This window comes from Amycolatopsis albidoflavus (assembly GCF_039525725.1).
Lineage (GTDB): Bacteria > Actinomycetota > Actinomycetes > Mycobacteriales > Pseudonocardiaceae > Amycolatopsis > Amycolatopsis albidoflava.
In genome coordinates this window covers 1-55130 of the sequence record NZ_BAAAHV010000031.1, presented here as the reverse complement: position 1 = coordinate 55130, position 55130 = coordinate 1, and the positions used below count along the sequence as shown (strand labels likewise).

At 68.4% G+C, this 55130-nt stretch carries 56 protein-coding genes and 2 tRNA genes (1 of these 58 running past the window's edge); 26 read left to right on the top strand and 32 right to left on the bottom strand.

Annotation, left to right across the window (positions count from 1 at the left end; translation table 11 throughout):
- Positions 1-268 carry the 5' portion of an STAS domain-containing protein gene (locus ABD156_RS44700; protein ID WP_344287754.1) on the bottom strand. Its footprint begins 86 nt before the window's first position, so only the first 268 of its 354 coding nucleotides appear in the window; its start codon is at positions 266-268; its stop codon lies off the left edge, out of view.
- 219 nt (positions 269-487) lie between these two features.
- The gene (locus ABD156_RS44695; protein WP_009086013.1) at positions 488-793 is read right to left on the bottom strand and encodes a WhiB family transcriptional regulator; all 306 of its coding nucleotides are present in this window, start codon (positions 791-793) and stop codon (positions 488-490) included.
- A 147-nt stretch (positions 794-940) separates the two neighbouring features.
- On the opposite strand from ABD156_RS44695, the gene ABD156_RS44690 reads away from it, so the two are divergent.
- The 3 genes from ABD156_RS44690 (at position 941) to ABD156_RS44680 (ending at position 2614) form a co-directional block, all read left to right on the top strand.
- Entirely contained in the window at positions 941-1357 is a 417-nt protein-coding gene (locus tag ABD156_RS44690) for an ATP-binding protein (protein WP_182893754.1), read from the top strand.
- Positions 1354-2130, top strand: a complete 777-nt coding sequence (locus ABD156_RS44685; RefSeq protein ID WP_344287747.1) for a SigB/SigF/SigG family RNA polymerase sigma factor — start codon at positions 1354-1356, stop codon at positions 2128-2130. Before ABD156_RS44690 ends, ABD156_RS44685 begins: the two co-directional genes overlap by 4 nt.
- A gap of 64 nt (positions 2131-2194) precedes the next feature.
- Entirely contained in the window at positions 2195-2614 is a 420-nt protein-coding gene (locus ABD156_RS44680) for an ATP-binding protein (protein ID WP_344287745.1), read from the top strand.
- Here ABD156_RS44680 and ABD156_RS44675 read toward each other — a convergent pair.
- A complete protein-coding gene (locus tag ABD156_RS44675) occupies positions 2560-3078 on the bottom strand; it encodes a hypothetical protein (RefSeq protein WP_344287743.1) in 519 nt (172 codons plus the stop codon). The genes ABD156_RS44680 and ABD156_RS44675 overlap by 55 nt on opposite strands.
- 124 nt (positions 3079-3202) lie before the next feature.
- Between ABD156_RS44675 and ABD156_RS44670 the strand changes: the two genes are divergently transcribed.
- On the top strand, positions 3203-4213 hold the full coding sequence (locus ABD156_RS44670) for a helix-turn-helix domain-containing protein (RefSeq protein WP_344287741.1): 1011 nt from the start codon (positions 3203-3205) through the stop codon (positions 4211-4213).
- Between the two features lie 29 nt (positions 4214-4242).
- On the opposite strand, the gene ABD156_RS44665 is transcribed toward ABD156_RS44670, so the two are convergent.
- The 3 genes from ABD156_RS44665 to ABD156_RS44655 all read right to left on the bottom strand — a co-directional run bounded on the left by ABD156_RS44665 (position 4243) and on the right by ABD156_RS44655 (position 9369).
- On the bottom strand, positions 4243-7956 hold the full coding sequence (locus ABD156_RS44665) for a S8 family peptidase (RefSeq protein ID WP_344287739.1): 3714 nt from the start codon (positions 7954-7956) through the stop codon (positions 4243-4245).
- A gap of 86 nt (positions 7957-8042) precedes the next feature.
- Positions 8043-8696, bottom strand: coding sequence for an alpha/beta fold hydrolase (locus ABD156_RS44660; RefSeq protein ID WP_344287737.1), 654 nt, complete (start codon positions 8694-8696; stop codon positions 8043-8045).
- 13 nt (positions 8697-8709) lie between these two features.
- Positions 8710-9369: an HNH endonuclease family protein gene (locus ABD156_RS44655; protein WP_344287735.1), complete on the bottom strand. Its 660-nt coding sequence runs from the start codon at positions 9367-9369 to the stop codon at positions 8710-8712.
- 241 nt (positions 9370-9610) lie between these two features.
- Here ABD156_RS44655 and ABD156_RS44650 point away from each other — a divergent pair, with 241 nt between their 5' ends.
- The 5 genes from ABD156_RS44650 (at position 9611) to ABD156_RS44630 (ending at position 13382) form a co-directional block, all read left to right on the top strand.
- Positions 9611-10648, top strand: coding sequence for a tetratricopeptide repeat protein (locus ABD156_RS44650; protein ID WP_344287733.1), 1038 nt, complete (start codon positions 9611-9613; stop codon positions 10646-10648).
- Between the two features lie 75 nt (positions 10649-10723).
- The gene (locus ABD156_RS44645; protein WP_344287731.1) at positions 10724-11614 is read left to right on the top strand and encodes a hypothetical protein; all 891 of its coding nucleotides are present in this window, start codon (positions 10724-10726) and stop codon (positions 11612-11614) included.
- Positions 11615-11623: 9 nt separating this feature from the next.
- Positions 11624-11989, top strand: coding sequence for a VOC family protein (locus ABD156_RS44640; protein WP_344287729.1), 366 nt, complete (start codon positions 11624-11626; stop codon positions 11987-11989).
- Positions 11990-12007: 18 nt separating this feature from the next.
- On the top strand, positions 12008-12544 hold the full coding sequence (locus ABD156_RS44635; protein ID WP_344287727.1) for a helix-turn-helix domain-containing protein: 537 nt from the start codon (positions 12008-12010) through the stop codon (positions 12542-12544).
- Positions 12545-12602: 58 nt separating this feature from the next.
- The gene (locus ABD156_RS44630) at positions 12603-13382 is read left to right on the top strand and encodes a class II aldolase/adducin family protein (protein WP_344287725.1); all 780 of its coding nucleotides are present in this window, start codon (positions 12603-12605) and stop codon (positions 13380-13382) included.
- A 6-nt stretch (positions 13383-13388) separates the two neighbouring features.
- Here the strand turns inward: ABD156_RS44630 and ppk2 are convergent, their stop codons facing one another.
- From ppk2 to ABD156_RS44600, 6 genes are all read right to left on the bottom strand, one after another.
- Entirely contained in the window at positions 13389-14279 is an 891-nt protein-coding gene (ppk2, locus tag ABD156_RS44625; RefSeq protein ID WP_344287723.1) for a polyphosphate kinase 2, read from the bottom strand.
- 70 nt (positions 14280-14349) lie between these two features.
- Positions 14350-17055, bottom strand: coding sequence for a transcriptional regulator (locus tag ABD156_RS44620; RefSeq protein ID WP_344287721.1), 2706 nt, complete (start codon positions 17053-17055; stop codon positions 14350-14352).
- Between the two features lie 102 nt (positions 17056-17157).
- Positions 17158-17442, bottom strand: coding sequence for a hypothetical protein (locus ABD156_RS44615; RefSeq protein WP_344287719.1), 285 nt, complete (start codon positions 17440-17442; stop codon positions 17158-17160).
- Positions 17443-17534: 92 nt separating this feature from the next.
- A complete protein-coding gene (locus tag ABD156_RS44610) occupies positions 17535-18983 on the bottom strand; it encodes a hypothetical protein (protein WP_344287717.1) in 1449 nt (482 codons plus the stop codon).
- Positions 18984-19094: 111 nt separating this feature from the next.
- Positions 19095-19847 carry a hypothetical protein gene (locus ABD156_RS44605; protein WP_344287715.1) on the bottom strand — a complete coding sequence of 251 codons (753 nt, stop codon included), beginning with the start codon at positions 19845-19847 and terminating at the stop codon, positions 19095-19097.
- Positions 19847-20440, bottom strand: coding sequence for an RNA polymerase sigma factor (locus ABD156_RS44600; RefSeq protein ID WP_344287713.1), 594 nt, complete (start codon positions 20438-20440; stop codon positions 19847-19849). Before ABD156_RS44600 ends, ABD156_RS44605 begins: the two co-directional genes overlap by 1 nt.
- 182 nt (positions 20441-20622) lie before the next feature.
- On the opposite strand from ABD156_RS44600, the gene ABD156_RS44595 reads away from it, so the two are divergent.
- Complete coding sequence (locus ABD156_RS44595; RefSeq protein WP_344287711.1) at positions 20623-21321, top strand: hypothetical protein; 699 nt, start codon at positions 20623-20625, stop codon at positions 21319-21321.
- An 8-nt stretch (positions 21322-21329) separates the two neighbouring features.
- Entirely contained in the window at positions 21330-22052 is a 723-nt protein-coding gene (locus ABD156_RS44590; protein WP_344287709.1) for a hypothetical protein, read from the top strand.
- 61 nt (positions 22053-22113) lie between these two features.
- Here ABD156_RS44590 and ABD156_RS44585 read toward each other — a convergent pair.
- From ABD156_RS44585 to ABD156_RS44555, 7 genes are all read right to left on the bottom strand, one after another.
- Positions 22114-22187, bottom strand: a tRNA-Arg gene (locus ABD156_RS44585).
- A 42-nt stretch (positions 22188-22229) separates the two neighbouring features.
- A tRNA-Ser gene (locus ABD156_RS44580) sits at positions 22230-22319 on the bottom strand.
- Between the two features lie 66 nt (positions 22320-22385).
- Complete coding sequence (locus tag ABD156_RS44575; protein WP_344288293.1) at positions 22386-24095, bottom strand: phosphatidylglycerol lysyltransferase domain-containing protein; 1710 nt, start codon at positions 24093-24095, stop codon at positions 22386-22388.
- A gap of 46 nt (positions 24096-24141) precedes the next feature.
- Positions 24142-26121: an acetoacetate--CoA ligase gene (locus tag ABD156_RS44570; protein WP_344287707.1), complete on the bottom strand. Its 1980-nt coding sequence runs from the start codon at positions 26119-26121 to the stop codon at positions 24142-24144.
- Positions 26118-26726: a TetR/AcrR family transcriptional regulator gene (locus ABD156_RS44565; protein ID WP_344287705.1), complete on the bottom strand. Its 609-nt coding sequence runs from the start codon at positions 26724-26726 to the stop codon at positions 26118-26120. Before ABD156_RS44565 ends, ABD156_RS44570 begins: the two co-directional genes overlap by 4 nt.
- Before the next feature lie 11 nt (positions 26727-26737).
- Complete coding sequence (locus ABD156_RS44560; protein ID WP_344287703.1) at positions 26738-27628, bottom strand: quinone oxidoreductase family protein; 891 nt, start codon at positions 27626-27628, stop codon at positions 26738-26740.
- Between the two features lie 85 nt (positions 27629-27713).
- Positions 27714-28346 carry a dienelactone hydrolase family protein gene (locus tag ABD156_RS44555; protein ID WP_344287701.1) on the bottom strand — a complete coding sequence of 211 codons (633 nt, stop codon included), beginning with the start codon at positions 28344-28346 and terminating at the stop codon, positions 27714-27716.
- 104 nt (positions 28347-28450) lie between these two features.
- Between ABD156_RS44555 and hisC the strand changes: the two genes are divergently transcribed.
- Complete coding sequence (hisC, locus tag ABD156_RS44550) at positions 28451-29509, top strand: histidinol-phosphate transaminase (RefSeq protein WP_344287699.1); 1059 nt, start codon at positions 28451-28453, stop codon at positions 29507-29509.
- On the opposite strand, the gene ABD156_RS44545 is transcribed toward hisC, so the two are convergent.
- Both ABD156_RS44545 and ABD156_RS44540 read right to left on the bottom strand, forming a co-directional pair.
- Positions 29502-30263 carry a sulfite exporter TauE/SafE family protein gene (locus ABD156_RS44545; protein WP_344287697.1) on the bottom strand — a complete coding sequence of 254 codons (762 nt, stop codon included), beginning with the start codon at positions 30261-30263 and terminating at the stop codon, positions 29502-29504. The genes hisC and ABD156_RS44545 overlap by 8 nt on opposite strands.
- A gap of 809 nt (positions 30264-31072) precedes the next feature.
- A complete protein-coding gene (locus tag ABD156_RS44540; RefSeq protein WP_344287695.1) occupies positions 31073-31417 on the bottom strand; it encodes a VOC family protein in 345 nt (114 codons plus the stop codon).
- A gap of 77 nt (positions 31418-31494) precedes the next feature.
- On the opposite strand from ABD156_RS44540, the gene ABD156_RS44535 reads away from it, so the two are divergent.
- Positions 31495-32193: a FadR/GntR family transcriptional regulator gene (locus tag ABD156_RS44535; protein ID WP_344287693.1), complete on the top strand. Its 699-nt coding sequence runs from the start codon at positions 31495-31497 to the stop codon at positions 32191-32193.
- 176 nt (positions 32194-32369) lie between these two features.
- Positions 32370-33182 (top strand): class I SAM-dependent methyltransferase, encoded by an 813-nt coding sequence (locus ABD156_RS44530; RefSeq protein ID WP_344287690.1) that lies wholly within the window; start codon positions 32370-32372, stop codon positions 33180-33182.
- Position 33183: 1 nt separating this feature from the next.
- Here the strand turns inward: ABD156_RS44530 and ABD156_RS44525 are convergent, their stop codons facing one another.
- Both ABD156_RS44525 and ABD156_RS44520 read right to left on the bottom strand, forming a co-directional pair.
- The gene (locus tag ABD156_RS44525; RefSeq protein ID WP_344287688.1) at positions 33184-33621 is read right to left on the bottom strand and encodes an AAA family ATPase; all 438 of its coding nucleotides are present in this window, start codon (positions 33619-33621) and stop codon (positions 33184-33186) included.
- A 5-nt stretch (positions 33622-33626) separates the two neighbouring features.
- The gene (locus ABD156_RS44520; protein ID WP_344287686.1) at positions 33627-34115 is read right to left on the bottom strand and encodes an FBP domain-containing protein; all 489 of its coding nucleotides are present in this window, start codon (positions 34113-34115) and stop codon (positions 33627-33629) included.
- An 89-nt stretch (positions 34116-34204) separates the two neighbouring features.
- Here ABD156_RS44520 and ABD156_RS44515 point away from each other — a divergent pair, with 89 nt between their 5' ends.
- Positions 34205-35677 carry an adenylate/guanylate cyclase domain-containing protein gene (locus ABD156_RS44515; protein ID WP_344288291.1) on the top strand — a complete coding sequence of 491 codons (1473 nt, stop codon included), beginning with the start codon at positions 34205-34207 and terminating at the stop codon, positions 35675-35677.
- On the opposite strand, the gene ABD156_RS44510 is transcribed toward ABD156_RS44515, so the two are convergent.
- On the bottom strand, positions 35674-36129 hold the full coding sequence (locus ABD156_RS44510) for a MarR family winged helix-turn-helix transcriptional regulator (protein ID WP_344287684.1): 456 nt from the start codon (positions 36127-36129) through the stop codon (positions 35674-35676). The two genes, ABD156_RS44515 and ABD156_RS44510, sit on opposite strands and share 4 nt — an antisense overlap.
- Positions 36130-36203: 74 nt before the next feature.
- Between ABD156_RS44510 and ABD156_RS44505 the strand changes: the two genes are divergently transcribed.
- The gene (locus tag ABD156_RS44505) at positions 36204-37394 is read left to right on the top strand and encodes an FAD-dependent monooxygenase (protein WP_344287682.1); all 1191 of its coding nucleotides are present in this window, start codon (positions 36204-36206) and stop codon (positions 37392-37394) included.
- Position 37395: 1 nt separating this feature from the next.
- On the opposite strand, the gene ABD156_RS44500 is transcribed toward ABD156_RS44505, so the two are convergent.
- Positions 37396-38394 (bottom strand): beta-ketoacyl-ACP synthase III, encoded by a 999-nt coding sequence (locus ABD156_RS44500; RefSeq protein WP_344287680.1) that lies wholly within the window; start codon positions 38392-38394, stop codon positions 37396-37398.
- A gap of 203 nt (positions 38395-38597) precedes the next feature.
- Here ABD156_RS44500 and ABD156_RS44495 point away from each other — a divergent pair, with 203 nt between their 5' ends.
- The 3 genes from ABD156_RS44495 (at position 38598) to ABD156_RS44485 (ending at position 40492) form a co-directional block, all read left to right on the top strand.
- Entirely contained in the window at positions 38598-39068 is a 471-nt protein-coding gene (locus ABD156_RS44495) for an Lrp/AsnC family transcriptional regulator (RefSeq protein ID WP_344287678.1), read from the top strand.
- A 165-nt stretch (positions 39069-39233) separates the two neighbouring features.
- Complete coding sequence (locus ABD156_RS44490; protein WP_344287676.1) at positions 39234-39641, top strand: SsgA family sporulation/cell division regulator; 408 nt, start codon at positions 39234-39236, stop codon at positions 39639-39641.
- Positions 39642-39868: 227 nt separating this feature from the next.
- Entirely contained in the window at positions 39869-40492 is a 624-nt protein-coding gene (locus tag ABD156_RS44485) for a DUF4232 domain-containing protein (RefSeq protein WP_344287674.1), read from the top strand.
- Between the two features lie 42 nt (positions 40493-40534).
- Here the strand turns inward: ABD156_RS44485 and ABD156_RS44480 are convergent, their stop codons facing one another.
- Complete coding sequence (locus tag ABD156_RS44480; RefSeq protein WP_344287673.1) at positions 40535-41632, bottom strand: S1 family peptidase; 1098 nt, start codon at positions 41630-41632, stop codon at positions 40535-40537.
- A 388-nt stretch (positions 41633-42020) separates the two neighbouring features.
- Here ABD156_RS44480 and ABD156_RS44475 point away from each other — a divergent pair, with 388 nt between their 5' ends.
- The 3 genes from ABD156_RS44475 (at position 42021) to ABD156_RS44465 (ending at position 45921) form a co-directional block, all read left to right on the top strand.
- A complete protein-coding gene (locus ABD156_RS44475) occupies positions 42021-44792 on the top strand; it encodes an ATP-binding protein (RefSeq protein WP_377928272.1) in 2772 nt (923 codons plus the stop codon).
- Positions 44793-44882: 90 nt separating this feature from the next.
- Positions 44883-45557: a hypothetical protein gene (locus ABD156_RS44470; protein ID WP_344287670.1), complete on the top strand. Its 675-nt coding sequence runs from the start codon at positions 44883-44885 to the stop codon at positions 45555-45557.
- Positions 45558-45600: 43 nt separating this feature from the next.
- On the top strand, positions 45601-45921 hold the full coding sequence (locus ABD156_RS44465) for an antibiotic biosynthesis monooxygenase family protein (protein WP_344287668.1): 321 nt from the start codon (positions 45601-45603) through the stop codon (positions 45919-45921).
- Positions 45922-45970: 49 nt separating this feature from the next.
- Here ABD156_RS44465 and ABD156_RS44460 read toward each other — a convergent pair whose 3' ends face one another.
- The 4 genes from ABD156_RS44460 to ABD156_RS44445 form a co-directional block, all read right to left on the bottom strand.
- Positions 45971-46684 (bottom strand): G1 family glutamic endopeptidase, encoded by a 714-nt coding sequence (locus ABD156_RS44460; protein WP_344287666.1) that lies wholly within the window; start codon positions 46682-46684, stop codon positions 45971-45973.
- A 199-nt stretch (positions 46685-46883) separates the two neighbouring features.
- Positions 46884-47939: an ABC transporter substrate-binding protein gene (locus ABD156_RS44455; RefSeq protein WP_344287664.1), complete on the bottom strand. Its 1056-nt coding sequence runs from the start codon at positions 47937-47939 to the stop codon at positions 46884-46886.
- Position 47940: 1 nt separating this feature from the next.
- On the bottom strand, positions 47941-48819 hold the full coding sequence (locus ABD156_RS44450) for an ABC transporter permease (RefSeq protein ID WP_182893716.1): 879 nt from the start codon (positions 48817-48819) through the stop codon (positions 47941-47943).
- The gene (locus ABD156_RS44445; protein WP_344287661.1) at positions 48809-49612 is read right to left on the bottom strand and encodes an ABC transporter ATP-binding protein; all 804 of its coding nucleotides are present in this window, start codon (positions 49610-49612) and stop codon (positions 48809-48811) included. The genes ABD156_RS44450 and ABD156_RS44445 overlap by 11 nt, the downstream gene beginning before the upstream one ends.
- Positions 49613-49769: 157 nt before the next feature.
- On the opposite strand from ABD156_RS44445, the gene ABD156_RS44440 reads away from it, so the two are divergent.
- Both ABD156_RS44440 and ABD156_RS44435 read left to right on the top strand, forming a co-directional pair.
- Positions 49770-51386: a sensor histidine kinase gene (locus ABD156_RS44440; protein WP_377928269.1), complete on the top strand. Its 1617-nt coding sequence runs from the start codon at positions 49770-49772 to the stop codon at positions 51384-51386.
- On the top strand, positions 51383-52039 hold the full coding sequence (locus ABD156_RS44435; RefSeq protein WP_344287659.1) for a response regulator: 657 nt from the start codon (positions 51383-51385) through the stop codon (positions 52037-52039). Before ABD156_RS44440 ends, ABD156_RS44435 begins: the two co-directional genes overlap by 4 nt.
- Positions 52040-52045: 6 nt before the next feature.
- On the opposite strand, the gene ABD156_RS44430 is transcribed toward ABD156_RS44435, so the two are convergent.
- Together ABD156_RS44430 and ABD156_RS44425 are read right to left on the bottom strand one after the other, a co-directional pair.
- On the bottom strand, positions 52046-52702 hold the full coding sequence (locus ABD156_RS44430; RefSeq protein WP_344287657.1) for a hypothetical protein: 657 nt from the start codon (positions 52700-52702) through the stop codon (positions 52046-52048).
- A gap of 121 nt (positions 52703-52823) precedes the next feature.
- Complete coding sequence (locus tag ABD156_RS44425; RefSeq protein ID WP_344287655.1) at positions 52824-53660, bottom strand: SDR family NAD(P)-dependent oxidoreductase; 837 nt, start codon at positions 53658-53660, stop codon at positions 52824-52826.
- Between the two features lie 66 nt (positions 53661-53726).
- On the opposite strand from ABD156_RS44425, the gene ABD156_RS44420 reads away from it, so the two are divergent.
- Complete coding sequence (locus ABD156_RS44420) at positions 53727-54479, top strand: trypsin-like serine peptidase (protein ID WP_344287653.1); 753 nt, start codon at positions 53727-53729, stop codon at positions 54477-54479.
- 13 nt (positions 54480-54492) lie between these two features.
- Positions 54493-54714: an RNA-binding S4 domain-containing protein gene (locus tag ABD156_RS44415; RefSeq protein WP_344287651.1), complete on the top strand. Its 222-nt coding sequence runs from the start codon at positions 54493-54495 to the stop codon at positions 54712-54714.
- The last annotated feature ends 416 nt before the right edge of the window (positions 54715-55130 follow it).

Sequence of the window (55130 nt, the reverse complement as noted above, 5' to 3'; positions counted from 1 at the left end):
CCTCGAGTTCGACGTTCTGTTCCCCGGCCTGCCGCTGGGCGTGCAGGACGACGTTCAGCGCCGAAGAATCGAAGAAGGTCACCCCGGTGAGGTCGGCCACCACGCGGCGGGAATTCTTGTCCGCGATCAATCCGGCAAGAGCTTCCTGCAGCTGCGGGCTGGTGAGCAGATCGAGCTCACCCGTGACCACCACCCTCGGCTCGGCGGCCGCGGTGTCCAGCGTGATGCCGAATCCGGGCGGAGTGGCGTTCTGGTCGGCTGCGGGCATGCAGTTTCTCCTCGTCAGGCGCTGCTCCTGCGCCGGTACGCGCCTGTAGTACTCAAGCGGCAACCGTGTCACGGTCCCAAGCATCTGGAGACTCAACCCTAACCCAGTGGGTGACCGCCGCCGCGTCGGCACATGGCTACACCTTGGCGCGCGGGCGCCCGGCGGACGCACAGGAGCCCGCGCACCGCAGGTGGGCGCGCGGGTCGTGGGCGGGACAGGTCAGGCGGACACCGTCTTGCGCTTCGCTCGCCGTTCGCGCATGAACAGCTCGCGGCGCTCGATCTCGCCGAGCCCGCCCCAGATTCCGTACGGCTCTTCGACCGTCATCGCGTGCTTGCGGCACTGCGCCAGCACCGGGCAGGTGTGGCAGATCGCCTTCGCGCGGGACTCGCGGCGCTCGCGCGCGGAGCCGCGCTCATTGTCGGTATGGAAGAACAGGCTGCTGTCCGCGCCTCGGCACGAGCCTTGAAGCTGCCACTCCCACTCCTCGGCCACCACGTTGGGCAGTCGGCTCACGTCAGCCATGTCGTCCCCACCTTTCCCGGGATGCACTCGACGGCTACATGCCCGCCGGTCGCGGCGGTCAAACCCGGGTTTGGTTTGCTCACCCCCCGGGCATGTGGCAGATCGGGCACGAAAGACTGGCGTGGCACGCCGGAGAGAGGACAGCACGTGGAGGAGAACGCCCCGCTCGAGCGCGAGGACGCACAGCTCATCGAGGTGCGGACGGCGGCTATCCCGCACGTGGTGCCCACTCTGCGCACCATCGTGGCCGACATCGCCATGCGGCAGGACTTCGACCTGGACGCGGTCGAGGACCTGCGGATGGCCGTGGACGAGGCCTGTTCGATGCTGCTGCCCTCGGCCGCCGACGGCAAGCTGACCTGCGTGTTCTCCTGGCTGGAGGGCCGGATCGAGGTCACTGTGTCGGTGGTCTCCGACCGCGCCGACCACGGCGACGAGACGGGTCTGTCCTGGCAGCTGCTGACCGCGCTCGCGACGTCGGCGCGGCGCACCGTGACCCCGGCCAACGGCCGGTACCTCTCCCGGGTGCAACTGGTCCGGGAGAGTGAGGCGGCCAGCTCGTGACGAACCCCGCCGGCGGCGACAAGCCCACCGACGTGGCAGGCCTGTTCCACGAGCTGACCGAACTGCCCGACCGTTCCCCGCGCCGCGAGGAGATCCGGGACCGGCTGGTGCGCGAGCATCTCGAACTGGCGCGCAACCTCGCCCGGAAGTTCCGCAACCGCGACGAGGCGATGGACGACCTCGTGCAGATCGCGACCGTCGGCCTCATCCACGCCGTCGACCGCTACGACCCCGCGCAGGGCACCGACTTCCTGGCCTTCGCCGTGCCGACGATCTCCGGCGAACTGCGCCACCACTTCCGCGACAACAGCTGGTCGGTCCGGGTGCCGAGACGGCTCAAGGAACTCAACGCGACGATCTCGGCCGCGCGCGAGGAGCTGACCGTGCGGCTGTCGCGCGCGCCGAAGCCCAGTGAGATCGCGCGTCATCTCGGCGTGCCGATCGAGGACGTCTACGAGGGCCTGCGGGCCGGGCAGGGCCGGTACGGGGCCTCGCTGGACAACCTGCTGGAGAACTCCGCGCACACGCGCTTCGGCGCGCCGGACGCGAACCTCGGCCAGGCCGAACTGCGCGAGGCGCTGCGGCCGATGCTGGACAGTCTTCCCGAGCGCGAGCGCAAGATCGTGGCGTTGCGCTTCGGGTCCGGGATGAGCCAGTCGGACATCGCGCGCCGCGTCGGGGTTTCCCAGATGCAGGTGTCCCGATTGCTCGCCGCGACGCTGAAAAAGCTCCGTACCGGACTGGCCGAGACTGACATCACCGAGGGCACCTGATTCGCCTTCGGCCGAGTTGGGTAAACACCACATGCGAGCACAGCGGTCGGGAGGTGCGGAAGCCATGACGACGTCGAGGATGCCAACCAGGAGCACCGGGGCGGCCGCCGCCACCGTGCGCCTGGAGCTCCCGGACGACGTCACCGCGCCCGCCATCGCGCGAGCCCAGGTTCGCGCCGCGCTCGCCCAGCTCGACGTCCCCGCCCAGGTGCGCGACGACGTGCTGCTGGCGACCTCCGAACTCGTCACCAACGCCTTCGAGCACGGCGACCGGCCGGACCGGCTGGAGCTCCGGCTCGAGCACGGCGAGCTGATGGTGCGGGTCTTCGACACCTCTGCCTCCATTCCGCAGCTGAAAGAACCGGTCGCCCCGTCCGCGGCGCGCAGCCGGGGGCTGATGCTGGTGCGCGCGCTGTCGCGGCGCTGGGGCTACGACCCGGCCGAGGGCGGCAAGTGCGTCTGGGCGGCGTTCGGCCTCGGCTGACGACGCCCGCCCACTACGAGCCCGGCCGCGCCGAGCGCTCCCAGCCCGACCCCGAGCCAGCCCGCGATCATCCGCGGCCGTTCGGCCACCGCGCAGCCGTCCTCGCCGTGCGCCTCGGCGATCAGCCAGCCCTCCGGCGCGCTGAGCGCCGTGCCGCAGCCGATCCGGACGCTCGTGGTGTCGGCCGGCGGATCGCCCTGGCCGAACATATTCGCGGGCAGTCCCAGCATCTGGTCGCTTCGCGTGCCGTAGATCGTCTGGACGTCGGTGGGGTTTCCGTTGCCGTCGAGGTAATAAAGGGCAGTCACCGGCAGCAGGAAGAACACGATCCCGGCGATGAAGGCCGCCGCGCTCGCGAGCCCGATCCACAGCGCCGGACGCCGGGCGAGGGCCAGGCGCGGTTCGCCGGGGAATGGCTGGTGAGCCGGGCCGCGGGACGGCGCGGGGCGGGGATCGTCGGTCATCGTCGAGTCTCCTGATCGGGAGTTGCCGACCCGGTTGTAGCCCGGTCCGCCGGGACGGGTCCCGAGGCGGCGCTGTCCGGTTTTGTCTCGTTCGCTCCCGTTGCCGGTGCCTTACGCTCGCCGGATGCTGGACGCAATCGGGGTGACTGGGGACGAGGAGCGGGTCTACCGGCTCCTCGTCGGGATGTTCGACGCCGGACCGCGTCAGGTGGCCGAGCAGCTCGGGCTCAGCCCGGCGCAGGTGTCGGCGATCCTGCGTTCGCTGCACGCCAAGGGACTGGTCAGCCTGGTCGCCGGCGACGAGCCGAAGTACGCGCCGTCGCCGCCGGACGTCGCGTTCGGGCCGTTGCTGATGCGCGGGCAGGAATCGCTGGAGTGGGCGCGCACCGCGGTGAGCCGGATGGCCGAGGAGTACCGCGGCGGCGCGCGGCGGCGGGACGCGACGCAACTGGTCGAGGTGATCACCGGCAGCGCGGCGATCCGGCAGCAGCTGACGAACATCCAGGTCGGCGCCCGGCACGAACTGCTGTGGTTCTGCCGGGCCGGGCACATCGCGATGGCGTCCGGCGAGAACGCCGACGAGTACGACGCGCTCGCCCGCGGCGTGCGGTACCGGGTCGTGTACGAGCGGGCGATGCTGGAAGAGCCCGGCATGATCGAGAACGTCGCGCACGGGATCCGACACGGCGAGGAGGCGCGGTCGTCGACCGTGGTGCCGGTGCGGCTGGCGATCGCCGACGGCACCATCGCGTTGTGCCCGCTGGTGCAGAACCTCGACGGCTCCGGCGAACCGACCGCCGCGCTGATCCGCGACAGCAGTTTGCTGGCCGCGCTGATCGCGTTGTTCGAGAGCTATTGGGAACGCGCGTGGCCGCTGCGCGCGGACGGCACTCCGCAAGACGCGGAACGGACGCCCGGCGGCTCCGGGCCGGATCGGGACGAGCTGCATCTGTTGTCGCTGCTGGTCGCGGGGGTCACCGACAAGGCGATCGCGACGCGGCTCGCGGTGAGCCAGCGGACCGTGCAGCGCCGGATCCACGACCTGATGTCCCGGATGAACGTGCAGACCCGGATGCAGCTGGCGTGGGAGGTCAGCAGGCAGGGCTGGCTCGACGAGCCTGCGGCAGCCGGATAACCGCGAGGGGTTATCCGGCTGCCTCTTTCTCAGGAGAGCCCGTAGGCCCGGATTACTGTCTGCTGCACCGCGTTCCCGTCGGCGTCGGACCCGTGCACGCGCAGGGAGACGAAGCCGTTGGTCCGGTCCAGCCGCGGATGGTCGACCACGGCGCGGAAGCGGCCGTCGCCGATGCCGTCCACCCGCTTGACGTCCGTCCACGTGCGACCGTCGTCATAGGACACTTCGACGGTCAGCCGCGGATTCTTGGGCGCTGCCATGCCGTCCTGATTTCGGACGGTGAACTCGACCGGCAGCGAACGCCCGGCGCGCGCCTTCTGCGTCAGGTCCGTCTGCACGCCGTAATCCACCTGCAGCAACGGAAGCAGGTCCGTTTTGCCTTCGGCGGGCCGCTTCGACCCGAAGGTCCACGACGTTTCGGTGTGCGTGCCGTACGCCCAGTCCGGAGTGGACTTGGTCAGCGACAGGTCGAGCCGGTACTTCGCCGGGTCCGCCGAGGCGGGGAACTTGCCCCACGCCGCCGGGCCTTCCTTGACGAGATTTCCGTCCTGGTAAAGCTTCGCGCTCACCTGGTCCGGTTCCTCGCCGAGACCCGATTCGGAAAACGCGTAGTGCGAGGTTTCCGGATCCGCGAACTCCGGGATGCGGAAGGCGAAAGTGTCGCCGGTGCGCGAGGTTTCCAGTCCAGCACCGCGCGGGATCGCCGGGCGAACCACTGGCGCGTACCAGTTTTCCGTCGCCCGCTGCCCGGCCTTGAAGGTGTGCGGCTGTTCGAGCATGCCGACCGCGAGCGGCTGGAAAGTGTCCCAGCTGAGCTTGTTGTTCACGCGGTGCTGCCAGATCGTCTCGTCGGTCGAAACGATCTCCTCGCGAGCCGTTCCGGTGTGCGCGTACCGCTGATACTGGTTGATCGCGGTCTTTTCCCAAGGACGCCAACCGAATCGCTGCTCGGAAAGCCACTCGTCCTTGCCGGTCGCGTGGTAATTCGCGGTGACCGTCGCGCTGTTGCGTTCGCTGACCTGGTAGACGATCTTCTGCGGGATCTGATCGTGCGTCACCTGCATGATGTCGTACAGGTACGGGCTCACCGGCGTGCCCTGCAGGAACATGCTGGTGAAACCGTATTTGGCATGGTCGGCCAGCTTCATGCCCTGTTCGTTCGTGATCAGCACGGCGGGAATCGGCAGGCGATTGCCGCGCGGCTGCCAGTGCCCGTACGTGTGCTCGTCGGGAAGGCTGACGACCATCACCATCGCGGCACCCGCGGCAGCGGCCTGTTTTGCCGCGGTATCCGGGTTGGTTCCGTCCTTGGCCGGGGTCACCAACGCGATTTTCCCGCGCGCCTTCGCGTATTGCTCCGGCTTATCGGCAGCGACCGGAACGACGCCGAGCCACTTGAACCCGGAAATCGCCGGGGACGACGCGTAGTAGAACAGTTCGGTCTTGATTCCCAGCCACGGCAACGTGGTCGCGGTCAGCATCGGCGCGGTGAGCTGCCACCGGGTGCCGAACTCGAACGTTCCGTTCTTCACCTTCTCCGTCGGCGTCACGTAGATGTGCCGGACTCCGGGGAATTCCATGACGTAGTTCGAGATCTTGCGCGAGCCGAATTCGCGGTGCGCGTAACTGCTGATGATGTTTTCCAGCGTCGACGGCCGCGGCGTCTTGATCTCCACCGGCACCGCGCTCCGCGCGTCCATCACCAGGTTCAGGTCCCCGGTCAGGGAGAACTCGGGCTTGAGCACGATCGCGAGTTCCTCGTCCGGAGCCCGTCCGGTGTGGAACATCGCGCGGGCGTAGTAGGTGCCCTCCGGGAGTTCGGTGACGAACGGATGGTCGCTGACGACGTCCCGCACGATGTCGTACCGCATGTCGTCGCCGAAGATCTGGAGATCCATCGGGTACGCCTTGCCGTCGCGGCCGATGCCGGTGACGGTCACCTTGTGCTTCGGCGGTTCCTTCACCAGGCCGACCGTCGTGTGCACCGCGCCGACGAGAACGCTGCCGGTGTAGTTGCCCGGCACCAGCGCGGCCGAGTCGACGGTGATCGCGACCGTCGCGGTCCCGTTGGCCGGAACCTCCACAGTGGACTTTTCGAGCTTCACCGCGTCGCCCGGCGTGGCACCGTCACCGCGGCGCAGGTCGAGTTTCGGCGTGATGGTGACCGGCGCGGAAGTCGTGTTGGTGTAAGTGATTTCCTTGCGCACCGGACCGCTGTCGTTGGTGACCGGGCCGAGGTTCAGCGTGCCAGTGGCGAAAACTCCGGGATGCACGGCCGCAGCCGCGACGTCCACCCGGCCGCCACCCTGCTGGAAAGCATTAAGCCCCGCAGACGGTTTCGACGTACTGGCCAAACCATCCTTGAGCTGCTGCGCGGTCCACTGTGGATACCGCTGCGCCAGAATCGCCGCCGCACCAGCGACATGCGGCGTCGCCATCGACGTACCAGACGCCGCAGTGTAGTACTGATCCACCACTTCACCAAGCGACGTACCAGCCGCGCGCGCCGCGACGATTCCCACGCCAGGCGCGGTGATGTCCGGCTTCACGGCCTGGTCGCCCTGACGCGGGCCCATGCTGGAGAACGGGGCCAGCTCGTCCTTGCGGTCCACCGCGCCGACGGTCAGCGCGGAATCCGCGGTGCCCGGCGTGCCGATGGTCGACGCGCCGTTCTGGCCGTCGTTGCCCGCGGCGACCACGAACAGCGCGCCGGTGCGGGCGGTGAGTTCGTTGAGGCCGACGCTGAGGTCGTCCGTGCCGTCGGTCGCGCCGCCGCCGAGGCTCATGTTGATCACCTTGGCGCCGGAGTTCGCGGCCCACTCCATCCCTTGCAGGACTTCGGAAGACGAGGCCGTCCCGTCGTCGCCGAGCACCTTGCCGACGTACAGCTTCGCACCCGGAGCCGCACCCTTGCGCGTGCCGCCCGCGGCCGCGCCGCTGCCCGCGATGGTCGCCGCGACGTGCGTGCCGTGGCCGAACCGGTCGATGACGTCCGGGCTGGTCGAGAAGTTCTCCGACTTCGCGACCTTGCCCGCGAGGTCCGGGTGGTTGGGGTCGTAGCCGGTGTCGAGCACGGCCACCGCGACGCCGGAGCCGTCGAATCCGGCCGCCCACGCCTCCGGCGCCCCGATCTGCGGGACGCTGCGGTCGAGCGACGCGTGCACCTTGCGGTCCAGCGTAATCCGTTCCACCGCACCGGAAGCCGCGCGCGGTCCGGTGAAGGACTGCCAGAACTCGCCGGCGCGCTTCTTGTCTTCCCGCAGCGCGCGGCCGTTCACGCTGGGCAGTTCGGCGCCCTGCGCGGTGGCGGCGAACGCCGGCGCGGAAGCGATCGAGACGCCCTTGGCGTAGTGCGCGATCATCGGCACCGTCGGGCTCGACTCGTCGGCGTAGCCCTGCGCGATCAGGTCGGTGACGTTGAACAAGGCTTTGTCGAGCCGCCGGTCCGCCACGAGCGACACCGCGTCGCCCGGGATGACCTGCAGCTTTCCGTCCACTTCGGACTGCGTGAAGCGGATGTTCTCCCGCCCCTTGCCCGGCCGGACTGTCGCGATCTGCCGTCCGCCTTGGACGCTTTCGACTTGCACGACGTCACCGGTGAGCAAGGTGACCGTGTGCCGCTCACCGGGACCGGATGCCGGTGAACCGCTCGCGGGCTCGGCCGCCGCGGGCACTGCCTGGCCGAGTGTCGCGACCAGTGCGCCCGTGCAGCCGAGAGTGATGGCTCGTGATCTCCACGTCATCGCACAAGATTCGGGGCGAGCCGGGGTTCACGTCACTACCTCTCGGTGTCGCGGTTGTGACATGTCGCAACTGGGACAACGCCTGGTCAGCCAGCCACTGTCGCGTAATAGGCCATTAGGCGGTCAGCCAGTTCGTCCGGACGGCTCAGCAGCGCGAGATGCGAACCGGCCATCTCGTCCGCGTCGATCCCCAGCCGCTCGCGCGCGACCCGGCGCAGCAGGTCGGCGGAGAAGAACCGGTCGTCGCGGAAGAGCAGGACTTTCGTTGGCACGTCCGGCAACCGCTCGCCCGGCCACGCCGCGCTGTACTCGGCGCTGTTCTGATCCCGGCCGCGCCGCTCGTTCTCCTCCGCCAGGTCGGCCGGGAGGTCCGCCATGAACTGCTCGGTGACGCTCAGCCCCTCGGCCGACTCGAAACCGACGTTGCCCCACCACTCCCCGGGAGCCTCGCCCGGCGCGGGCACCATCCCGGCGACGAACACGAGAAGCCGCGCGCCGACCCGTTCCGCCACGAGCGGCGCTGTGAACCCGCCGTAGGAATGGCCGACCACGACGACGTCCCGCGCCTCGCCGATCGCCGAGACGACGGTGTCGGTGAAGTCAGCGAACGTGGCCTGCGGGTTCTCGATCGGCAGGTCCGGGGCCACGACTTCGTGCCCGGACGCCTTCAGCCGCGCGGCGACCAGGTGCCAGTCCCAGCCGCTGCCGCCGCCCCCGTGGATCAGTGCGAAAGTCGCCATGTCGCCCAGCTTGTCACGCTGGGCAGCGCTTCAGCATGTCCTGCAGCGCGTTCTTCTCCATGTCCGTGATCGTCAGCCCGTAGAAGTGCTTCACGGTGACCCAGTCGGTCGCGTACGTGCACCAGAACGACACCAGCGGCGGCTTCCACTCGTCCGGAGCCTTGTCGCTCTTCTGCCGGTTCACGCTCGCGGTCACGGCGAACAGCTGCGGCCGCGTGAGGTCGTTCGCGAACTGCTCGCGCTTCTCCTGCGTCCAGTCGCGCGCGCCGCTCACCCAGGCCTGGCCGAGCGGGACCATGTGGTCGATGTCGAGCTGAGTCGCCTTGGTCCAGGTCTGGCCGTCGTACACGCTGACCCAGGTGCCCGCCGTCGGCTTGCAGTCGCTGCCCGCCTTGACGTCCTTGCCCGCGCGCTTGAGGACGACCTCGCGGGTGTCGCAGCTGTCGCCCTGGCTGTCCCAGTGCTTGAACTTGTCCCGCGAATAGCCGGTCATGTTTCCGCGGGCGCCGATTTTCAGTTCGGACAGCTGCTTCGTCGCGTCCGCCGCCGACGCCGGTGCGGCCTCGGACTTGGTGTCGCCGACTTCGCGCTGGCCGTACCAGAACCCGACGACAGCGATGAGCAGCACGACCGCGAGCAGCACGGTGCGCTTGGTGGGGAACGGCCGGGCCATGGTGCGCGGGATCCTCTCGGGCGGGGAGTTCGGGGAGCCGGAGTATGCCTGTCGCCGGGCCGGTAATCGCGCAGACACTCTCGGCAGCGTCCGAGGCGTGGCAAGGACCACGTCGGAACAGTTGTGGGCCGCCAACGAAAAAGCCCAGATCAGCGGGGGTGGATAACGCTCCCGAAGGTGTCACGTCCGCGACGGGCGAAACGACTGTAATGACAGGGGGCCGGAAAGGAGCGGGTCCGAGATGCCCGGGCGGCTGCGGAAGTGGAACACACGCGTCGACGACTACCTGCGCCGGAAGGCGGCGGAGGGCGGCAACGTCGTCGCGATGACGCGCGTCGCCGCTGACCTGCGCGAACGCGGCGATTCGGCGGAGGCCGAGGAGTGGTATCGCCGGGCCGCCGCGGGCGGTGACCGGATCGCGATGACCGCGCTGGCCCACCTGCTGGCCGAACGCGGCGCCGAGGACGAAGCCGCCCGCTGGTACCACGAAGCCGCGCAGGCCGGTGAGCCGCACGGGATGCTCGGATATGCGCGGACCTGCGAAAACCAAGGCCACCTCAACGACGCCGAGCACTGGTATGCCGCCGCGTTCCAAGCCGGCGCGACTGAAGCGGCCGGGCTGCTCGGCCACCTGCTCGTCGAAGACGGCCGGTACTCCGATGCCGAGGGCTGGTGCCGCAGCGCCGCGGAAGACGGCGACTCGACGGCGATGCTGGACCTCGGTTTGGTCCTGCGAGAGCTCGGCGCGCCCGACGAGATGGCGCACTGGTGGCGGGCCGCGGCGGACGCGGGCGAACTCTCCGCGACCTGTCTGCTGGGCCGGGAAGCGGAACGGGCCAACCGGGAAGGCGACGCCGAGCGGTGGTTCCGTCGCGGGGCGAAAGGCGGCCACGTCGAGGCGAAGGTGCGGCTGGGGTTGCTGCTGCATCGCCGGGGCGACCTCGAAGAGGCGGAGAACTGGTACCTCGAGGCCGCCGAGGCGGGTGACGCGGCGGCGATGACCAACCTCGGCGTCCTCGCCCGCAACCGCCGCGACGACGGCGAGGCCGCGGCTTGGTATCGCAAGGCCGCCGAGCACGGCAGCATCCCCGCGCTCACCAACTTGGGGCATCTCGCCGAATCCCGCAGCGACCTGGCACAGGCCGAACGCTGCTTCCGGGTCGCCGCGGAGACCGGCGACGTGCAGGGGATGCTGAGCCTGACCCGGATGCTGCGCGCCCGCGGCGCGACCGCCGAAGCCGACCACTGGCAGGCCTTGGCCGCCGACCGTCCACAGTAGACACAGGTTTCTCGGGGTCGATCTCCGGGATCTTCCCGGATGTTCCCCGGCATCGGCGCGGCTAGCGTCGATCGGGTGTTCAGACGCGTGCTTCTCGCCATCCTCACCGGTATCGCGGTGTTCCTGGTGCCGTGGACCGTCTACCTCGGACTGACCCTGCCCGAGCACTTCGACACGAGCCAGTGGCGAGTCGCCTGGGTCGGCTTCGACATCGTCCTGCTGCTGTGTTTCGCCGCGTCCGTGCTGCTCGGGATGCGCCGCAGCCGCGCCGCGGTGCCGATGCTGGCCGCGACCGCCGCGCTGCTGTGCTGCGACGCCTGGTTCGACGTCGTCCTCGACTGGGGCGGCTCCGACCAGTGGGCCAGCCTCGGCACCGCACTGCTCGCGGAAGTGCCGATCGCGGTGTTTCTGATGCTGCGTGCGCGCGCTCTGCTCGCCGGCAACGCACGGCCGCGAGCCCTGACCATGCACGACATCACCGTGCGCACGAACCCGAACTACCAGCGGTTGCTCCGGCTGATGCCCGCCACTTCGGCCGAACTGCGCGCGCAGCTCCCCTCGATCGACGTTCCGGCCGCGCTGCTCACCCTGACCCACGCCGGGTACACGCGACGCGCCCGCGACGGTCGCTGGCACTCCGTCCCGCAGAGCACGAACGAGGCGAAGCTGGAGGACTACCCCGAGGAGGACCGGCCGAAGCTGGCCGCCTACCTGGACGCGAAGTACGACCACGAAGTGCGCTTGATGGCCTGGGCGGTCGAGCACCGCGACACCTTCGACGACTGGACCGCCGGGAGCCGCGCCGGGATGCGCCTGAGCTACAAGGACTTGAAGGAGTTCCAGAAGGAGTACCTGGAACTGGTGCACCGCTACGCCGCCCGCAAACCCGGCCCGGCCGAGGAAGCGCGTGACCTGGCCGTGCGGTTCTACGCTTTCCCGGAACCCAAACCCGCTGAGCTGGCGTAGTTTCGAGGCATGATCCATCACGTGCAGGTCGCCTGCCCAGCGGGCGCGGAGGACGACGAACGCGCGTTCTACACCGGTGTGCTCGGCTGGCCGGAACTGCCGAAGCCGCCGCTGCTGTCCGCCCGCGGCGGCTGCTGGTTCCGGGTTCCGGGCGTCGGCGGCCCGGACGGCGAACTGCACGTCGGCGTCGAGGCGGATTTCCGTCCGGCGCTCAAGGCGCATCCGGCTTTCGTGGTCGACGTGGACGCCGTCTCCGCTGCGATCGAAGCCTCCGGACGGTCCGTGACCTGGGCCGATCCCGCGGAAATCCCCGGCAGGCGACGGTTCCACACCTTCGACCCGGTCGGCAACCGGCTGGAGTTCCTCGCCAGCTGAGCCGCTTACAGTGGGGGGATGAGCCAGGAGGCGGAAGAAGCCGAGCAGCGGATCACGCGACGCTTGCGTGAGCTTCGCCTGGAACGCGGGCTCACGCTCGAAAAAGTCGCCGCCGCCGCGGACATCACCCCTGGCTACCTGTCCCGCGTCGAGAGCGGACAGCGGGTGCCCAGCCTCGGCACGCTCGTGGTGCTCGCGCGGGTGCTGGACGTCAGCGTCGCCGATCTCGCCGCTTCCGAGGAACGCCGGTCGCCTATCGTCCGGCGCGCCGACGCCATCACGTACGGGACCAGCGGCGCGTCCATGACCCACCTGTCCCCGCCGTCATCTGGCGTTGAGGCGACGCTCGTGACGCTGCGCGGCAAATCCGTCCCGCCGCGCCCCACTCAGCACCGCGGCGAGGAGTGGCTGCACGTGGTCAGCGGCCAGCTCGAACTGACCCTCTCCGGCGAAACCCACCTGCTCACGGCCGGTGACTCCGCCCAGTTCCCCGGCACCACCGAACACACCCTGCGCGGCGCGCCCGACGCGGAAGTGCTCGTCGTCATCGCTTGACACTCGCTGTGCCTCAGAGGCACCCTGTTTGCCAGACAGGCAACAGTGGGAGATGCTGATGACCGACGCTCCGGTAGCCGAACTCGACCTCGACACCCTGCCCGAACAGCTGGATTCCGTCGCCGCCGAACGAGCGCGGCGCAAACGTCAGCTCGCGGTCGCCTTCCGCCTGTTCGCCCGGTACGGGTTCGACGAGGGCATCGCCGGGCACCTCACCGCGCGCGATCCCGAGTTCCCGAACCGGTTCTGGGTCAACCCGTACGCGGTGCACTTCTCCCGGATCAAGGTCAGCGACCTGCTTCTCCTTGACGAGAACGGAAAAGTGGTCGAAGGAACGCGGCGCACGAACAAGGCCGCGTTCGCGATCCACTCGACCATCCACGAGGCCCGCGAGGACGTGGTCGCCGTCGCGCACGCGCACACGATCCACGGGCGCGCCTGGTCGGCGTTGAATCGCCTGCTGGACCCGATTGTCCAGGAATCCTGTGCCTTCTATGAAAACCACGTGCTTTTCGACGAGTACAAAGGCCTGGTCCTAGAACGCGACGAAGGCGTGCGTATCGCCGCCCGGCTGGGGTCGAAACGCGCCGCGATCCTTCGCCACCACGGATTGCTGACCGTCGGGCGAAGCGTCGCCGAGGCGGCGTGGTGGTTCATCACGATGGAACGCGCCTGCCAGATGCAACTTCTCGCCGAAGCCGCGGGTACGCCTCGCGTGATGACCGCCGAGGAAGCCGGCCTCGCCGCCCGCCAGTTCGGCAGCGCGAACATGGCGCGCAACAACTTCCGCTTGCTGGAGGACCTGATCGTCGACCAGGAACCGGACGTGCTGGACTGACGCGGTTCAGTCCCCGACCGCGTCCCGCCCGCGCTTCACGATCAACGGATCCGGTTCCCCGACCACGTTCTCGTCTTTGCCCTCGTACTCGAAGCGGGACAGGAAATAGCGCATCGCGTTGATCCGCGCGCGTTTCTTGTCGTTGCTCTTGATCGTGATCCACGGCGCGAGATCGTTGTCCGTGCGGAGGAACATCGCCTCCTTGGCCGCGGTGTAGTCGTCCCACTTGTCGAGCGACTGCAGGTCCATCGGAGACAGTTTCCACTGCCGCACCGGATCGACCTGCCGGATGATGAACCGGGTGCGCTGTTCGGCCTGAGTAACGGAAAACCAGAACTTCGTGACCGTGATCCCGCTCTCCACCAGCATTTCCTCGAACAACGGCACCTGACGCATGAACTGCTCGTACTGCTCCGGCGAGCAAAACCCCATCACCTGCTCGACCCCGGCCCGGTTGTACCAGGACCGATCGAACAGCACCAGCTCGCCCGCGGTCGGCAAATGCTGTACGTAGCGCTGGAAATACCACTGATGCGCTTCCCGGTCACTGGGCTTGGCGAGCGCGACCGTCCGCGCGTGCCGCGGGTTGAGGTGCTCCATGAACCGCTTGATAGTGCCGCCCTTGCCCGCGGCGTCGCGTCCCTCGAAGAGAAGGACGTGCCTGCTGCCGGTCTCGCTGATCGAGTTCTGCAGCTTGAGCAGTTCGACCTGCAGCAGGTATTTGGTCTCGTCGTACTCCTCGCGCGGCATGCGCTCGGCGTACGGATAATTCTCCCGCCAGGTGTCGACCGCCTTGCCGAACGCGTCGATCAGCACGGGATCGTCGTCGTGATCCTCGCCGACCGAATGCCCGTCGATCTCAAGCCGATCGATGTACTCCCGCACGTCCCGCAACATGCGGCCGACCTTAAGCAGGGCAGGTGAACGGGAGGTGTCCCGGCTCCGGCCAGGAATTCCGCGGCCCGGTTCAGGCGCTGGGCGGCTCGACAACGCGCAGCGCCCACGCCCGCCGGAACGCACTGATCGTCAGCCAGGCCAGCCGGGCGTTGACCGGGAAGAGCTGCCGCGCCGAGGCCAGCGTGTCGAATGACCCGTCGCCGGCCGCGCGACCGCGTTCCAGATCGCCGGGCGCGAAGGCCGGGCCGAAAACCTCGAGCACCGTCCCGAGGTAATACAGGTATCCCAGGGTTTCGGTCTGCAGCCGCAGCAAGGCCGGCGCCACGTCAACTCCCGCCGAGACCGGCGGCGCGGCGACCGCGGCGATCAGTGCGCCAGGCTCAGCCGCCGTCCGCGCGTCGAGGTGCCGGACGAGAGCGCTGGCCAGGACTTCGTCGTACTCCGCCTTTCCGACGACGGTCAGCAGCGCGAAACGTTTGGCGGCCAAGTCCTCGGCGACCAGCCGCCGCGCGATGGCCGCGAGTTCAGCGCCGCCGGCGAACATGCGCCGGGCGACGCGGATCAGTTCGCGGGGAAGTCCTCCGGCCAGGCAGTGGCACAGGCTGATGAACGGATCGGGCAAGCCGACCACCCGGCTGGACAGCACCTCCCGCGCGTCCGTGAGAGCGAGGTACTCCAACCGGACGATGGTGTCGAAGGCGCTGTCGAAGGCGTCGCGGACCGACAGGCCGCGGAGCTCGAACGCGGCCAGTGCGTCCTCCGACACTGAGATCAGGCACAACAGCCCGGACACGTCGACGGCGGTCAAGGCTTTCATCTCGTTGATGAACTCGTGGGCCAGGTCCGGATCGGCGATCTTGTCCAGCTCGTCGATGATGATCACCACCGGCGCGGGCGCGATCTTCGGGAGCGCGCTGAGGCACTCGATGGTCGCCTCGACGAACCGCAGGAACTCGTGCACCACCTCGGGATAGGTCAACGGATTCCGGGTCGCCTCCTGTGCCCCGGAAATCCCCGCCTCGACCATCGGCACGCCGGTCTTGCCCGACCAGCCCGAGGTGTGCTTCTGCTGGAACCTGATCCCGTCGCGAGCCCATTCGGCCCGCTTCCGGAGCGCGACCAGGTCTCCCTTCGCGACCGGCGGCGGCGATGATTCCCGCAACCGGGCCGCCGGACGTCTCCTCGCCGCGAGGCTGAGCGTGGCGGCCGCGCCGAACAGGCAGGCCAGCGGCCACCACAGGGTGGTCGGCTGAGCACGCAGATCAGCCTGGAACGCCGCTGAGACGATCGTCCCCACCGCGCCCACCAGCAGCCAGGCCAGCACCGCCGCGAGCACCGGCCAGCTTCGCCGGTCCCACCCCCGGCGACGAGGGCTCGCGACGTCCTCGTCCGGTCCGCGCTGCCGGCAGAACTTGATCACCTCGGCGCAGGTCTGGCTGTACAGGTGCAGCATGAACTCCCGCGCCTCGTACCGGACCGGCACGCTCTCCATCACCGCGATGTGCCGATAGCCGCCTTCCAGGAATTTGCCCGCGCGATAAGCCTCGAGGAGCGTCGACTTGCCCGCCCCGCGCGACCCGGCCATTCCGATCACGCCGCCTTCGATCCCGGCCAGCAGCTCGCGCAGCCGGTCCGCGGCCGCCACCGAGGTCCTGACCCGATCGCCCGCGCGCATCTGCCCCAGCGCGTGCCGGTCGTAGGCGGGAAGAGTGGTGGTGAAATCCGGGTTGAGGACGTTGGTGAGGTGCGTTTTGACGCGCTGCTCCACCTCGGTGCGCGCAGCGTCTCCCCAGCGTTCTTCCGCGACGGTGACCTCGTTCCGCAACTTCGCCTGCACCTGTTTCCAGCTGGGGCTGTTTTTGCGCCTCTCGTCACGAGACAGCAACGGCGGGATCAGCCAGGAGCTGAGCGTCAACGGTGCGAAGCCGATCATGACCAGCAAGGTGACCGCGTCGGCCACGACGTACTTAGCGAAAGGAGGCCAGCCCACCGCTGCCACAAGCACGAAGTAGGCCGCGGCGAGCGCGAGGACAACCGCCATCAGTCCGCGAACGACCACTGCCGCCGGCAGCCGTTGTCCCGGCTCCTCCGTCTCCAGTACCACGGTCGCCACCGAGAGTGCCACCAAAAACGCACCCACGGCGACCACCCCCGCGGCGATCCACAGCGCACCCGACCAGAACCCGCCCATCGCCTCCCGGCTTGAGGACAGCAAGCGCCACAGCAACAACAGATAGACGGTCGGGAAGAACGACACGAACGGCCAGATCTCCGCGTTGACGACAGTCCGGCCGATGAGCTTCTTCCCGCTTCGCGCGGTCAGCCGATCCGCGGCCCACACCCCGACCGGCCCGGCGACCAGCAAGACCACCACTGTGAAGAACCACGCCAGACCGCTGAAAGCCTGCTGGAGCTGCCACCAGAGCAACGGGTAGCCGATGCCGAACCACAACGCCAGACCGAACATCGCGTGCGCCGCGCGTGCTCCAGCCGGCCTGTTCGCCGGATTATCGTGCGCGGCAAGGGTTTTCTCGGCCGCCCACAGCTCTTCGATCTGCGGGTTGGTCGCCCCGAGCGTCTCGTCGGCGTTCCCGGCCATCCGGTGTTCGACTTCGCCGCTGATCCGTTCGAGATCGCTCTCGGCGGTTTCGGCGAATTGTTTCGCCGAGAACTCTCTGGCCAACGCATCCTGAACCAACTCCGCCAAGCGCTCTCGCAAGCGGTTGAGCAGACGGTCGTACTCCGCCTCGCGAAAGGGCGCGTTCGGTTCGTTCACGACTCGGCATCTTAATGCGCGAGACCCTGGGCTGGACTGTTTAGCGGAAACCTGAGCAGCGCCGGACTCTCTGCTGCCGTTCTCAGCCCTCGAAGCTGAGCCTTAGCCCAGGAACTTCCGCAGGTCCTCGTGCGCGGTCTCGGGCTGCGGCATCTGCCAGGCCGGTAACCGATGCAACTGCTCGACCGTCAGCGGCTTGGCGAAGTCCACTCCGTACTCTTCGCCGCTGATTTCCTTGAACCGCAGCCCTGCTGGGGAAAACCCGGTCCCGACCGCGACGATCCGCGCTCGATCGCTCATGGCGAGCCACGCCCCGGCGAAGTGCAGGACCGCCGCGCCGACGCGACCGCGGTCCGGCATCGTGGCTGCCGGCTCGACGATGTTCATCAACTGTTCCTAGCGGACCGTCGAGAGCGCCCGGCGGCTTCCACCGCGGCCCCGTCGAGCCGTTCGCCACGCAAGGGAACCATGGCCAGAGCTTACTGCGCATTGACCAGGTACAGCTCAGCACGCCCGTAGAGCGGCGCGGAAATCGTCCAGTGGGCAAGGTAATCCGACGGCGGCGGCCCCCAAACCCGCCGCAACGCGAGGTCAAGTTTGCGCGGCCGCACGCTGTAGTCGAAGAACGCGAAGTTCACCCGCAGCAGTCCGCGCGACAGACGTCCGGCCCGTGCCTCCAGTTCGTCGATCGCCTCGGGCATGCGGCCGCGGTCGGAGAAGACGTCGATGATCGCGCAGTCGCAGGCGTAGGCCAGCACTCCGATCTCGTCGGCGCTGGCGACCGTTCTCCCGGCAGCCAGCCTGCCCACCTCCCGGCCGATCTCGGCGTACTGCGCGCTCGTCGTGTAGTTCGAGGTGAACGGGGCGAAGTCGCGCGGCAGTCCGTCCCCGGCATAGCCGACCACACTGGCACCGACCAACGCTACGACGACAGCCGCCCCCGCCACCCGCTCGATCCGGTGGGCGGAACCGGCCACGACCGCACACGCGAACACCGTCGCCGCGACAATGCCGGGGCCGTAATACCAGTGGTACGGCGGCACTTTCAGCTGAACGTACGCCAGGCTGTGCCCCGCTCCGGCCGCCGCGAGCGCCGCGAACGGGAGCAGCCCGCGACTGGCCGCGTTGCCGCGCAACGCCAGTACCAGCCAGCGCAACCCCGCCAACGCCGCCAAACCGACGCACAAGAACGCGAGCACCGTCTGCCCTGGCAGGTATTGCCAGTACAGTCCGACGCCGTTGCCGAATTCCCACTTCCCCCAGGCCTGTCGCGCGCCCTGCAGGGTCTTGATGACGAGAGTGTCCGGAACGGCCGCGCCCAGTACGACCCAGCTGAACACGAACCAGGGCACCGCGACCAGCGCCGCGCCTCGCACAGCGCGCAGGCCGTCGACCCAGAACCGCCGCCGGATCAGGAAAATCACGCCCGCGAAGAGCACCAGATCGACCCGGACCAGGGTCAGCGCGCCTGCCACCAGCCCGAAAGCGAACGGCCGCCGCTCCGCCGAAAAGACCAGCAGCCAGCAAAGCCCGGCCGCACCGAGTTCGACTTCCATGCCGATCGACGACACCAGCAGCGGATTCACCGTCAACGCGGCGACCGCGAGAACCGGGAACCAGCGAGGCAATCCGGCGACCGCGCCCACCCTCCGCAGCGCCTGCACCAGCAGCACCTGACCGGCCACGTACAACACGCCCGCGGCCAGGACCGCGTCCCGCAGCACGAACGTCAACGCCGCCAGGGAAAGCACGTTCAACGGCGAGGTCGCCGTATTCGAGGTGCTGTCGGCCAGCAATCCCCAGTTTCCGTGGAACGCGAGATTGCGCGCATAGCTCAAGGTGATATAGGTGTCGTCGATGAGATGGCTGTGCACCAAAAGAAAGAACAATGCTGACGCGGCCGCCACTCCGAGCAGCAGCCAATCCACCCGTCTCCGGGCCGGAAACAGCCGCTCCCGCCCTGTTTGAGGCGTCGTCAAACCCAGTGCCATTATTGCGTTTCCCCCAGTATCAGTCTTCGCGCGACAGCCGACCCGGTGCTATCTCCCCGGAAAGTCGTGGACGCTTCCGTCTCGCATGGTCACTCGGAATTTCCGGCTGTAATCGTCACGCGGAGAACCGCCCTCGACGAATTTCACGACGAAAATGCCGTCTTTCAACACCGCGGGGGTCATCGAGTCGTCCGGCCCGTACATCTCCACCTTGGCCACGTCGGGGGTCGCGACCCCGAACACGACACTCGGCCGGTAGGCATTGGTGGCGCTGGCGAAACCGCAGATCGGGCGAGTGGCGCTGAGATAGGCGTAGCCCTCCCGTCCGTGTGTCCAGTCCCTGTCGTCGGTGACCATCAGGCCGGAGTACGGGCGGTAAGGGCCGGCATTCTGGCCGTCTCTGAGAACGCAGACAGCCGCGAGTGTGGCGTTGCGGCCGACGAGGTAACTCCGCTCCGCGCCCTGATCGACCTTGAGCGTCAAGCGCAAACTGTCCGGGTCAGCCAACGAGACCCCGAGATCGGGAGCACTGTCGAGGCAGGCCTTGAACAGTTGCGCATCCCCGGCATCCGGCTTGGCACCAGCCGGAACCCGCGTAAGGTCCGTGCCGGCGTCGTGCACCGGCGAGAACACCAGCGTCGCGCCCAAGGCCAGCGCGCCGACGCCCGAGGCGACCGCCAGCGGCAGCCCCAGCCTCCGGCGCCGCCGGGCACGCAGCCCCGGAGCGAGCCGGTTCCACATGGCTTCCTTCAGGAGGTCAGGCATCGGCCGGTCGGGCGGCAGGTTGAGATCGTCGGCCATCAGAAGTCCCCTCCAGCCAGTACGCCGGTGTCCCTCAGCAGCTCCCGCAACCGGGTTCGCGCCCGTGAAATCCGCGCGCGCACACTCGGTTCGGCGATCCCGAGCACCGCGGCCGCCTCTCCGTTCGACAAACCGCCCAGCAGGCAAAGCTCCACCGCCCGCCGTTCCGCCCGCGGCAGTTTCGCGACCGCGTCCAGCACCGCCTTCAACCGCCGGTCCGCGTCGACCTGCCCAGCCACGTCCTCGGCGTGGTCGCGGACCACCGGATTGCGCGGCAGCCGCGTCAGCACAGCCGCGAACCGGCCGAGGCGACGCTGTTCCCGGCGGGCCAGATTCGCGGTCACGGTGTACAGCCACGGCCGAGCACTGTCGTTCACCAGCGTCACCTCGCCGACGCGTCGCCACGCGGTGAGAAAGGTCAGCGAGGCCAGGTCCTCGGCGGTGGCCCAGGAACCGGTCAGCCGGTAGGCGTAGTTCCACACCCCGGCGACGTGCCGGTTGAACAACTCTCCGAACGCCGCGACGTCCCCGCCCGCGGCCAGCGCCCACAACTCCTGGTCGCCGCCGGGGGAATCCGGTCTCTCGGCCGGCATCCCCCACCCCCAGCTCTGCTCCGCAACTGTCGTCACAACCCCATGTCCCCGCTCGCCGCAGCATCGTTGCATCAGGCCCGGGACCAGCGTGATCAGCGTCTCGCCTCGGCGGAAGCGGAAGGATATAGTCGGGCGGAGCCAGGATCGGGGCGTCCGGCTCGCCGGGCGGAGGGCTGCTGGGGATGACCGACAACGGGCGCGTTGAACCGCCGACGAATCCCTTCCCCGCAATTCCGCCCGCGAAGCCTCGGCGCACCCGCTGGATCATCGGCGGGATCGCCGCGCTGGTGGTCGTGCTGGGAATCGGGATCGCCGTCGGCGTCGTGGCCGGGCAGCCCTCGGAGCGCCCACCGGAGCCGGCCGCCGCACCCGGTTACTCGATGGACCACGTCGGCAACGCCTGCGATCTCGTCGATCCCGCTCCGCTGCGGAAGTGGTCGCCCACTCCGGCGGGCCCGCCCGAGCACAAGGAACTTCGCCCGAGCAACCTCGACGCAGGCAGTCTGAGCTGCCAGATGCGGTACTCCAGCGGCAATTCCCTGGACACCGCCGAGGTCATCCTCGACGTCAACTTCACCAACGGAACCGCGCCGTCCTACTACGAGAACTGGAAACGCGGCAACGCGGCGAAAACCGGCGAGGGCAAGGCATCCGGCCCGATCACCGGAATCGGGAGCCAGGGCTTCTGGCACTCCGAGGTCTACGGCGACTTGGTCGCGAACACGCGCTACGTCCTTTGCGTAGTGGACGCCAACGTCTCGGTCCGCGTGCGGCTCAACTTCAGCCGCAGCCGGGAAGTCGCCCAGATGCACCGCACCGAAGTCCAGCCGATCGCCGAAGCACAGGCCCGCAAGGCGTTGAGCGGGCTGAAAGGGAACTAGGGTTTTCCATGCAGCAACCCGGATACGGCTACCCGCAGCCCCCGAAACCTGGCCCCAAAACGGGATTGATCGTGGCCGGTGCGATCGGACTGGTCGTGATACTCGGCGTCGGAATCGCGATCGGCCTCTCCCTCAGCAGCGGCTCCTCCCCCTCCAAAGCCGAACCGGCCCCGGTGACCCCGCCCCCGTCCACCACGACGTCAGCCGTCGCACCACCGGGCAAGTACTCGATGAGCGCGATCTCCAACGCCTGCGACCTCCTGGACCCGAAACCGCTGGCGAAATGGTCCTCCACCCCGATCCCGCCGACGCACCGGGAAAACCAGCCAAGCGGCGGCTACGGCGGCGGCCTGACGTGCAGTCTCCGCTACACCAGCACCTCCGCTACCGACGGCGTCGCCACCAACGAGGCCGGAATCGGAGTCCAGGTCGATTTCACGTCCGCGGGCGAGCCCCCGGCCTACGACAAGTGGAACACCGGCCCGTCGAAGGGCTGGACCGCCGGCACCACCGCCGGGCTCGGCACCCGCAACTACTGGCGCGCGGGCGCTGTCACCGAGCCGGGGCCGGGCGCGAGCTACATCGTCGGGGTGCAGGACAGCAATGTCTCGGTGGAGGTTCAGGTCGCCGTCCACCGCGCCCCTGGCGAAGCCCCGCTGAAGATGGACGATCTGTCGTCGATCGCGCAATCCCAGACACGCGCGGTGCTGGATCGGCTGAAGAAGGCGTAAATGCACAACGGTCCGGGAGCTAAAAGCTCCCGGACCGTTGTTTACTGTCTCGACCAGACAGTGCGCCCGAAGGGATTCGAACCCCTGACCTTCTGATCCGTAGTCAGATGCTCTATCCAGCTGAGCTACGGGCGCGTGTTCAGTTGTTAACCTAGCACCTGCCGAAACAGGCACCAGCGGAGGCTCCGGGATTTGAACCCGGGAGGGGGGGTTACCCCCAACCGCATTAGCAGTGCGGCGCCATAGACCAGACTAGGCGAAGCCTCCTGGGTCCCAACGACCACTGCTCAGATAGGTTACACACCCCTCCACCACCTCCGGAAGGCACCCCCCTCAACGGTGCAGCACCCTGCGTAACCAGGGCGAACGGCCGCCAAGCCCCTCGGCCTCGAAGGTCGCGATGCCGACCCGGGGCAGCGACCCGACGCCCGGGTACACCAGGTAACGCGGCACCCACCGGGGCTGGAACTTGGCGTTGAACCGGTAGAGGCTCTCGATCTGGATCCAGCGCGAGAAGAAGTGCAGGACCTTCGCCGAGAGCCGCGCGACCGGGCCCGCGCCGATGCGCTGGCCCTGTTCCATCAGGGCGCGGAAGGCGGCGAAGTTCAGCGACACCTGGTCGATGCCGTGCTCGCGGGAGTACAGCAGCAGCTCCGAGATCATCAGCTCGTTCACGCCGTTGTCGACAGTGCGGTCCCGGCGCATCACGTCCAGCGACAGGCCCCGCTCGCCCCACGGCACGAACTGCAGCACGCCTCGGACCCGGCCGCCCTGTTCCGCGGTGACGATCACCGAACCGTGGTCGCCCATGCGGCCCAGCGCCATCGAGAACCCGCGTTCGGTCTCGGTGCCGCGCCAGGTGGCGGCCAGGTGCACCAGCTCGGGCAACTCGCCGGAGCGCAGGTCCTCCGCCCGGCGCACCAGGACCTTGTAGCCGGCCCGCTTCGTCCGCGACGCCGCCTGTCGCACGCCGCGCATCACGCGGCCGTCGAGGGTGAACGTCTTGGTGTCGACGACGGCCTCGTCGCCGATTTCCAGTACCTCCAGGCCAAACCGGGCCCACACCGTCGCGCCCAGTTCGGACGCGCCCATCGCGGCGGGCACCCAGGCGTTGCGCTGGCAGATGTCCAGGTACTCCTCGATCGCGCCGGGCCAGGCCTCGTGGTCGCCGAGCGGATCGGCGGACGTCAGCGCGACCCCGGCGATCACGCGGAACGTGACGGCCGCCTTGCCGGTCTTGGAGAAGACCGCGAACTTGTCGCGGCGCAGCGCGAAGTAGCCCAGCGAGTCCCGTTCCCCGTGCTGCTTCAACAACTCGTGCAGCCGCGCCAGTTCGTCGTCGGACAGTTCGGGCGCGGGTTCGGCCGAGCGCAGCAGGAAGTACGCCGACACCAGCACGCCGGTGATGCTGAAGACCAGCCCGATCGACGCGGACAGGTCCTCGAACCACATCTCGTGGAACACCGCGGGCCCGCTGACGCCGGTGAGCGCGAGCGCTGACTGGGACAGCCGGTCGGCGAAGCTCAGCGGGTCGAGCATCCGGGCGGGTGCGACCGACAGCAGCGCGAAGTTGAGCACGAAACCGGCCAGCACCAGCTGCAGCAGCACCCGCAAAGCGCGCCAGCGGCCGACGGTCGGGTCTGGGCGGGCGATGAAGTACCGCCGCGTGCCGAGAAGCCCGGCGAGCAGCACCATGGACACCACGCCGGCGCCGAACACATGCCGAAGCCCGAGGTGTGACAACGCCAACAGCGCCGCGAAGCCGACCGCCAGTTGCCAGGCGCGGCGTTTGCGGCGGCGGAGCCCGGCGGCGAGCATGATCAGCAACACGCCGGTGACCAGCGCCACAGCCGCCGCGGCAGTAGTCGCTTCGCTGGGCAGCTCCAGCCATTTGGCCACGTGTCCGCGCACGTCGCGGCCCACCGGAACGACCGTGGACACGACCGTCAGCAGGCCGGCGAGCCTGGTTATCCATGTGATCGCGACGACCGACGTGACGCCGGCCGCCTGCCAAGTGTGCTGCGCGCGTGTCCCCGTCACCACGCGTGCAACACGCACGGCCCTGCCATGCTTCCCCCCGTTGGCGCGTTCAGTGCGCGGCGAGCTCCACAAAGGGGGCCAGCGCGGCCGGGTTGGCCAGCGCGTCCCTGCTCACCGCCCTCTCCGGCGCGACTCCGGAGAGGATCCGCTTCACTGGTACTTCGCACTTCTTACCGTTCAACGTACGGGGAATCTCGGAAACGACCATGAACCGATCGGGTACGTGTCGTGGCGACAGTGCGTTGCGAAGCTCTTTCCGCAGGTCAGGCTCCACTTCTTCGAGCGTGGCGCCGGCGGTGAGTACTACGAAACACAGCAGTTGCCCGTCGTCGTTGCCCGCCGCCGACGTGTCGATGACCAGCGAGTCGGCGACCTTGGCGAATCCTTCGGCGACCCGGTAGAACTCGGCGGTGCCCATCCGGACGCCGCCGCGGTTGAGCGTCGAATCGCTGCGGCCGTAGACCACCGCCGAACCGCGGCGCGTGATCTTGACCCAGTCGCCATGCCTCCAGATACCCGGATACGTCTCGAAGTACGCCTCGCGCAGCCGGGAACCGTCCGGGTCGTTCCAGAACGAGACCGGCATCGACGGCATCGGTTCGGTGATCACCAGCTCGCCGACCTCCTCGACCACCGGCTCGCCGTCGTCGTCGAACGCCGCCGCGGCCACGCCCAGCGCACGGCAGGACAGTTCGCCGAGCCACACCGGCACGTCCGGCGCGGCCGCCACGATCGCCGCACACAGGTCAGTGCCGCCGGAGACCGAGCAGATCTGCACGTCCCGGCCGATCGCGTCGGCGATCCAGCGGAAACCCTCCGAGGACAACGGCGAACCGGTCGAGCCGACCACGCGCAGCGCGCTGAGGTCGTAGCGCTCGGACGGGGCGAGACCTGCCTTGAGACAGCTCTGGATGAACGGCGCGGACGTGCCGAAGTAGGTGACGCGGTGCTGTTCGGCCAGATGCCACAACGCGTTCAGATCCGGATAGCCGGGACTGCCGTCGTACAGCACGATCGTGGCTCCGACGAGAAGCGCGGAGGCGACGAAGTTCCACATCATCCAGCCGGTGGTGGTGAACCAGAAGAACCGGTCCCCCGGCCCGAGCCCGCTTTGCAGGCCGAGCGCTTTGAAGTGTTCGACGACGATGCCGCCGTGGCCCTGCACGATGCCCTTGGGCAGCCCGGTCGTGCCCGAGGAGTACAGGATCCACAACGGATGCGCGAACTCCACCGGCTCGTACGCCAGCTCGCCGCCCGCGTGTTCGGCGAGCATCGCGTTCCAGTCGATGACGCCGTCGAGCGTCCCGTCTCCGAGGTATTTCACCAAAACGGTGGCTTCGAGCGACGGAATCTGTTCGCGCAGCTGCTGAACGGTGTCACGGATGTCGAATTTCCGGCCGTTGTAAGCGTATCCGTTCACCGCGATGAGCACCTTCGGCTCGATCTGGGTGAACCGGTCGGCGATCGCGCGGATCCCGAAGTCCGGGGAACACGACGACCAGATCGCGCCGAGGCTGGCGGTGGCGAGGAAAGCGATGAGCGTCTGCGGGCAGTTCGGCGCGAGTGCGACGACGCGATCTCCTTTGCCGACGCCGAAAGCACGCAACGCGGCCCGTGCGGCAGCGACGTGTGCACGGAGGTCGCCGTAGGTGAATTGCTCGGCGAGCCCGTCCTCGCGGTGGAAAATCACCGCGAGTTCGTCGTCGGCCTTCGGCGCGCCGCCGGTACCCGGGCGCAGCGAGTGTTCGGCGTAGTTGAGCGTGCCGCCGTCGAACCATTTCGCGTCCGGCATCGCGCCGGACAGGATTTCCCGCGGCTGCTCGTGCCAGCGGACGCCGAAGAACTCCGCGACCGCGGCCCAGAACTCCGGGCCGTGCTCGACCGAGTAGTGCCACAGGTCGTCGTAATCGGCCAGGTCGACGCCGCGTTGCTCGCGCAGCCATCGGCGGAAGGCTTCGATCTTCGTGTCAGCGACCCGGTTGGGGTCGGGTCGCCAAAGCACCTCGGGAACAGCGGCGTTCTCGGTCACCCGCCGATGCTAACCCCGCGATGCTCGCAAAGTCCTTTTTCGACCGCGCCCACCCCGGTCAGCAGCGCGCGGACGACGTCGAGGACGAACTCGCGCGTCAATTCCCGGTGGCCGAACAGCGCGCGGAACACGACGGGCGCGGCGAACAGGTCCAGCAGCAGGTCGACGTCCTGGCCGGGGCGGAGGTCCCCGCGCTCCTGCGCCTTGCGCAGCGACACGACGCAGGCCTCCCGGCGCGGGGCCCAGAACGACGTCAGGAAGTCTTCCCGCAGCTCCGGGTCGTCCGCCAGGTCGACGGCCAGCGCCGGGAGGACGCGGCCGAAAACCGGGTCCTCCAGGCCGATCCGGAGGGCGTCGAGGTGGCCGACGAGATCGCAGGAGGTGCAGCCGGTGTCGATCTCCGCGACCCCGGTGCGCGCCTCCGCCATCGCCGCGACCACCACGTGCTTCTGGCTTTTCCACCGGCGCCGGATGGCGGGTTTGGTGGTGCCCGCGCGCTGGGCGATGGCCTCCATGGTCAGCGCCGAATAGCCGGATTCCCGGACCAGTTCGCACACCGCGACCAGCACGGCGTGGTCGATCCGCTCGTCCCGTTGGCGCGCCATGGATTCTCCCGCTATTCGTTGAGCAGCACGACCTTACCGAACGATTTCCCTTGCTCCACGTGCTGGAGGGCAGCGGCTGCCTCGCCGAGCGGGAACGTTCGGTCGAGCACGGCGGAAAGCTGACCGTCGGCAACCAGCTTGAGGACGCGGTCCCACGACTTCCGGCGTTCTTCCGGCGACACCGAGGTGAGACTGAACGCGAACAGCGTCGGCGACTTGTGGAAATCGCGCATCAGCGGCTCGAACGCTTCCGGTTCCGGAACGCCCGCCGTGCCTCCACAAAGGACATAGCGACCGTTGGGACGCAACAGTTCCAGGTGCTCGCGGACCTGCGGACCCGCCGCGGTGTCGATGATGACGTCGTAGGTCTCCTCGGGTCGCTCCCGGGTGCGGTCGACGATCTTCGCCGCGCCGAGGATCCGGAGCCGTTCGCCGTACTCCGCCGAAGAAGTCACCGCCGTGACCTCAGCGCCGCGAGCGTGGGCGATCTGGGTCGCGAGCACGCCGATCCCACCGCTCGCGCCGCGGACCAGCACTCGCTCGCCGGGAGCCACCGCGGCCCGGCGCACTGCGCCTTCCGCGACCATCGCGTTCACGCCCAGCGCGACCACGTCGGCTGGATCGAGGGTGTCCGGCACGGGGTACAGCTGATCCGCGTCGGCCGCGACCTGCTGGGCGTAGCCGCCGGAAAGGATCAGCGCCAGCACTCTCCGCCTGTCCTCTACCCGGCCGACGACCTCGACGCCGGGCACCGAACTGGCGCCGTTCCGCAGATTCATGAGGTCGAAGTAGCCCACTCCGGCTGCCTCGACCTCGACCACGGCCTGTCCCTGCCCGGCAGCCGGGTCCGGTGCGTCGCCGAGGACGAGCCGCTGCTGGGGTTCTACGAGCACCGCTTTCACGGGTGGTTCCTTTCGCTATAACATTCCGATCCGGATCGGAACGTTATTCGATCACGCAGCGACCCGTCAAGGGTGCTGCCGGAGATCAGCGGAGGTGCGCGTCGAACCAGTCGAGGGTGCGCTGCCAGGCCTCTTCCGCCGCGCCGGGGTCGGCGTCGAAGCGGTGGTTCGCGCCCGGATAGCGCACGACGTTCGTCGCGACTTTCGCCGACGCCGCGGCCTCGCGCAGCTGCTCCACCTGAGCCTCGCCCGCCTCGTCGCCGGCGTCGCCGTACATGCCGAGCCACGGGCTGGTCACGCGGCCGGCGATTTCCAGCAGCTTCGGCAGTTCCGCCACCGCCTGTCCGCCGACGCTCACCGCCGCGCCGAACTTGCGGTGCGAGGCGACTACCAGCGCCGCCGTGCCGCCGAGGTCGAAGCCGACGACGCCGCGCAGGTCGGCTTCGACGCCGCGGTCGGTGAGCCATTCGAGCGTGCGGTCGGTGGCGTCGAGGAGATCGCGCTGAGTGAGCTGTTCGCCGGACTCGATGTGCGGCGTGACGGTGAGCCAGCCTTCGCCGGCAAGGCTTTTGACCAGCAGCAGGACGCCGTCGGTGACCCCGTCGCCCTCGTGCAGGACCACCAGGCCGCCGCGAAGCGCGCCGTCGGGTTCGGCGAAGGTGAGGCGAAGGGTGCTGCCGTCGGTACGCTGGTGATCCACGGTGGTCGTCGACGTCATCGCCTCATGCAATCACCTCTGGGTGAACATTGGGAACCTTCCCGGATCGGCCGGGGCGAGATACGGTGACCCCGTCGTCCCGTGAAAACCGAGGAGTTCCGACGATGCCGTCCCTCGCCCCCCGCCCTGACCTCGATTCGTTGCCGAAGTACGTCCCTGGCCGGACGATCGAAGGGGCCGTCAAGCTCGCGAGCAATGAGGTGCCCGGCGGTCCGCTGCCGAGCGTCCAGGCGGCGATCACGGCTGCGGTAACCGGAGTGAACCGGTACCCGGACAACGGATCCCAGGCTTTGCGCGAGCGGCTTTCGCGGCGGCTGGACGTTCCGGCCGAACGGCTCGCGATCGGGTGCGGCTCGGTTTCGCTGTGCCAGCAGATGATCCAGGCGCTGTGCGGTCCCGGCGACGAGGTGCTGTTCGGCTGGCGGTCGTTCGAGGCCTACCCGATCGTGGTCCAGGTGGCGCTCGCGACGGGCGTGAAGGTTCCGCTGACTCCGGAGCACGGGCTGGACCTGGACGCGATGCTGGCGCGGATCACCGATCGCACCAAGCTGGTGTTCGTCTGCAACCCCAACAACCCGACCGGCACGGTGCTGCACCGGGACGAGATCGAGCGGTTCCTCGAAGCGGTGCCGCCGCACGTGCTCGTGGTGCTGGACGAGGCGTACAAGGAATTCGTCACCGACCCCGAGGTGCCGGACGGCGTCGAATTCACGCGGACGCACAGCAATGTGGCGGTGCTGCGCACGTTCTCGAAGGCGTACGGGCTCGCTGGGCTGCGCGTCGGGTACGCGGTGGCTCCGGAGCCGATCGCGCAGGCGCTGCAGCAGGTGTACGTGGCGTTCTCGGTGAACAGCATCGCGCAGGTGGCCGCGATCGCGTCGCTCGACGCGGAGGACGAACTGCTCGCCCGGTGCCGGGAAATCATCTCCGAGCGCACCCGCGTGCGGGACGCGTTGCTGGAGATGGGTTACGAGATCCCGCCGACCCAGGCGAACTTCGTGTGGTTCCCGCTCGGAGATGCCACCGCGGCCTTCGCCGAGCACATGCTGGACCGGAAGCTGATCGTGCGCCCGTTCCCCGGCGAGGGCGCGCGGGTGACGATCGGGACGCCGGAGGAGAACGACCTGTTCCTGGCCGCGGCCAAGGAATTCCAGGCTATTTGAGGATCAGCTGCACGACCGCGGCGAGCCCGATCACGACGATCACGCCGCGCAACACGGTGGGCGGCAGCTTGCGGCCGATCTTGGCCCCGAGCTGCCCGCCGATCGTGGACCCGAGCGCGAGCAGCCCGATCACCGGCCAGCTCACCGGCGCGACGAACGCGTAAATCGTGCCCGCGACGATGTTCACGACGGCGGACAGCACGTTCTTGACGCCATTGAGCCGCTGCAACGGTTCGGACAGCAGCATGCCCATGACGGCCATCATCATCACGCCCTGCGCGGCGGTGAAGTAGCCGCCGTAGATGCCGATGACGAAGAGCAGCCCGAACAGCAACGGCCCCGCGTGATGCTCGCGCCCGTTGGCCTCGCGGCGCTTCTGCACCCACTTCGAGACCTTCGGCTGAACGATCACGAGCACGACGGCGAGCCCGACGAGCACCGGCACGATCTTCTCGAAGGCGTCCTTGGGCAGCGTCAGGAGGAGAATGGTGCCGCCGATAGCCCCGAAAAACGAGGCGACCGCGAACCGCACCACCTGCGGCCAGTACCCGACGAGCTCATGCCGATAGCCGTAAGCGCCACTAATCGTGCCCGGCGCGAGCCCGACCGCGTTGGACGTCGTAGCGGTCACCGGCGGATACCCGAGCGCGACAAGCACCGGGAACGTCACGAGCGTCCCGGAACCGACGACGGTGTTGATGGTCCCGGCCCACATCCCGGCAATGAAGATGACGACGGCATGCCACCAGGTCATAAAGCGATCACCCGCTGACCCTAAGCAGCAGCCTCGGTGGTCTGCGACGCGATGTGTCCGGTCAGACACTCGAAGGCACCACTCCGGAGGCGCACGCGGGCTGGGCGAAGGGCGTGATTGGGCTTGGTGGCCGTGCCCTCGCGTGGCGGGGTCGCGTGGCGGGGTCGCGCGCACGGCGACATCGCCGCATGCGCCGACTCGGCTGCGAGTGCGCAATCCGCGTGGCCGCCAGCTCGGGTCTTGCTTGGCTGCCAGCCATGCGGACCCGGCTGCTGGCGCGGGTCGCTGCAAGCGCACGTGTTGTTTGCCCGCCAGCCGACGTCGTCGCTTGCCCGCGCTCCGCCCGGCAACCAGCGCACCTCGTCACCGGCCGCGCCCAACCAGGGCACCTCTGCCCGAGCCTTGCTTTGCCGCCAACCCACGCCGCCGGTCGTCCACGCTCCACCCGGCAACCAGCGTGCGTATCGCTGCAAGCCCGCGCCCAACCGCGGCTACCTGTCCGAGCCTTGCTCGCCCAGCCAGCACGCCTCGCCGCAAGCCCGCACCCAACCTGACCACCAACCCACGCCTTGCCCGCCAACCGACGTCGCCGCTTGCGCGCGCTCCGCCCGACAACCAGCGCACCTCGCCACTGGCCGCACCCAACGCGGCCACCAGCCCACGTCGCCACTAGCCCAGGCCGACCCCAGGAAGCAACCCGCGCTCCGCCGCAGCTTCAGCCGCCAGTCTTCATCTGCCTCCTAACTCCGCGCCTCCCGCACTCACCTCCCCTCTCCGCGCACTCCGCTCACCCATCCCCACCAACCCCGTCACCGCTCAAAAACGCAAAACTCATTCCCCTCCGGATCCGCCATCACATGCCACTCCCGCCCCTCGCCCCGTTGCGCCACCATCCGGGCCCCGGCCGCTCTCAGCTCCTCCGGATCTCCCCACACGTCCAGATGCATCCGGTTCTTCACCGTCTTGCGTTCCGGCACCGGGTTCAGCCAGATCAGCGGCCCCTCTCCGGCCGGGTCCACGATCGCGACCGGCCAGTCCGGCGAGCGTTCTCCGGGCGGGCTTCGGCGGACATAGCCCATCGCCGAACACCACCAGTCCGCCAATGCCTGATGATCAAGAGCGTCCAGTGCCAGGTCTTTGAACTTCGCGGTCATGATCCCTCCCCTTCCACTCAACGATGGTGACACCCGCCACCGACAATTTCGCGCGGCTTGGGTCGCCACCTGCCAGGATGGGCGGCGTGGCACACGAAACCGACCAGGTCTGGAGCGCCACGGTCGACCATCTGCGCGCGATGATCGATTCGGGCGAGCTTCCGCCGGGCTCGCGCCTGCCCGCGGAACGCGCGCTCTGCGAGCAACTCGGCATCAGCCGCGGGTCGTTGCGGCAGGCGTTGCGCGTGCTGGATTCGATCGGGTACGTCCAGATCCGCGCGGGGTCCGGCACCTACGTCCGCGAGCAAGGCACCGAGGAAAGCCCGCTGAGCAGCTGGTTTTCCGAACACGAACAGCTAGTGGAGAAGCTGTTCGACCTGCGCGCGACTGTCGAGCCGACGCTGGCCGAGCGGCTCGCGCGGCAGCACACGCCGCGCGTCGTGCAGCGGCTCGCGGACAACGTCGCGGAGATGGAGGAGGCCGCGGCGAACGGCGACATGCTGCGCGTCATCGCGACCGACGCCGAGTTCCACCGGGTGATCGCCGGCAACGCGGGCAGTGACGACGTCGCTGACCTGCTCCGTTCGGTGCTCGCCCTGGTCGGCGAAGAGCGCCGGGCCGCGCTTCGGCTGCCTGGGCAGATCCGCAAGGCCGTGGCCGAACACCGTGCGATCCTCGAAGCCATCAGCCGTTCGGACGCCGCGGCGGCGCGCGAGATCACCCTCAAACACTTGCTGGACGCGAAAACCTACGCCCACGACTACGCGTCTTCCTGAATCAGCAGAACTCAGCACACGCAGAACTCGTTGCCCTCCGGATCTTGAAGCACAACGAAGCAGCCGCTCTCGTCGTGCGCAAGCGCTTCGCCATACCTCCGGACAATGCCGCATCCGGCAATCAGCGCTACAGTCTTCACAAGTTTATGAAGACTGTGACACCAAGGGGGCCGACCGTGGAGAAAGTGCACTTCACCGAGGAGAAGGCGACCAACCTCGGCACGCTGTACGCCCGTGCGCTCGACGCTCGCCGAAAGGACCCGATCCTCGGCGACACGGCGGCCGACGAAGCGGTCAAGAAGATCGACTACGACTTCCGCAAGCTGGGCGTGAACGAGAACGCCGCCGTCTCCGTCGCGATCCGGGCGCGGGCGATCGACGAGATGGCGGGCAAATGGCTGGCCGAACACCCCGACGCGATCGTCGTGCACCTCGGCTGCGGCATGGACACCCGCGTGTACCGGCTCGACCCGCCGCCGTCGGCCGAGTGGGTCGACGTGGACTATCCGGAGGTCGTCGACGTCCGCGGCCGGATTTACCCGCAGCGGCCGGGGTACACGATGATCGGCTCGTCGGTCACCGATTTCGGCTGGCTCGACCAGGTTCCCGGCGACCGAGAGGCGCTGATCGTGGCCGAGGGCCTCACGATGTATCTCACCGCGGAGTCCGGCACCGAACTGGTCCGCAGGCTCGTCGGCAAGTTCCCGTCCGGCCGGATCGTGGTCGATTTCTTCAGCTCGCTCGGCATCAAGGCGCAGACGATCAACCCGGTGGTCCGCCGCGCGGGCGCGACTTTGCATTGGGGCATCGACGATCCGCACGAACTGGAGCGCTACGGCCTCCGCCTGGTGTCCTGTTTGGACGCGACAGACTGGGCGACCGACGACGCCGTGGCGAAGATCCCGGCGGCGTCCCGGCTGGCGTTGCGCGCGTCGGCGCTGTTCCCGATGATCCGCAAGATGGGGCGGATCGCGGAGTGGGATTTCTGAACTAACCAACCTGGCGCAACACCGCATCGGCGACCTCGGCCACCGGCACAGTGGTCACCACCTCGAACGTCGCCGACGAACGCAGCAACGGCTCCACTTCGTCCAGATACCCCAACGTTTCGGCCAGTTCGTCCGGATGTTTCCCGTACGGATTGCCGGTTCGCGTCGTCAGCCGCTCGATCAGCACCTCGCGCGGCGCGCTCAGCAACACGATGTCGGTGAACCGCGGATAGAACCGCACTTGGTTCGAGACCGTGCCGGACACGAACAGCGGCCCCGGCGTCGACAACAACGCGGTGATCCGGTCTTCGCGCCAAAGCCCGTCTTCGCCGGTGTAGCCGCCGTAATCGGTGTCGACCGTGCGGTACCCGCGCCGGGAAAGTTCGGCGAGCAGGCTGCTTTTGCCCACTCCGGACATCCCGGTCACCAGCACCCGCACGGCGGCTACCGGGTTTCCAGCACCCGAGCCACGAACCGCCCGACCTTCTCGCTCATCCGTTCCACGCGCTCCTCCTCCGAGAGCGTCTCCTTGGGCTGCGGCACCGCAGGCCGGAGTTCGCCGCGAAGATACGCGCTGCACGCCAGGTCAGAGCACAAGTACGTGCCCACAGTATTGCCGTCGCGACCAGGTTTTCCGGCCAGCCGGGCGGTGAACAGCGTGATGTCGGCGAGCGGATGCGTCGTGGAGCAGAACGCGCACATGTTGCTGCGCAGCCGCGATTTCGGCGGCGGCGCGGCGCGCAGCGACAGGCCGATCACCTCGTCGCCGTGCGGCACGACGAGGTACGCCCGGCCGGGCGCCTTCACGTCGCGCCAGCCAAGGAAGTCTCGTTTCTCCCACGGGACGTCGGCGGGCAGCGTGACGGACTTGGCTTCCCCGCGGGAACAGTTGACGAACGAGGCGCGGATCTCGGCGGGGTCGAGCGGTTGCATACGACCACGCTAACCATCGCCGCACCGCAAGAGCGACGGCTTTTTTCGCTCCCGGACCCGCCACCCCATACGATCTGCGGGTGCGCACGATGATCGCGGGGAGGTTCCGGCTGGTTCTGCGCACCAGTCTGGGCTTCGCCGCGCTCGGCGTCGGATCGAGTGTCGCCGGCGCCGGAGTCGTCGCGTTGCTGCTGCTCCTGCAGGGGTTGCCGGAGGACGTCGACGACCGCGGCTGGGTGCTCGGCGTCACCGCGGCGGGAGTGGTCGCGCTGGCACTGATCGTCGGCACGCTCTGGACCGCCTACCTGCAACGCCGCACCGTGGTGTGGTTCACGATCGGCCGGCCGCCGACCGCGGACGAGGCCAAACGGGCACTGCGGCTGCCCTTTGACATGGCCGTGGTGAGCGGCACGCTCTGGCTGATCGGCGCGCTCGCGCTCGGCATCCTGGCCGGCGTCCTCGGCTCGATCGGCGACGCGGCGGGCATCGCGCTCACCATCGGGCTCGGCGGGCTGACCACGGTCGGGCTCACCTACCTGGCCGCGGAATGGGTCGCGCGGCCGGTGATGACGATGGCGCTCGACGTCCTGCCGCCGCGCGGAACGCTGCCGGTCACTGTGCTGACGCGGCTGGTCGTCACGTGGGTGCTGGCCAGCGGCGTACCGCTGATCGGCGTGCTGCTGGTGACCACGCCGCCCGATCTCGGCCGCCACGGCAACCCGACGGCGAGCCTGATCGTGCTCTCCGTGACCGGCCTGACGACCGGCGCGATCGGCACCGCGCTCCTGTCCCGCGCCGTCGCCGCGCCGCTGCACCGGCTGCGGATCGCGCTCGACGGAATCGCGCGCGGACGCAAGGACGTGCACGTCGACGTGGACGATTCCAGCGAGATCGGGATGCTGCAGACGTCGGTCAACGACCTCGCCGCCGGCCTGCGCGAACAGGACCGGATGCGCGACCTCTTCGGCCGCCATGTCGGCACCGACGTCGCCCGGCACGCGCTCGAATACGGCGCTTCGCTCTCCGGCGACGTCCGTGAGGTCACCGCACTGTTCGTCGACGTCGTTGACTCGACAGCCCTTGCGTCACGTACCCCGCCGCAGGAATTGGTCGAGAAGCTGAACCGGTTTTTCGCGAGCGTGGTGTCCGCAGTGGACGCTCGCGGCGGGCTGGTCAACAAGTTCCAGGGCGACGCCGCGCTGTGCGTTTTCGGCGCGCCGACCCGGCTGTCCGACGGTCCGACGATGGCGCTCGCCGCGGCCCGCGCGATCCGCGACGCGGTGGTGTCGGAAGGCGAGCTTGACCTGGGCATCGGCGTCGCGACCGGGCAGGTGTTCGCCGGGCAGCTTGGCGCGTCGAGCCGCTTGGAATACACCGTGATCGGCGACGCGGTGAACGAAGCCGCGCGGCTCACCGAACACGCGAAAGCCGTGCCGTCGCGCGTGCTCGCCAGCGAAACGACGGTGAAGGCCGCGCTCGGCGGCGAACGGGAACACTGGCGGTTGCACGGCGAACTCCACCTGCGCGGCCGCCACCGCGAGACCCGGACCTGGACGACCTAGTACTCCCGTCCCTCGTTCATCACCTCGGTAATCCGGGCCAAAAAGTCCCGCACTACAGCGTTTTCCGACGCGCTGAGCGTCCGCGACACCGCATCCAGCTTCTCGATCGCCGGCCACCACACCGCCGACGCGATCTCCCGCGCGGAATCGGTGACCATGACCGCCACCCGCCGCCGATCCGTGTCGCTGCGAACGCGCGCGAGATAACCGGCCTCTTCCATCCGGTCCACCAACGTCGTCGCCGAGGGGCCGCTGATCCCGAGGCGGCGGCCCAATTCCACCGGACCCATCGGTCCGTAGTGGTTGAGGAGCGCGATCGCGGTGAGGTCGTTCGCGTTCATCCCGACGCTCTTCGCCATCCGCGCCATCAGGTCACGGCTGGCTTCGATGACGTCCCGCACCGCGAAGGTCGTCGCGTTCACGTTCTCGAGCGCTGCCTGGTTCTCGTCCACGCGGCCCTCCTTGTCAGTAGATAAACTAATAGATAGATTAACTAGGTACTTGAGCAACGGCAAGGAGGGGAATCATGACCCGTCGCAGTCTTCTCATCTCCGGAGCCAGCATCGCCGGCCCCGCGCTCGCTTCCCGGCTCGCCCAGTCCAGCTGGGACGTCACCGTCGTCGAACGGTTCGACCAGCTGCGCGAGGAGGGCCAGAACGTCGACATCCGGGGCGTCGGCCGCCAGGTGCTGCGCAAGATGGGGCTCGAAGAAGCGGTCCGCGCCGCGCACACCGGCGAGGTCGGCACGCAGTTCGTGGACGAAAACGGACGCGTCGTCGCCGAGTTCCGCGCCGGTGACGGCGATTCCGGAGGCGGGACCGCGGAGATCGAAATCCTGCGCGGCCAGCTGTCGAGACTGCTGTATGAGCAGTCAACCGGAGAGACGACGTATCGATTCGGCGACCAGATCCAGGCGCTGCACGACGACGGCACCGGCGTGGACGTCGACTTCCAGAGCGGCGAAACCCAGCGCTTCGACGCCGTGGTCATCGCCGAAGGCCTGCGTTCCCGCACCCGCGCGATGCTGATGCCGGACGTGCGTCCGCACGAACTCGGGCTCTACACCGCGCATCTCGCGCTCCCGCGGATCGCGACCGATAACGCTTGGTGGCGCGCGATGTTCTGCGGCCGCGGGCGGATGTTGTTCCTGCGTCCGGACAACGTCGGCACGATGCGCGCCGGGCTGTTCTTCCTGTCCGACGTACGCGGTCTGGATCGGCTCACCACCGAGGACACGGTGTCCGTGCTGCGCAAGACGTACGCCGACGTCGGCTGGGAAGGCCCGCGCGTTCTGGCCGAAATGGACAACGGCTCGCTGTACCTGGAAGACGTCGGCCAGGCGAAACTGCCGACGTGGCACCAGGGCCGGGTCGTGCTGCTCGGCGACGCGGCTTACTGCGCTTCGCCGGTCAGCGGCATGGGCACGACGCTCGCCCTCACCGGCGCGTACATCCTGGCCGGAGAACTCACGGCTAACGAAGACCCGCGCGCCGCGTTCGGTGAGTACGAACGCCTGATGCGGCCGTTGGTCACCGAGGCGCAGCGGCTTTTCCCCGGCGCGCCGCAGGTGACGATGCCGCGGGCGCAGGCACATCGGACCGCGATCCACGCCGCGCTACGGATGGCAAGCACCCCGTTGGCGCGGCGGTTGGGCAAGGCCGCGGGACGGTTCGGGAAGCCGCGTTCGGAGGCGATCGCGCTGCCCGAGTACGCGTAGCTCAGGGCAGCTCAGGCCAGGTCAGCACCGTCGAACCCCAGGTCAGCCCGGCCCCGAACGCCGTCAGCAGCACCTTGTGCCCCGGCGTCAACGTCCCGTCGGCGACCGCGTCCGCGAGCGCCAGCGGGATCGACGCCGCGCTGGTGTTGCCGACGCGGTCGATGTTCGACACCACCGCGTCCGCGGGCATGCCGAGCTGCTTCGCGGTCGCCTGCAGGATGCGGATGTTCGCCTGGTGCCCGACGAACCGGTCGACGTCGCCGACCATCCAGCCCGCCTGGTCCAGCACCGCGCGCGAGGATTCCGCCATCCGCGCGCACGCCTGCCGGAACACGGCGGTGCCCTGCATGACCATGAACCGGTCCTTCGGGTTCTCCGGCACGCGCTGCGCCGCACCGCCCGCTTCGGCCCACAGCAGCTTGGCCAGCTCGCCCTCGCTGTGCAGGTCGAACGGGCCCAGCGCGCCGCGTTCGCCAGGGTCGCCCGCGCGCAGCAGGACCGCGCCGCCGCCGTCGCCGAAGATCGGCACCGTGGTGCGGTCGTCCGGGTCGACCAGCGAGGTGAAGACGTCCGCGCCGATCACCAGCACCCGCTCGGCCATCCCGCCCGCGATGAACCCGGCTGCGGTCGCGAGCGCGTAGACGAAACCGCTGCACACCGCGTTGACGTCGAACGCCAGCACCGTGCCGAGGCCGAGCCGGGCCGCGACCTGCGGCGCGGTGGCCGGGCACAGCTGGTCGGCGGTCGAGGTGGCGAGCACCACGGCGTCCGCGTGCCCGTCCGGGCCGAGCGCCGCCCGGCCCGCCTCCTCGGCGAGGTCCACTGTGGACTGGCCGGGGACGACCCTGCGGCGCTCCCGGATCCCGGTGCGGGTGCGGATCCACTCGTCGGTGGTGTCCAGGCGGGCCGCGATCTCGTCGTTCGTCACCACGCGCTCGGGCAGCGCGCCGCCGAGTCCGGCGACGACGGCGGCGCGGTGGCGCGACCGGACAGCACTCATGGCGGAACCTCCCAGACCGGCTTGTTGGCGGACGTCGCCGGTTGCCTCCCTTGTATGGCCTACCCCTGGGTAGACCGGTCAGTTGTGTTCCACGTCACTAAGAGACCTCTTCCACATTCGCTCAATAGGAGGTATTGCGATCGACCGCCGAGCAGCGTGGTAAACCCGAGGCTTTTTGTCGGTCCGCCCGGTTAGCCTGAAGTGTGCGCACTCCCGACCTGGACCAGCTAGACCTCGCCATCCTGTCCTGCCTGCAGAACGACGCCCGCACGATCGCCGAGGTCATCGGGTCCAAAGTCGGCCTGTCCGCCGCGGCCGTCCAGCGGCGGATCAAACGGCTGCGCGAGGCCGGAGTGATCGAGAAGGAGATCGCGGTGCTGTCCCCGGCCGCGCTCGGGCTGGACATGACGTTCGTCGTCATGGTCGAGATGGAGCGCGAGAGCATGGCGGTGCTCGACGGCTTCCGCGCCCAGGTCCTCGCCGACGACTGCGTGCAGCAGTGCTACTACGTCACCGGCACCGCGGACTTCGTCCTCGTGGTCACCTGCCCGGACATGGCGGCGTTCGAGACTTTCGCGCGGCGGACGTTCTTCGACAACCCCAACGTCCGGCACTTCACCACCAGCGTGGCGATGGATCGGGTCAAAGTGGGCCTCACGCTGCCGCTCTCCTGACCTGCGCGGAAACACAAGGGTTCTGTGTCCGGCGTTACGTGTTCGCGGCCTGATGCAACCGATCGCGTGAACGTCGGCGGAACGACGTCATGTGCCCCCGAGTCGATCATCTCCCTGCCGACCAGTTCGCGAGGCGCGAACGACCGGAGGACTCCAGGAGCAGCCGTGCACACCACCGACGCCGTACACCAGACCCAGTTCGTACTGCTGAACGAGAGCACTACGCCGGTGCTGTCCCGCCTCTCCTTCCACGTGTCGGAGCCTTACGCGGTCACCGTGGCGTTCCGGACCGAACGCGGCCGGTGGATCGAGTGGACGTTCGCCCGCGAGCTGCTCGTGACCGGGCTGGACGAGCCGACCGGGATCGGCGACGTGCGGATCCGGCCGGACCTGTCCGAGGACGAGGCCTTGCTGACGCTGGAAATCGAGTCGCCGGACGGCTACGCGTCGTTCGAGCTGGAGCGCGCCGACCTCGAGGCGTTCCTGGACTCGTCCTACGAGCTGGTGCCGCTCGGAGCCGAGAGCGAGCACTTCGACATCGACGGGCTGATCGAGGAGATCAGCAACGTGTGACACAAGACCTGCCGATCCCGCGGCAATGAGGACAGGGGCGGTTCGAATCGAGTGCGCTGGAGGCACTCGAGCCGCCTTTGTCGCATTTGGACCCGCCGTAAGCCAGAACCGTAAGCCAGAACACAGTGGCGTCCGGAAAGACCGGCGCATAGTCCTGGTGATCTTGGGCATCAACCGGATGCCCGCGAAGCCCGCGGGCATCGTGGTCGCTCTAGGAGAAACCCCGGATGTCTCTCACCAAGCTCACCCGAGCTGCCGCCGGATCGGCAGTCCTCGCGAGTGCCTTCGCTCTCGCAGCCTGCGGTTCCCCGGCCAATTCCGCCGCGCCGGCGGCTTCCTCGCCCGCCGCTCCCGCCGCGGAATCCAGCGCTCCGGCGACCACCGCCAAGGAGAAGAAGCCGGACGCACAGACGCCGCGATGCACCACCGACAACCTGTCCGTGTCGCTCGGCGCGGCGAAACCGGCCGGCAGCCAGCTCGAACTCCCGCTGACGTTCAAGAACACCTCGTCCCACGCCTGTGACCTGCACGGGACCCCTGGCGTCGACCTGCACGGACCGGAGCACCCCGTCTACGGACCGGTCGACTCGCTGCTGCGGCGGGAAAACGGCCCGGCGCACAACATCCTCGCCCCGGGACGCACGGCGACCGCGAAGATCACCGTGCTCCCGTCCGACCCGAACCCGCCGGCCGAATCTCCGGCCTGGACCGCGCAGAGCCTCAGCACGATCCCGCCGGGCCAGACCAAGGCGCTGAAGGCCGCGTGGCCGTCGAACATCGCGATCACCCGCCAGGACGGCGCGACGCACCCGGGCACGTGGGTCGACGGGATCACTGCCGACGCGTCCTGACACAGAGGGGAGTGCCCCGCGCGGGCACTCCCCTCTCGGATGTCAGCCTCGGACGAGCGTCGTGCCGGTCGCGGACAGCGCGACGTTCACCGGGTAGTAGTAGCTGTTGACGGTGTCGCCGCCGGAAACCATGCCCTGCGCCTGGTTTCCGCTGATGAACGAACCGCCGGAGTCGCCGTGGTCGGACCGCGCGTTGGTGAGCACCATGCCGGTCACGGTGCCTTCCTGGTAGCGCACGGTCTGGTTCTTGGCGCGGATCGTTCCGCAGGTCCAGCCGGTGGTGGAACCGGACTTGCACACCGAAGCGCCGACCGCGGCCTCGGTGGACCCGGCGACCCGAGTGCCGTTGTTGATCTGGCCGACCGGGGTCCAGTTGCTGTTGACCCGCGCGGCCGCGTAGTCCGCGCCGGGGAAGCGGTAGGTGGAGAACTGGCCCATCGCGACCCGGTTGTAGCCGGACAGCGCGCCGCCGCCGGTGAGCGCCGCGCAGTGGCCCGCGGTCAGGAAGCCGCCGTTCACCGAGAATCCGACCGAGCAGCGGGACGAACTGCCGATGTAGTACGCGTCGCCACCGAGCACGTTGTAGTGCGCCTTGGGCACCGCCGAGGTCTCCGTCACGCTCACCGCCGCAGTGTCCACACCGGACTGCCGGACGAACTGCTCCGCCGCGCCGCGCTGTCCCTTGAGGACAGTCAGGCTGATCCGGTTGCTCGCGGTGTCGATGCCCCAGCCGGTGACCGATTTCGGCGCGGACTTCTCCTGGGCGTTGAGCTTCTGCACGGTCGAGTCCAGCTGCCGGGCGCTGAACCGGACGACCTGCGCCTCGGCACCGGCCGCGCGCACCTGGTCGACAAGCGCCGCGTCAGTCACCGCGACCACGGCCTTGCCGGTCGCCGCGTTGAAGCTCGTGCCGCTGAAGCGTTCGCCGAGAGCTTTCTCCAGTGCCGCGCCGACCTTGTTCGCGGCCTCCTCGTTCGCGAGCCGGGCGAGTGCCTGGCCGTGAGTGAGGCCGAGGTCGCGCTGCATCGCCGGGACCATGTCGGGGTTGAGCGGGGCGGCGCTCGCGGCCGGGACACCGGCGAAGATCGCCGTCACCGCCGCGGCAGCGGTTGCGGCACCGAGGAATCTGATGGCTTTCATGCTTCTCCCTCGCGTTCGGTTCCCCCCGGCCTCGAAGGGTGCGGCGGTGGTCCAATCCACTGCAATAAGTGGCCGCGAGAATAGGTAGCGGAGCAATCCTTAAGTAGGGACTTGCGCGACTACCGAGCGTTGGCCGCCGGGACGGACGTCCGTGGGTTGTTCCGCTGAACCGGGCAACTCCGCGCGGTTTCGCACTCTTTGTGACCACACGCCGGGATTTCTTCTGCCATTTGGTGACCGTGCGGAGGCAGACGTGTGAGGAGCGTGCCCGCGTACCCGTCGAGAGTCGGTTTACCGCGCCCCGCGCACTGCTTAAGCTCCGGGCGAAACGGACAAGACGCGCACTGGGGAGGTCGTGATGTGGCCGGCCGTTCCGACAGTGGTTTCCGTGCGTCCGCGTCCGGCGGCGTTCGCCGGACGCGACCGCGAACTCGCCGCCGTCGCTGAAGTTCTCCGCCATCGGCCCGCCGCGGTGCTGGTCGAGGGCGCGCCGGGAATGGGGAAGACCCGGCTGCTCGCCGAACTCGCCGCGCGGCCGGAGTTTTCCCGAGTCCGCGTGCTGCGCGGCGCGTGTCCGCAGTTGGCCGAGCCTTTTCCATACGGGCCAGTGCTGGAGGCGTTGCGCTCCGCCGGGGATCGGCTCGGGCCGCTGAGTCCTGTTTCCGGTGCGCTGCAACCACTTCTGCCGGAGCTGGCGGACGTTCTGCCACCCGCTCCGGAGCCGCTGCCGGACCCTGGCGCGGGGCGGCATCGCGTGTTCCGCGCGTTCCGGGAGCTGCTGATCGCCTGCGGTCCGACCGTCTTGCTCATCGACGATCTGCATCGCGCCGACCCGGGAACCGGTGACCTGCTGCGGTTTCTGGCGGTTGACTGGCCGCCGGATCTTGGGGTGGTCGCTACCTGCCGCACCGGGAACTCCAGCGTCCGCAGCGTTCCCGGGGTGCACAGCGCGCAGGTCACGCTCGGGCCGTTGGACGCCGCGGCGGTCTCCGCGATGGCCTGCGACCTTCTGGACCTGCCTCGGATCAGCGGAGAGTTTGCCGCGAAACTGCACGGGTACACGGCTGGGATTCCTTTTGTCGCCGACGAAACTCTCCGCGCACTACGTGGTTCCGAGCTGACCGAGTCGGCGTTGGACCGGCTGGAAGTGCCTGCCGCGCTTCAGGAATCGGTGTCCAGGCAGTTGTCCGCGCTTCCGGAAGCCTCGGCGCAGCTTGCCAAAGCCGCTGCTGTGCTCAATGTTCCCGCCGAGCTATCGGTGCTGAACGAGCTGGCGGGGTTGGCCGAGGGCGAGGTTGCGCTGTCTGGGTTGCTGGACGAGGTCGACGACAATCGCTACGGCTTCCGGCATCCGTTCGCGCGCAAAGCAGTGTACGATTGTCTTAGCGCGCTTGAGCGAAAACTCTTGCACACCAAGGCAATGCACCTGCCAGGTCAGCCACTGTCGCTGCTCGCCGCGCACGCCCACGCCGCCGGATGCGTCGAGGAATGGCGACAGTACGCGGAAGAAGCTGCCGACGAGGCGATCGCACACGGCGACACCGCACGCGCGATCGACTTGCTGCAGGCGATCGTCGCGAAGGCGGACGAGGACGCGGTCGGCCGGCTGGCGAAGAAGCTCAGCGACGTAGCGCTGCGCGTCTTCCGCCCGGATGTCCATCTGACGCTGGAGAAAGTGCTCGAAGACCGGCCGCTCCCGCCGGCCGTGCACGGGACGATCCGGCTCGCGCTGGGCATGCTGCTGGTCCGCGTCGCCGGACGGCTGGAGCAGGGTCGCGCGGCGGTCGAACGCGCCGTCGCCGAACTGTCGGACCGGCCGGAGCTCGCCGCGCGCGGGATCAACCTGCTCGCGCTGCCGTTCGACGGGCTCACGCCGCTGTCGTGGCACGAGCAGTGGATGCGCCGGGCCCGGGAAGTCCACTCCGGACTGACCGATCCCGAGCTTCGGCTGACGCTCACCGGAGACCGGATCGCGACCGCCTCGCACATCGGCGACGGTTCGGCGTGGGCGGAGTTCGAGGCGATGCCGGACACCGCGCCGAGCGTCGCCGAACGCGTGCAGCTGGCCCGGCTGTGGTGCAACCTCGCCGACGCGCAGTCGTGGTCCGGCCACCTCGACCGGACTGAAAAGCTGGTCGCCGAGGGTCTGCGCCGGGCTTCCGAAGCTGGCGCGCTGTACCCGAAAGGCCTGATCGAAGGCACCGAAGTGCGGCTCGCCTGGTTCCGCGGCACATGGGACGGCCTGGCCGAGGCGACCGAAGACGTCCGCACGCGGCATCCGGCGCTGGGCGCGATCGTCATGGAAACGTCGCTGGTGCTGGGCGGTCTGGCCGCAGTGCGCGGTGAGTTCGCGGCGGCGCGAAGACACTTGGCCGTCGCCTCGGCGCACCGTCCGGGCGAAGGCCCTATCCCCGTTGTCTTGTGCGCGGCATCGGTGTTGATCGGCGTGCATCTGTCGACCGACGACGTCTCCGCAGCCTGCGAAGCCGCCGATGTCGCTGTCGACGCCGCGCGTCGCAAAGGCGTGTGGGTCTGGGCAGCGTCGCTGGTCCCAGCTGCCGCGGAGGCGTACACACGCGCAGACCGTTGGCACGACGCCGACGCGTTTGTCGAAGAGTTCGCGCGCGGCATCGAAGACCGCGACGCGCCTCTCGCCGGCGCAGCCCTGCACGCTGGCCGTGCTGTCCTGACCAATGCGCGCGCGAAGCACCTAGCGGCCGCGACACTCTTCGACACCGCTGCCGACGCGTACGCAGAGCTGCCGATGCCGTACCTCGCCGCAGGCATGCGTGAACGCGCGGCTCGCTGTCGCCTCGAAGCGGGCCAAGCCGGCGCGACAGCCGCGCTCAGCGAGGCCGCAGCTGCGTACGTACAGCTCGGTGCCACGCGCGACGCTGGCCGCTGCCATCACGTGCTTCGCGAACACGGTGCCTGGGCGCCGTCACAACGCGGCCGCCGCGGCTACGGTCGCGAACTGTCGCCGCGAGAGCGCGAAGTCGCCGAGATGCTCGCGGAGGGCCGAACGAACCGGCAGATCGCCGACGGTCTGTTCCTCTCACCGCGCACAGTGGAGCAGCACGTGGCGAAGGTGCTTCGCAAGCTAGGCGCGCGAAGCCGCACTGACGTCGCGAGGAAGCTGCCAAGCGTTCCGTCACCCTGACGCCGGTTCGTCCTCTTCGACCGCACTGCCCCGCGACACGTCTATCGCTGCGACGCGCCAACCCGCTGCCCGCGCCCTACCGTTGGTCAGGTGGCTGACGAATCAGTGCCTGCCTGGCGGCGGGCGACGAAAGGCGAGACCCGGTGGCCCGCGGCGGCCGTCGTCGTCGGGACACTCGCGCTGCAGCTCGCTCTGCCCGACGAGATGGTGCTGCACCCGTGGTGGCTGCTGCCCTCGCTGACCGCCGTGCTGATCGTCGCGCTGCTGCTGCTCAATCCCGGCCGGCTGACCGAGTTCAACATCGTCGAGCGGATGGTGGCGCTGACCGCGCTCGCCGTCGTCAGCGTGCTCAACGGCGCCTCCGCGGTGCAGTTGGTGATCGGAATCGCACAGGGCGCGCAACGCGGGCACGCGGTGCAGGTGCTGATCAGCGGCGTGGTCATCTACTGGACCAACATCGTCGTCTTCTCGCTCTGGTACTGGGAGTTCGACCGCGGCGGCCCGGCCAGGCGCGCGGCGGGCCGAGCGGACTTCCCCGACCTGCAGTTTCCGCAGATGAGCGACCCGTCGATGGCCAAGGCCGAGTGGGAACCGCGCTACCTGGACTACCTCTACACCTCGTTCACCAACGCCACCGCGTTCAGCCCGACCGACGTCATGCCGCTGCGGATCTGGGCGAAAATGACCATGATGGTCCAGGCCGGAATCTCGCTGCTGCTCGCGCTGATGGTGTTCGCCTGGGCGGTCAACGGCCTCCAGGGCTGAAACCCGCTAGCCCCGCCCGCGTCCGCCAGGTATATCTCCGGCCATGGAGCTTCCCGAACCGCCTTACTACGCGGTGATCTTCACGTCCCGGCGCACCGACGGCGACCGCGGCTACGCCGAGCGCGCCGCCTACATGGCCGAACTCGCCGCCAAGCAGCCCGGGTATCTCGGCATGAACTCCGTCCGCGACGAATCCGGGCTCGGCATCACCGTGTCCTACTGGCGGGACGAGGACTCCATCACCGGATGGCGCACCAACCTGGAGCACACCGAAACCCGCAACCATGGCCGCGCCGAGTGGTACCGCTCCTTTGACGTCCAAGTCTCGCGAGTCGAACGCGCCTACTGCTTCGAACGTCCGTGAAGGGAACCCTGAGGGACTCTGAGTCCCTCAGGGTTCCCCTCACGACCTTTTACTGCCGGGTCATCGAGAAGCTCTGCCCGTCCGAGCCGATCGCGCCGGGGGTCCAGGTCGCGCTGCCACCGTCGTCCGCGTTGAGGCCCTGCGGGCTGGTGTCCGCGAGGTTCTTGCCGTCGAACTTGACCCCGTCGAACTTCACGCCGCCGCTGATCGAGGGGTACGAATCGGTCGGCGATTCGATGATCGCCTCGGCCGACGAGTGCTTCGCGTTCAGCGACTGCGTGGTCGTCTTCGTCCAGCCCTGCGTGTCGTTCTTCAGGTCGAGTTTGTAGCTGTTGTTGCTGCGCGTGACCGTCGCGGTGAGGTGGTCGCCTGCCTTCACCGGCGCCTCGCTCGCCGAGTAATACACCGGTGCGGCCGGGTACATTTCGTACCACGCCTGGTATTGCGGGCTGCCGCTGGAACAATCGGTCGCGACACCGGTTTGCTCCACAGAGGACGATCCGTCGCCGTCGATGCCCACCCACGGCGCGAAGAGGTCGTTGCTGGATTTGCAGGTCGCCGACGGTTCGGTCCAGCCGGCGGTCGCGGTGGTGAAACTGCCGAAACTGACGTAGCCGCCCCAGTTTCCGCCGGAGTAGTGGTTCCCGTGGAAGTGCTGGCCGAAGGTGACGGGCCCGGCTCCCGCGCCGGCGACGAGGGTCGCGGCCGCGAACGCGCCGACCGCCAGCAATCCGAGGGGACGACGGAAAGATCGTGAGCTCATGGGCGTCCAATCTGGTCACGGGAGTGCCTGCGCGTACCAGTGTTGAATTTCGCCCGGCCGAGTTGGTAGCTACTTTCGAAGGGTATTCACATCTCGGGAAAACTTCACCAAATGTCCCGATTCTCCTTTGTGTACACGGAAGTCCGTGCCCGCCCGCCTGGGGAGGCAGCGGGCCGGCACGGACTCCTTCCGAAGTGGACTACCGCGCCGTACGGGCGTGCGCGGTGTCCACGAACTGGGTGGTGTACGTCTTGGACAGATCGATCTTGTCCTTTTTGGGCTTCACGTTGCTGGACGAAGCACCCAGCACCTTCAGCACATTCTGCGCGCCGGACGGGTCCATCCGGCCGTCCTTGGTGAACATCGGCAGACTGTCCTTGAGCGACTTGACGTACAACGCCTTGTCACCGCCCGCGAACGACGGCGGCATCAGATCGGCCACCTGCTCCGCGGTGTGCGCGGAAAGCCACTGCAGCGAATTCACGTACGCGTTGGCGAGTTTCTGCACGACATCCGGATAGCGCTTCACGATTTCGCAGCTCATGTACAGCGAACTCGCCGGGTACAGCCCGCCGAGCGCCGCCCGCGTGCCTTCCGGCGTGCGCATGTCGTAGAGCACCTTGGCCTGTCCGGTGTTGGTCAGCTGCGCGATCGTCGGGTCGGTCGTCATGCCCGCGTCGATCGAACCCTGTTGCATGGCAGAGATAAACGTCTGCCCGGCCCCGACCTTCACCGGCGTGTAGTCCTTGCTGCCGACCCCGCCGCGGCTCGCGAGCGCCTTGGTGAGGAAGTCCGTCGACGAGCCCAGCGACGTGACGCCGAGGTTCTTGCCGCGGAAATCCGCACCGGACTTGATGTGCCCGGCCTTCGGAGTCGCGACCATTTCCGCTTCCCCGGGCACATTCGCGAACTGCACCACGCTGGTGATGCATTGGTCCTTGGCCTGCAGGTCGATCGTGTGGTCGTAGAACCCGACGACGCCCTGCACCTCGCCGGCCAGCAGCGAGGTTTCCGCGTTGGCCCCGGACGGCTGGTCGAACAGTTCGACGTCCAGCCCCTGCTTCTGGTACTCGCCCAACTGCTTCGCGAGCTGACCCGGCAGATAGATCACTTTGGACAGTCCGCCGACCATGATCTTGATGTGCGGCCGCCCGCCGTTGCCGAGGTCGATCTCCCGGGAATCCCGGCAGGCGCTCACCCCGGCCACGGTCACCAGCGCGGCCGCCGCGACCGCGAGTGTCCTCTTTAGACGCATGTCAGATATCCCGCCGTCCGTCGTCGGCCGACATCTGCGGACGCCAGCGCAGCAGCTTGCGTTCCGCCGAACCGATCAGCCATTCCGCGAACAACGCGACGACCATGATCACGAGCATCCCGGCGTAAACCCCGGCGGTGTCAAAGGTGCCCTGCGCGTTGGCGATCAGGAATCCCATGCCCGCCTTGGCCCCGGTGTACTCGCCGACGACCGCACCGATCAGCGCGAAACCGAACGCCACGTGCAGCGACGAAAGAATCCACGACGTCGCACTGGGCAGCACGATCGACTGCAGCACCTGCCACCGCGTCGCACCAAGAATGCGCGCGTTGTCGATCAGGTTGCGATCCACTTCCCGGGCACCGGTGAACGCGTTGAAGAACACCGCGAAGAACACGAGCACGAACACCGTCGCGACCTTCGAGGACAGCCCGAGCCCGAACCAGATCACGAACAGCGCGGCGAGCACGATGCGCGGCATCGCGTTGGCCGCCTTGATAAACGGAGCCAGCACCTCGGCAAGATACGCGCTGCGGCCAAGAATGACACCGCAGATCACGCCAGCGACCGCACCAAGCACAAACCCGATCACGGCTTCTTCGACCGTCACCAGGATCTGGTACCAAATAGTCCCGAAGTCGGTCCCGGTGGTGAACCATTCGGTGAGCCGCTCCCAGATCTTCGACGGCATCGAATAGAAGAACGGGTCGATCCAGAACCGGCCCGCGATTTCCCACAAGCCAAGCCAGGCAACGAGAATCGCCAGCCGCAGCAGCCAGACGTTGCGCTTGTGCCGTCCGGCGGAGCGCTTCGCGCGGGAGAGAATGTCTTGTTCGGTTTCGAAGACCGGCGTCGGCGCGGTCTGAGTCTCAAGCGACACCGGTCGCTCCCTTCTGGCGGGCCTTGTCGACCTCGCCGCGCAGCGATTCCCAGATGTCGGAGTAGATCGTGCGGAATTCCTCAGTCAGCCGCAGTTCTTCCACCTTGCGCGGACGCTCCAGCGGGATCTCGAAGACGTCCTTGACCGTCGCCGGGCTCGTGGTCAGCACGACCACCTTGTCCGCCAGCGCGATCGCCTCGTCGAGGTCGTGCGTCACGAAGATCACCGCGGCGCCGGTGCCGGACCACAGCCGGAGCAGTTCGTCCTGCATCAGCGCGCGCGTCTGGACGTCGAGCGCGGAGAACGGCTCGTCCATCAGCAGGATTTTGGGCTCGGTGACCAGCGTCTGCGCCAACGCGACGCGCTTGCGCATACCGCCGGAAAGCTGGTGCGGGTAGTACTTCTCGAACCCGGCCAGGCCAACCCGGCCGATCCAGTCGGCCGCCTTCTTCCGGGCGTCCTCTTTGGACACACCACGGAAGCGCGGCCCGGAAGCGACGTTGTCCAGCACCGAACGCCACGGCATCACCGCGTCGGTCTGGAACATGTAACCGACGCCGTCCGGAATGGACTTCACGTCGGAGCCGTGCACGACGACCCGGCCCGCCGACGGCGGCTGCAACCCGGAGACCAGGGACAACGTGGTGGATTTGCCGCATCCGGTCGGCCCGACCACGGCGACGAACTCCCCCGGTTCGACGGTCATGGTCAGCTCGCGGACTGCGGTGTGGACAGAACCTGATCCGCTCGGGAACCTTTTGGTGGCGCCGATCAGTTCGATGAGTGGGGCCATCGAGGTGACTCCTTCGTCACGGTGGGGACTCGCTCGAGGCAGGTTAAGAGCGCGTTTCGCGGTGGAGAAGCTTGTCGACGTTCTGCGTGCGCTCTGCGCGTTCTCCACGTTTTGCTCGTTTAGCGCACAGCGCTGAGCTGGGGGTATGTTCCCTGGCATGCCGAAGTGGGCGCTCTTTCCGCGGATGCGGTTCACCCGTCAGGTGCTGCTGTTGCAGATCGGCGTGGTGGTCCTCGTCGTGGGCCTCGGCGTCGCGCTGGTCAGTTCGCTCCTGCGCACGACGCTGTCGAAACAGTACGGCGAGCGCGCGCTGGCAGTCGCGAAGTCAGTGGCGACCGAACCGGCGGTCATCGCCGACGCCACCGCACGCGACCCCAGTGCCACGCTGCAGCAGCGGGTCCAGGCGGTGACCAAGGAGAACGATGCGCTGTTCGTCGTCATCACTGACGATCACGGCATCCGACTGGCCCACCCGAAGCCCGACCTGGTCGGCCAGGAAGTGAGCACGCCCTGGGAAGAAGTGATCGCGGGCAACGATGTGGTGAGCGAGTTCCGATCCGGCACGCTGGGCCCGTCGGTGCGCAGCAAGACCCCGATCCGGCAGGGCTCGCGCATCGTCGGCGAGGTGAGCGTCGGCTACGAGATCAGCGAGCTGACCAGTGAGTTCAACCGGTTGCTTGTCCTCACGATGATCTTCGGCGGCGGGGCACTGCTTCTCGGCGCGGGCGCGTCCGCCCTGCTCAACCGCCGCCTTCGCCGCGTAACCCACGGCCTCGAACCCCACGAACTGACCGAACTGCTCTACGAACACGAAGCCGTCCTGCACGGCATCGGCGAAGGCGTCCTGGCTGTCGACGCGGAACATCGGGTGACCGTCCGCAACGACGAAGCCGAACGCCTCCTCGACACCCCACTCCCCGTCGGCACGCCGCTGGAAGACCTCGACCTATCCCCGCGAGTCCACAAGGCAGTCGCGGAAGGACGCCCGGTCGACAACCTCCTGGCCGTAGCCGGAAACCGCGTCCTCGTGATCAATTCCCGCGCCGTACAACGGGATGAACGCTCGCTCGGCACCGTGCTGACCTTCCGCGACCGCACCGACCTCGACACTCTCACCCGCGAACTCGACGGCATCCGCTCGCTGTCCGACGGCCTGCGCGCGCAACGACACGAGTTCGCGAACCGCCTGCATACGCTGTCCGGCCTGCTGCAACTGGGCCATCACACCGAAGCCGAGGAATACCTGCAAACCCTCACCGAATCCACCGCCTCGCGCGCGGAACCGCTCGACGACCGGGTCACCGATCCGTATCTGCAAGCCCTGTTGGTCGCGAAAACCGAACAGGCGCAAGAAAAAGGCATGGAACTGCGGCTGGCCGACGACGCCTGGGTCCCCGCCTCGGTGACCGACCCGATCGCCGCGGGCACCGTCATCGGCAACCTGGTCGACAACGCCCTGCACGCCGCCCGCATGGGCCCGAGACGCCCAGCGTGGGTCGAAGTCGGCCTGCTCGCCGATGGTGCCACTCTGCACGTGTCCGTTGTAGACAGCGGACCCGGAATTGACGAAACCTTGAGGGACAAGCTTTTCGACGAAGGAGTGTCCACAAAGCTCAGTCCGGGCCACGGCCTGGGACTGGCCTTGGCCCGTCAAGCCGCGCGGGCTCGCGACGGCGACGTGTGGCTCGCCGATCCCGGCGGCTCGACGACCGGCGCGTTGTTCGTCGCCAAACTTCCCGGCCTGCTGGACCGACCCGAGGAGACCGACGCATGATCCGCACTCTGATCGTGGACGACGACTTCCGCGTCGCCGGCGTGCATGCGGGATTCGTGTCGGAGGTGCCAGGATTCACCGTCGCCGGAGTCGCGCACACCGCCGCCGAAGCCCGCGCCCGCGTCCGGGAACTGGCCCCGGACCTGGTGCTGCTGGACGTCTACCTGCCGGACGAGCCCGGCCTTTCCGTCCTGCCCGACCTGAAAACGGACACCATCGTGCTGTCCGCCGCCACCGACGCCGCGTCCATCGCCGCCGCGATCCGCGCCGGCGCTCTGAACTACCTGATCAAACCGTTCACAACGCGGCAATTGTCGGAACGGCTCACGTCGTACGCCCGGTATCGCAGCCTGGTCGCGACCGAACGTCCGCTGTCCCAAGACGACGTAGACCGGGCTTTCCGCGCTCTGCACGACCAGGACCGCGCGGCGACGCCGAAAGGTCAGTCAAGCGCGACGGCGCGCTTGGTGTCGGAACGGCTGCGCGGTTCGCCGACGCCGCTGTCCGCCGCCGAAGTGGCCCGCGAACTGGGCATGGCCCGCGCCACGGCACAGCGCTATCTGACCGCGCTGGCGGAGTCGGGAGCAGTGGAGATGCGGCTTCGCTACGGCGCGACCGGGCGGCCGGAGCACGAATACGGCTGGATCGGCTAGCCCCGCTCAGCGCCCGCCGGACATCCGCTGCGCCGCGTCGAACCACGGCTTCCAGTTAAGAAACTGGTCGATTCCCACCCGCGGCGGGGTCTTGCTCGGAGTGGGCGTCTCGAGGTCCGCCCGCGGATCGGCCTGCTCCGGGGCCGCCGGAGCCGCCGTCTCGCGCGGCGTGGTCGGGCGGATCGGGTTGTGCCGCCGCACCGGGGTTTGGTGCGAGGGCACCGGGACGTACACCGTGACCGGCGGCGCGGTTTGCGTCACCTGCGGCGTGATGGTCTGCGGGACCGGGATCTGCTGCTCCGCGATCGGGACGCGCTGCTCGGCCTGCACGACGGCGTCGTCCGAGGACTGACCGGGAAGCGCGCCGGTGAAGAACCCGCCGGCGAGCCAGCCGAGTCCGACCAGGACCACCGCGACTCCCGCGCCGACCCACACCCGGGCCCGCCGCCGCGACGCCACCGCGCGCGGGCGTTCCTCGGCGGGCGCGCATCCGGCGATCACCGGGATCTGCTGGGTGGATTCGCAGCTCGTCTCCGGCGCCGCTTCCTCCAGCAGCCGCGGCCCGCGCGGCAGGCTCGCGGCGATGATTCCGGTGCGATCGACCAGTTCCCCGGAGGCGCGGTCAGCGGGCGCGGCCAATCGGCGCTCGGCAAGGCGCAGCATCGAGGGCTACCTCCGGGGTGCGGACACACGAGTGGACTGGCAGCATTCTGCGGCATTTTCGCCAGGTTCGGCGAAAATGCAACTCCATCGAGTGATCAAGAATGCGGACAGTCGCGACGCGTTATCCGTTCCGCTCGACGCGTTTGAGCCCCTGGCGCGCCAAAATCGCGAGCGGACGCTGGTATGCCGAACCGAGCACGCGCGGGATGGCGTCGATCACATACGCGTCCGGTCCGATGAGGATCCGCGCGGACCGCCTGCGCACGCCGCGCAGGATCGTCTCGGCCGCTTTCTTCGGTGTGGTAAGGGCGATTTTGTCGAATCCGGCCGCTGCCTTGGCTTGGTCGCCGCCGCCTCCGCCGCGGGCGTTGCGGGCGATGTTGGTCTTGATCCCGCCCGGGTGCACGCAGCTGACGCCGACCGGATGCCGAGCCGCGAGCATTTCTTCGCGCAGCGACTCGGTGAATCCGCGAACGGCGAACTTCGCCGCGTTGTAAGCACTCTGCGTAGGCACTCCGACGAATCCGAACACGCTGGAGATATTGACGACGTAGCCGTCGCCGGAGTCGATGAGGTGCGGAAGGAATGCCTTCGTCCCGTTCACGACGCCTCCCAGGTTGACGCCGAGCAGCCAGTCGAAATCCTCGAACGTCATGTCCTCGACGGTCGCGCCCAGCGCCACCCCGGCGTTGTTGACGACGAGGTTGACCCGCCCATGCTCCCGCGCGACGTCTTCAGCGTGGGCGAGCACCGCGGCCCGGTCGGCGACATCGAGCGAATGCCCCCGCACCTCGGCCCCACGCTCGCGAGCTTCGCGGACGGTGCCCTCAAGACCCTCGGCGTCGACATCGGACAGTTCGAGAAGAGCGCCGTGCAACGCGAGTTCGAGCGCCAGCGCCCGGCCGATGCCCGAGCCCGCTCCGGTGATCACTGCGACTTTGTTCGAGAAGTCCTTCATCGTCTCCCCACCCTGGTCTCACCGCTTTCTCTGATACTAGTGACGAGGACCAGTACAGGAGGTGGCATGCGGCGCACGGTGATCGGGCTGTTCGCACTATTGAGTGCGAGCGGGACCATCGTGGCATGCGCTGAGCGCGCGGCGGACGAACCGACGGTCGCCTCGCCGACCCCGGCGAAGCCGATCCACGCGTCGATCGGCGCGTTGTTCGTCGACGGCTCGCACTACTGCACCGCGAGCGTCGTGCACAGCCCGCGCGGGGACGAACTGCTCACCGCCGCACACTGCATCCACGACGGCGAAGGCGGCGGCTACCTGGCCAATGTCACCTTCGCCCCCGGTTTCCACGACGGCGTCGCACCCTACGGGTACTGGCAAGTCGGCGGCGAACTCGTCGCGCAAGGATGGATCGATTCGTCTGATCCGAACCTGGATGTCGGCTTCGCAACCGCACGCCAGGAGGGCTCCCCCGAACCCCTTGAAGCGGTAACCGGCGCCAACCAACTAGGCACGAACGGCCCCTTCGCCCGCCCAGTAACCGTGGCCGGCTACCCAGACGGCGTCGACGAGGTCGCGACCTGCGAAACCCACACCCAGCAGCAAGACGAACACCAGGTCCGCGTCGACTGCCCCGGCTTCGCAACCGGCACCAGCGGCAGCCCACTGGTAGCGGACCCGTCCCCCGAGACGAAAACGGGCACCGTAGTAGGCGTAATCGGCGGCTACGAAGCAGGCGGATACACCGACGACGTGTCGTACTCGAGCTATTTCGACGACCAGATCACCGATCTCTACAACCGAGCGACCACCATGCCGTGACATGATGCGCCCCATGAGCACGCGCGACGTCCCGATCACCGGAGAACCGATCCGGCTGGGCCAATTCCTGAAACTGGCCGACCTCGCGGACAACGGCTCACACGCGAAAGACCTGATCGACGCAGAAGAAGTCACGGTGAACGGCGAGGTAGAAACCCGCCGAGGCCGCCAGCTGGCAGACGGCGACGTAGTCAGCGTCGGCAACGAAAACGCCCGCGTCTCCCTGGAGCACTGACCCCTCCCGGCCCCCGACATCCGTGAGGGCCACCTTCACGGACTCAGAGTCCCTCAGGGTTCCCCTCACAACCACCGCCGGTCCGCGAGGGGCTCCTTCCCGGAATCAGATTCCCTCAAGGAGCCCTTCACAGCCCACCCACCCGCTCGCTCGCTCGCCGCGAGGCACCCCAATGCGGCATTCGGTGCACCACACGCACCCAATGCGGCATTCGGTGCATCCCGCGCACCCAATGCGGCATTCGGTGCATCCCGCGCACCCAATGCGGCATTCGGTGCATCCCGCGCACCCAATGCGGCATTCGGTGCATCCCACGCACCCAATGCGGCATTCGGTGCATCCCACGCACCCAACGCCACATTGGGGGTTTTTCATCTTGGTTTGTGCTGGTCATGGTGGGTTGACCGGGTGTGGTA

What these genes read in the sequence shown, in the direction of transcription:
- ABD156_RS44440 (WP_377928269.1), top strand. Translation starts at nt 49,770, where the DNA reads ATGCCGAAGTGGGCGCTCTTTCCGCGGATGCGGTTCACCCGTCAGGTG.
- ABD156_RS44605 (WP_344287715.1), bottom strand. Translation starts at nt 19,847, where the DNA reads ATGGCCGACGATCTCAACCTGCCGCCCGACCGGCCGATGCCTGACCTC.
- ABD156_RS44420 (WP_344287653.1), top strand. Translation starts at nt 53,727, where the DNA reads ATGCGGCGCACGGTGATCGGGCTGTTCGCACTATTGAGTGCGAGCGGG.
- ABD156_RS44515 (WP_344288291.1), top strand. Translation starts at nt 34,205, where the DNA reads ATGATCGCGGGGAGGTTCCGGCTGGTTCTGCGCACCAGTCTGGGCTTC.
- ABD156_RS44425 (WP_344287655.1), bottom strand. Translation starts at nt 53,660, where the DNA reads ATGAAGGACTTCTCGAACAAAGTCGCAGTGATCACCGGAGCGGGCTCG.
- ABD156_RS44595 (WP_344287711.1), top strand. Translation starts at nt 20,623, where the DNA reads ATGACCGACAACGGGCGCGTTGAACCGCCGACGAATCCCTTCCCCGCA.
- ABD156_RS44500 (WP_344287680.1), bottom strand. Translation starts at nt 38,394, where the DNA reads ATGAGTGCTGTCCGGTCGCGCCACCGCGCCGCCGTCGTCGCCGGACTC.
- ABD156_RS44520 (WP_344287686.1), bottom strand. Translation starts at nt 34,115, where the DNA reads ATGCAACCGCTCGACCCCGCCGAGATCCGCGCCTCGTTCGTCAACTGT.
- ABD156_RS44545 (WP_344287697.1), bottom strand. Translation starts at nt 30,263, where the DNA reads ATGACCTGGTGGCATGCCGTCGTCATCTTCATTGCCGGGATGTGGGCC.
- ABD156_RS44460 (WP_344287666.1), bottom strand. Translation starts at nt 46,684, where the DNA reads ATGAGCTCACGATCTTTCCGTCGTCCCCTCGGATTGCTGGCGGTCGGC.
- ABD156_RS44675 (WP_344287743.1), bottom strand. Translation starts at nt 3,078, where the DNA reads ATGACCGACGATCCCCGCCCCGCGCCGTCCCGCGGCCCGGCTCACCAG.
- ABD156_RS44455 (WP_344287664.1), bottom strand. Translation starts at nt 47,939, where the DNA reads ATGCGTCTAAAGAGGACACTCGCGGTCGCGGCGGCCGCGCTGGTGACC.
- hisC (WP_344287699.1), top strand. Translation starts at nt 28,451, where the DNA reads ATGCCGTCCCTCGCCCCCCGCCCTGACCTCGATTCGTTGCCGAAGTAC.
- ABD156_RS44600 (WP_344287713.1), bottom strand. Translation starts at nt 20,440, where the DNA reads ATGCCGGCCGAGAGACCGGATTCCCCCGGCGGCGACCAGGAGTTGTGG.
- ABD156_RS44435 (WP_344287659.1), top strand. Translation starts at nt 51,383, where the DNA reads ATGATCCGCACTCTGATCGTGGACGACGACTTCCGCGTCGCCGGCGTG.
- ABD156_RS44590 (WP_344287709.1), top strand. Translation starts at nt 21,330, where the DNA reads ATGCAGCAACCCGGATACGGCTACCCGCAGCCCCCGAAACCTGGCCCC.
- ABD156_RS44465 (WP_344287668.1), top strand. Translation starts at nt 45,601, where the DNA reads ATGGAGCTTCCCGAACCGCCTTACTACGCGGTGATCTTCACGTCCCGG.
- ABD156_RS44505 (WP_344287682.1), top strand. Translation starts at nt 36,204, where the DNA reads ATGACCCGTCGCAGTCTTCTCATCTCCGGAGCCAGCATCGCCGGCCCC.
- ABD156_RS44615 (WP_344287719.1), bottom strand. Translation starts at nt 17,442, where the DNA reads ATGAACATCGTCGAGCCGGCAGCCACGATGCCGGACCGCGGTCGCGTC.
- ABD156_RS44665 (WP_344287739.1), bottom strand. Translation starts at nt 7,956, where the DNA reads ATGACGTGGAGATCACGAGCCATCACTCTCGGCTGCACGGGCGCACTG.
- ABD156_RS44415 (WP_344287651.1), top strand. Translation starts at nt 54,493, where the DNA reads ATGAGCACGCGCGACGTCCCGATCACCGGAGAACCGATCCGGCTGGGC.
- ABD156_RS44695 (WP_009086013.1), bottom strand. Translation starts at nt 793, where the DNA reads ATGGCTGACGTGAGCCGACTGCCCAACGTGGTGGCCGAGGAGTGGGAG.
- ABD156_RS44680 (WP_344287745.1), top strand. Translation starts at nt 2,195, where the DNA reads ATGACGACGTCGAGGATGCCAACCAGGAGCACCGGGGCGGCCGCCGCC.
- ABD156_RS44635 (WP_344287727.1), top strand. Translation starts at nt 12,008, where the DNA reads ATGAGCCAGGAGGCGGAAGAAGCCGAGCAGCGGATCACGCGACGCTTG.
- ABD156_RS44540 (WP_344287695.1), bottom strand. Translation starts at nt 31,417, where the DNA reads ATGACCGCGAAGTTCAAAGACCTGGCACTGGACGCTCTTGATCATCAG.
- ABD156_RS44630 (WP_344287725.1), top strand. Translation starts at nt 12,603, where the DNA reads ATGACCGACGCTCCGGTAGCCGAACTCGACCTCGACACCCTGCCCGAA.
- ABD156_RS44565 (WP_344287705.1), bottom strand. Translation starts at nt 26,726, where the DNA reads ATGGCGCGCCAACGGGACGAGCGGATCGACCACGCCGTGCTGGTCGCG.
- ABD156_RS44670 (WP_344287741.1), top strand. Translation starts at nt 3,203, where the DNA reads ATGCTGGACGCAATCGGGGTGACTGGGGACGAGGAGCGGGTCTACCGG.
- ABD156_RS44430 (WP_344287657.1), bottom strand. Translation starts at nt 52,702, where the DNA reads ATGCTGCGCCTTGCCGAGCGCCGATTGGCCGCGCCCGCTGACCGCGCC.
- ABD156_RS44535 (WP_344287693.1), top strand. Translation starts at nt 31,495, where the DNA reads ATGGGCGGCGTGGCACACGAAACCGACCAGGTCTGGAGCGCCACGGTC.
- ABD156_RS44480 (WP_344287673.1), bottom strand. Translation starts at nt 41,632, where the DNA reads ATGAAAGCCATCAGATTCCTCGGTGCCGCAACCGCTGCCGCGGCGGTG.
- ABD156_RS44660 (WP_344287737.1), bottom strand. Translation starts at nt 8,696, where the DNA reads ATGGCGACTTTCGCACTGATCCACGGGGGCGGCGGCAGCGGCTGGGAC.
- ABD156_RS44445 (WP_344287661.1), bottom strand. Translation starts at nt 49,612, where the DNA reads ATGGCCCCACTCATCGAACTGATCGGCGCCACCAAAAGGTTCCCGAGC.
- ppk2 (WP_344287723.1), bottom strand. Translation starts at nt 14,279, where the DNA reads ATGTTGCGGGACGTGCGGGAGTACATCGATCGGCTTGAGATCGACGGG.
- ABD156_RS44655 (WP_344287735.1), bottom strand. Translation starts at nt 9,369, where the DNA reads ATGGCCCGGCCGTTCCCCACCAAGCGCACCGTGCTGCTCGCGGTCGTG.
- ABD156_RS44650 (WP_344287733.1), top strand. Translation starts at nt 9,611, where the DNA reads ATGCCCGGGCGGCTGCGGAAGTGGAACACACGCGTCGACGACTACCTG.
- ABD156_RS44555 (WP_344287701.1), bottom strand. Translation starts at nt 28,346, where the DNA reads ATGACGTCGACGACCACCGTGGATCACCAGCGTACCGACGGCAGCACC.
- ABD156_RS44640 (WP_344287729.1), top strand. Translation starts at nt 11,624, where the DNA reads ATGATCCATCACGTGCAGGTCGCCTGCCCAGCGGGCGCGGAGGACGAC.
- ABD156_RS44485 (WP_344287674.1), top strand. Translation starts at nt 39,869, where the DNA reads ATGTCTCTCACCAAGCTCACCCGAGCTGCCGCCGGATCGGCAGTCCTC.